This window comes from Streptomyces sp. RB17 (genome assembly GCF_009604455.1).
Classification (GTDB): domain Bacteria; phylum Actinomycetota; class Actinomycetes; order Streptomycetales; family Streptomycetaceae; genus Streptomyces.
In genome coordinates this window covers 1,298,129-1,355,799 of sequence record NZ_WEGL01000002.1, presented here as the reverse complement: position 1 = coordinate 1,355,799, position 57,671 = coordinate 1,298,129, and the positions used below count along the sequence as shown (strand labels likewise).

At 68.6% G+C, this 57,671-nt stretch carries 44 protein-coding genes and 10 pseudogenes (1 of these 54 cut by a window edge); 26 read left to right on the top strand and 28 right to left on the bottom strand.

The window, feature by feature from the left end; genetic code table 11:
* Window positions 1-756 precede the first annotated feature (756 nt).
* The 4 genes and pseudogenes from SRB17_RS13185 to SRB17_RS46195 all read left to right on the top strand — a co-directional run.
* Window positions 757-1,719 (top strand): aminoglycoside phosphotransferase family protein, encoded by a 963-nt coding sequence (locus SRB17_RS13185; protein WP_323375381.1) that lies wholly within the window; start codon window positions 757-759, stop codon window positions 1,717-1,719.
* A gap of 508 nt (window positions 1,720-2,227) precedes the next feature.
* Entirely contained in the window at window positions 2,228-3,061 is an 834-nt protein-coding gene (locus SRB17_RS13180; RefSeq protein WP_153537836.1) for a PIG-L family deacetylase, read from the top strand.
* A 664-nt stretch (window positions 3,062-3,725) separates the two neighbouring features.
* Entirely contained in the window at window positions 3,726-4,553 is an 828-nt protein-coding gene (locus SRB17_RS13175; protein WP_323375379.1) for a maleylpyruvate isomerase family mycothiol-dependent enzyme, read from the top strand.
* Between the two features lie 360 nt (window positions 4,554-4,913).
* A pseudogene (locus SRB17_RS46195) lies at window positions 4,914-5,239 on the top strand (ATP-binding protein); the annotation flags it as partial.
* 88 nt (window positions 5,240-5,327) lie between these two features.
* Here the strand turns inward: SRB17_RS46195 and SRB17_RS13170 are convergent.
* Window positions 5,328-6,131, bottom strand: coding sequence for an alpha/beta hydrolase (locus SRB17_RS13170; protein ID WP_323375378.1), 804 nt, complete (start codon window positions 6,129-6,131; stop codon window positions 5,328-5,330).
* A gap of 272 nt (window positions 6,132-6,403) precedes the next feature.
* Entirely contained in the window at window positions 6,404-8,209 is a 1,806-nt protein-coding gene (locus tag SRB17_RS45380; protein ID WP_194293982.1) for a M48 family metallopeptidase, read from the bottom strand.
* A 136-nt stretch (window positions 8,210-8,345) separates the two neighbouring features.
* On the opposite strand from SRB17_RS45380, the pseudogene SRB17_RS13155 reads away from it, so the two are divergent.
* A pseudogene (locus SRB17_RS13155) lies at window positions 8,346-8,696 on the top strand (transposase); the annotation flags it as partial.
* A 124-nt stretch (window positions 8,697-8,820) separates the two neighbouring features.
* On the opposite strand, the gene SRB17_RS13150 reads toward SRB17_RS13155, so the two are convergent.
* From SRB17_RS13150 to SRB17_RS13140, 3 genes and pseudogenes are all read right to left on the bottom strand, one after another.
* Window positions 8,821-9,255, bottom strand: coding sequence for a VOC family protein (locus SRB17_RS13150; RefSeq protein ID WP_153537832.1), 435 nt, complete (start codon window positions 9,253-9,255; stop codon window positions 8,821-8,823).
* A gap of 391 nt (window positions 9,256-9,646) precedes the next feature.
* A pseudogene (locus SRB17_RS13145) lies at window positions 9,647-10,181 on the bottom strand (hypothetical protein).
* Between the two features lie 216 nt (window positions 10,182-10,397).
* Window positions 10,398-10,766, bottom strand: coding sequence for an SMI1/KNR4 family protein (locus tag SRB17_RS13140; RefSeq protein ID WP_323375377.1), 369 nt, complete (start codon window positions 10,764-10,766; stop codon window positions 10,398-10,400).
* A 216-nt stretch (window positions 10,767-10,982) separates the two neighbouring features.
* Here SRB17_RS13140 and SRB17_RS13135 point away from each other — a divergent pair, with 216 nt between their 5' ends.
* The 3 genes and pseudogenes from SRB17_RS13135 (at window position 10,983) to SRB17_RS13130 (ending at window position 12,726) form a co-directional block, all read left to right on the top strand.
* Window positions 10,983-11,861 (top strand): metallophosphoesterase family protein, encoded by an 879-nt coding sequence (locus tag SRB17_RS13135; protein WP_153537830.1) that lies wholly within the window; start codon window positions 10,983-10,985, stop codon window positions 11,859-11,861.
* A 73-nt stretch (window positions 11,862-11,934) separates the two neighbouring features.
* Window positions 11,935-12,096, top strand: a pseudogene (locus tag SRB17_RS48035) (IS630 family transposase); the annotation flags it as partial.
* Complete coding sequence (locus SRB17_RS13130; RefSeq protein WP_323375432.1) at window positions 12,073-12,726, top strand: GNAT family protein; 654 nt, start codon at window positions 12,073-12,075, stop codon at window positions 12,724-12,726. The pseudogene SRB17_RS48035 and the gene SRB17_RS13130, both read left to right, overlap by 24 nt.
* 142 nt (window positions 12,727-12,868) lie before the next feature.
* Here SRB17_RS13130 and SRB17_RS13125 read toward each other — a convergent pair whose 3' ends face one another.
* On the bottom strand, window positions 12,869-13,213 hold the full coding sequence (locus SRB17_RS13125; RefSeq protein WP_228395966.1) for a hypothetical protein: 345 nt from the start codon (window positions 13,211-13,213) through the stop codon (window positions 12,869-12,871).
* A gap of 304 nt (window positions 13,214-13,517) precedes the next feature.
* Here SRB17_RS13125 and SRB17_RS13120 point away from each other — a divergent pair, with 304 nt between their 5' ends.
* Window positions 13,518-14,288 (top strand): DUF6461 domain-containing protein, encoded by a 771-nt coding sequence (locus SRB17_RS13120; RefSeq protein WP_153537828.1) that lies wholly within the window; start codon window positions 13,518-13,520, stop codon window positions 14,286-14,288.
* A gap of 298 nt (window positions 14,289-14,586) precedes the next feature.
* Here the strand turns inward: SRB17_RS13120 and SRB17_RS13115 are convergent, their stop codons facing one another.
* Window positions 14,587-15,153, bottom strand: coding sequence for a hypothetical protein (locus SRB17_RS13115; RefSeq protein WP_153537826.1), 567 nt, complete (start codon window positions 15,151-15,153; stop codon window positions 14,587-14,589).
* Between the two features lie 288 nt (window positions 15,154-15,441).
* Between SRB17_RS13115 and SRB17_RS13110 the strand changes: the two genes are divergently transcribed.
* Entirely contained in the window at window positions 15,442-17,340 is a 1,899-nt protein-coding gene (locus SRB17_RS13110; protein ID WP_228396049.1) for a lamin tail domain-containing protein, read from the top strand.
* A gap of 404 nt (window positions 17,341-17,744) precedes the next feature.
* Here the strand turns inward: SRB17_RS13110 and SRB17_RS13105 are convergent, their stop codons facing one another.
* Window positions 17,745-18,560 (bottom strand): class I SAM-dependent methyltransferase, encoded by an 816-nt coding sequence (locus SRB17_RS13105; protein WP_416237050.1) that lies wholly within the window; start codon window positions 18,558-18,560, stop codon window positions 17,745-17,747.
* 681 nt (window positions 18,561-19,241) lie between these two features.
* On the opposite strand from SRB17_RS13105, the gene SRB17_RS13100 reads away from it, so the two are divergent.
* From SRB17_RS13100 to SRB17_RS13090, 3 genes are all read left to right on the top strand, one after another.
* The gene (locus tag SRB17_RS13100) at window positions 19,242-20,324 is read left to right on the top strand and encodes a PP2C family protein-serine/threonine phosphatase (protein ID WP_228395965.1); all 1,083 of its coding nucleotides are present in this window, start codon (window positions 19,242-19,244) and stop codon (window positions 20,322-20,324) included.
* Between the two features lie 44 nt (window positions 20,325-20,368).
* Entirely contained in the window at window positions 20,369-20,575 is a 207-nt protein-coding gene (locus tag SRB17_RS13095) for a hypothetical protein (RefSeq protein ID WP_153537820.1), read from the top strand.
* A gap of 642 nt (window positions 20,576-21,217) precedes the next feature.
* Window positions 21,218-21,577, top strand: a complete 360-nt coding sequence (locus SRB17_RS13090; protein ID WP_153537818.1) for a hypothetical protein — start codon at window positions 21,218-21,220, stop codon at window positions 21,575-21,577.
* Between the two features lie 44 nt (window positions 21,578-21,621).
* On the opposite strand, the gene SRB17_RS13085 is transcribed toward SRB17_RS13090, so the two are convergent.
* Window positions 21,622-22,812 (bottom strand): RNA-guided endonuclease InsQ/TnpB family protein, encoded by a 1,191-nt coding sequence (locus SRB17_RS13085; RefSeq protein ID WP_153538381.1) that lies wholly within the window; start codon window positions 22,810-22,812, stop codon window positions 21,622-21,624.
* A 158-nt stretch (window positions 22,813-22,970) separates the two neighbouring features.
* On the opposite strand from SRB17_RS13085, the gene SRB17_RS13080 reads away from it, so the two are divergent.
* The 3 genes from SRB17_RS13080 (at window position 22,971) to SRB17_RS13070 (ending at window position 25,684) form a co-directional block, all read left to right on the top strand.
* Complete coding sequence (locus SRB17_RS13080; RefSeq protein ID WP_153537815.1) at window positions 22,971-23,795, top strand: M55 family metallopeptidase; 825 nt, start codon at window positions 22,971-22,973, stop codon at window positions 23,793-23,795.
* Window positions 23,796-24,243: 448 nt separating this feature from the next.
* Window positions 24,244-24,876 (top strand): hypothetical protein, encoded by a 633-nt coding sequence (locus SRB17_RS13075; protein WP_153537813.1) that lies wholly within the window; start codon window positions 24,244-24,246, stop codon window positions 24,874-24,876.
* A gap of 451 nt (window positions 24,877-25,327) precedes the next feature.
* Window positions 25,328-25,684, top strand: coding sequence for a hypothetical protein (locus SRB17_RS13070; RefSeq protein WP_153537811.1), 357 nt, complete (start codon window positions 25,328-25,330; stop codon window positions 25,682-25,684).
* Window positions 25,685-25,811: 127 nt separating this feature from the next.
* Here the strand turns inward: SRB17_RS13070 and SRB17_RS13065 are convergent, their stop codons facing one another.
* Window positions 25,812-27,041 carry a GNAT family N-acetyltransferase gene (locus SRB17_RS13065; protein ID WP_153537809.1) on the bottom strand — a complete coding sequence of 410 codons (1,230 nt, stop codon included), beginning with the start codon at window positions 27,039-27,041 and terminating at the stop codon, window positions 25,812-25,814.
* A 530-nt stretch (window positions 27,042-27,571) separates the two neighbouring features.
* Here SRB17_RS13065 and SRB17_RS13060 point away from each other — a divergent pair.
* On the top strand, window positions 27,572-28,837 hold the full coding sequence (locus tag SRB17_RS13060) for a SpoIIE family protein phosphatase (RefSeq protein ID WP_153537807.1): 1,266 nt from the start codon (window positions 27,572-27,574) through the stop codon (window positions 28,835-28,837).
* Window positions 28,838-29,272: 435 nt separating this feature from the next.
* On the opposite strand, the pseudogene SRB17_RS46190 reads toward SRB17_RS13060, so the two are convergent.
* Together SRB17_RS46190 and SRB17_RS13055 are read right to left on the bottom strand one after the other, a co-directional pair.
* Window positions 29,273-29,446 (bottom strand): annotated as a pseudogene (locus SRB17_RS46190) (IS701 family transposase); the annotation flags it as partial.
* 141 nt (window positions 29,447-29,587) lie between these two features.
* Window positions 29,588-30,520: an aminoglycoside phosphotransferase family protein gene (locus SRB17_RS13055; RefSeq protein WP_153537805.1), complete on the bottom strand. Its 933-nt coding sequence runs from the start codon at window positions 30,518-30,520 to the stop codon at window positions 29,588-29,590.
* 362 nt (window positions 30,521-30,882) lie between these two features.
* Here SRB17_RS13055 and SRB17_RS13045 point away from each other — a divergent pair, with 362 nt between their 5' ends.
* Window positions 30,883-31,716: an SDR family NAD(P)-dependent oxidoreductase gene (locus tag SRB17_RS13045; RefSeq protein WP_153537803.1), complete on the top strand. Its 834-nt coding sequence runs from the start codon at window positions 30,883-30,885 to the stop codon at window positions 31,714-31,716.
* Window positions 31,717-31,890: 174 nt separating this feature from the next.
* On the opposite strand, the gene SRB17_RS13040 is transcribed toward SRB17_RS13045, so the two are convergent.
* Both SRB17_RS13040 and SRB17_RS13035 read right to left on the bottom strand, forming a co-directional pair.
* Complete coding sequence (locus SRB17_RS13040) at window positions 31,891-32,187, bottom strand: hypothetical protein (RefSeq protein ID WP_153537801.1); 297 nt, start codon at window positions 32,185-32,187, stop codon at window positions 31,891-31,893.
* Between the two features lie 203 nt (window positions 32,188-32,390).
* Window positions 32,391-32,888 carry a hypothetical protein gene (locus SRB17_RS13035; RefSeq protein ID WP_323375372.1) on the bottom strand — a complete coding sequence of 166 codons (498 nt, stop codon included), beginning with the start codon at window positions 32,886-32,888 and terminating at the stop codon, window positions 32,391-32,393.
* 1,156 nt (window positions 32,889-34,044) lie between these two features.
* Between SRB17_RS13035 and SRB17_RS13025 the strand changes: the two genes are divergently transcribed.
* On the top strand, window positions 34,045-37,407 hold the full coding sequence (locus SRB17_RS13025) for a phosphodiester glycosidase family protein (RefSeq protein ID WP_194293981.1): 3,363 nt from the start codon (window positions 34,045-34,047) through the stop codon (window positions 37,405-37,407).
* Window positions 37,408-37,578: 171 nt separating this feature from the next.
* Here the strand turns inward: SRB17_RS13025 and SRB17_RS13020 are convergent, their stop codons facing one another.
* On the bottom strand, window positions 37,579-38,883 hold the full coding sequence (locus tag SRB17_RS13020) for an MFS transporter (RefSeq protein WP_323375371.1): 1,305 nt from the start codon (window positions 38,881-38,883) through the stop codon (window positions 37,579-37,581).
* A gap of 624 nt (window positions 38,884-39,507) precedes the next feature.
* Window positions 39,508-39,945 (bottom strand): VOC family protein, encoded by a 438-nt coding sequence (locus SRB17_RS13015; RefSeq protein ID WP_153537797.1) that lies wholly within the window; start codon window positions 39,943-39,945, stop codon window positions 39,508-39,510.
* Window positions 39,946-40,370: 425 nt separating this feature from the next.
* Between SRB17_RS13015 and SRB17_RS13010 the strand changes: the two genes are divergently transcribed.
* Window positions 40,371-40,760 carry a hypothetical protein gene (locus tag SRB17_RS13010; RefSeq protein ID WP_228395964.1) on the top strand — a complete coding sequence of 130 codons (390 nt, stop codon included), beginning with the start codon at window positions 40,371-40,373 and terminating at the stop codon, window positions 40,758-40,760.
* Window positions 40,761-40,853: 93 nt separating this feature from the next.
* On the opposite strand, the pseudogene SRB17_RS46180 reads toward SRB17_RS13010, so the two are convergent.
* Window positions 40,854-41,044, bottom strand: a pseudogene (locus SRB17_RS46180) (IS5/IS1182 family transposase); the annotation flags it as partial.
* Between the two features lie 359 nt (window positions 41,045-41,403).
* Between SRB17_RS46180 and SRB17_RS13005 the strand changes: the two are divergent.
* Window positions 41,404-41,724, top strand: coding sequence for a hypothetical protein (locus SRB17_RS13005; RefSeq protein WP_153537795.1), 321 nt, complete (start codon window positions 41,404-41,406; stop codon window positions 41,722-41,724).
* 184 nt (window positions 41,725-41,908) lie between these two features.
* The gene (locus SRB17_RS13000; protein WP_153537793.1) at window positions 41,909-42,340 is read left to right on the top strand and encodes a VOC family protein; all 432 of its coding nucleotides are present in this window, start codon (window positions 41,909-41,911) and stop codon (window positions 42,338-42,340) included.
* Between the two features lie 64 nt (window positions 42,341-42,404).
* Here the strand turns inward: SRB17_RS13000 and SRB17_RS48475 are convergent.
* From SRB17_RS48475 to SRB17_RS12985, 3 genes and pseudogenes are all read right to left on the bottom strand, one after another.
* A pseudogene (locus tag SRB17_RS48475) lies at window positions 42,405-42,980 on the bottom strand (transposase); the annotation flags it as partial.
* Between the two features lie 238 nt (window positions 42,981-43,218).
* The gene (locus tag SRB17_RS12990) at window positions 43,219-43,716 is read right to left on the bottom strand and encodes a hypothetical protein (RefSeq protein ID WP_153537788.1); all 498 of its coding nucleotides are present in this window, start codon (window positions 43,714-43,716) and stop codon (window positions 43,219-43,221) included.
* Between the two features lie 297 nt (window positions 43,717-44,013).
* Window positions 44,014-44,450 (bottom strand): annotated as a pseudogene (locus SRB17_RS12985) (integrase core domain-containing protein); the annotation flags it as partial.
* Window positions 44,451-44,508: 58 nt separating this feature from the next.
* On the opposite strand from SRB17_RS12985, the gene SRB17_RS12980 reads away from it, so the two are divergent.
* A complete protein-coding gene (locus SRB17_RS12980; protein WP_153537786.1) occupies window positions 44,509-44,967 on the top strand; it encodes a PPOX class F420-dependent oxidoreductase in 459 nt (152 codons plus the stop codon).
* A gap of 21 nt (window positions 44,968-44,988) precedes the next feature.
* Here the strand turns inward: SRB17_RS12980 and SRB17_RS12975 are convergent, their stop codons facing one another.
* From SRB17_RS12975 to SRB17_RS12955, 5 genes are all read right to left on the bottom strand, one after another.
* Window positions 44,989-45,486 (bottom strand): transposase, encoded by a 498-nt coding sequence (locus SRB17_RS12975; RefSeq protein ID WP_228395963.1) that lies wholly within the window; start codon window positions 45,484-45,486, stop codon window positions 44,989-44,991.
* 490 nt (window positions 45,487-45,976) lie between these two features.
* The gene (locus SRB17_RS12970) at window positions 45,977-46,420 is read right to left on the bottom strand and encodes a DUF6210 family protein (RefSeq protein ID WP_153537784.1); all 444 of its coding nucleotides are present in this window, start codon (window positions 46,418-46,420) and stop codon (window positions 45,977-45,979) included.
* A gap of 536 nt (window positions 46,421-46,956) precedes the next feature.
* Entirely contained in the window at window positions 46,957-47,781 is an 825-nt protein-coding gene (locus SRB17_RS12965; RefSeq protein WP_153537782.1) for an SAM-dependent methyltransferase, read from the bottom strand.
* Window positions 47,782-47,864: 83 nt separating this feature from the next.
* A complete protein-coding gene (locus SRB17_RS12960; protein WP_153537780.1) occupies window positions 47,865-48,116 on the bottom strand; it encodes a DUF397 domain-containing protein in 252 nt (83 codons plus the stop codon).
* Window positions 48,113-48,985 carry a helix-turn-helix transcriptional regulator gene (locus tag SRB17_RS12955; protein ID WP_323375429.1) on the bottom strand — a complete coding sequence of 291 codons (873 nt, stop codon included), beginning with the start codon at window positions 48,983-48,985 and terminating at the stop codon, window positions 48,113-48,115. The genes SRB17_RS12960 and SRB17_RS12955 overlap by 4 nt, the downstream gene beginning before the upstream one ends.
* 381 nt (window positions 48,986-49,366) lie before the next feature.
* Here SRB17_RS12955 and SRB17_RS12950 point away from each other — a divergent pair, with 381 nt between their 5' ends.
* Window positions 49,367-49,600 carry a hypothetical protein gene (locus SRB17_RS12950; protein ID WP_323375370.1) on the top strand — a complete coding sequence of 78 codons (234 nt, stop codon included), beginning with the start codon at window positions 49,367-49,369 and terminating at the stop codon, window positions 49,598-49,600.
* A 2-nt stretch (window positions 49,601-49,602) separates the two neighbouring features.
* Window positions 49,603-50,201 (top strand): annotated as a pseudogene (locus SRB17_RS48470) (IS5/IS1182 family transposase); the annotation flags it as partial.
* A 128-nt stretch (window positions 50,202-50,329) separates the two neighbouring features.
* Here the strand turns inward: SRB17_RS48470 and SRB17_RS46165 are convergent.
* The 3 genes and pseudogenes from SRB17_RS46165 to SRB17_RS12930 form a co-directional block, all read right to left on the bottom strand.
* Window positions 50,330-51,004, bottom strand: coding sequence for a hypothetical protein (locus SRB17_RS46165; RefSeq protein ID WP_228395962.1), 675 nt, complete (start codon window positions 51,002-51,004; stop codon window positions 50,330-50,332).
* 745 nt (window positions 51,005-51,749) lie between these two features.
* Window positions 51,750-52,237: pseudogene (locus tag SRB17_RS12935) on the bottom strand (IclR family transcriptional regulator).
* Window positions 52,238-52,408: 171 nt separating this feature from the next.
* Window positions 52,409-53,104, bottom strand: coding sequence for a type 1 glutamine amidotransferase domain-containing protein (locus SRB17_RS12930; protein ID WP_153537773.1), 696 nt, complete (start codon window positions 53,102-53,104; stop codon window positions 52,409-52,411).
* Window positions 53,105-53,719: 615 nt separating this feature from the next.
* On the opposite strand from SRB17_RS12930, the gene SRB17_RS12925 reads away from it, so the two are divergent.
* Window positions 53,720-57,671, top strand: partial view of a beta-galactosidase gene (locus SRB17_RS12925; RefSeq protein ID WP_228395961.1) — the 5' portion only. It continues 119 nt past the right edge of the window; the window shows 3,952 of its 4,071 coding nt (coding positions 1-3,952); it begins with the start codon at window positions 53,720-53,722; its stop codon lies beyond the right edge, outside the window.

Below are 57,671 nucleotides of genomic sequence, written 5' to 3'. Positions count from 1 at the left end.
ACACTCCTCCCGGGAACGGTGGACCTTCATTATGCCTTTGGGAGCGCTCCCAATGGAGCGCTCCCAAATCTCGGCCATACCGACCCGCACCGGCGCCCGCACCACCCACGCGCAGCCACCGTTCCGGAGGACCCATGGGCACCGCCCGCACGCCGTACCAGCCGCGCCGTACCACCGACTGCACGCGAAGACACCGCCGACTGGAACGCAGCCCGGAACATCTTGCACCTGTACCGGATCGGCCACATCAGCGTGGAGGTCCCGGCCGCCGGAAGGCGCGGTCGCAGGGCGACTAAAACCGTCAAGCCTGTCACCGCAAGGTAGACAGGAATCCCCTTCCTGAGCTTGCGAAGGGAGGGGAGAACTTCAATGTGATGATGGCTGCCACGAGCATCCAGCGGTGCTCTCGCCTCCCCCTGGAGGCCGGCCATCGCACGCCGGTGATCCACAGGGCTACGAGCGGAGGTCGGGCCGGCACGAAAGCCAGGACCGGCACCTGCGCCAGGGATCCGAGTGAGCCGCCCTGCTTCGCCGACAGCGCGTGGGCCATCTGGAGTTCGCGCCAGCCGTGCGGTGCGTCCCAGATGAGGTTCGGGGCGGCCAGCAGCAGGGCAGGTGCGGCGGCCAGCCACGGGCCGCGGTCCGCAGCACCTCCTGCCGGTACAAGGCAAGACCCACGGCGACGCCGCCCATGAGAACGCCACATCCAATGAAGGCTTTTTGCGCGTGCTGCCGTCCGGGTGATGAGGTGGCACGGTGTTCAACCACGATGAGGCGGGGGCCGTCCGACCGTTGACGCTGGTTTGGGTGAGCCGGCATCTGGAGGTCGGCGAACGGATCGTCAGAACCGAGGCGCTGCACGGCGGCATCACTGCCGAAGTACGCAGGCTGACCATCGGCACGCGGGACGAAGGCACCCGCGACCTGGTGCTGCGGACCTTCGTCGACCCGTTCTACGTGGAGCGCGCCGAGGACTCGCTGAACAGGGAGGCCGGCGCCCTGACGCTGCTGGCTGGGACCGACGTGCCGGCTCCTGGACTGGTCGCGGTTGACGCGACCGCCGCGCATTGCGAGTATCCCTCGCTCCTCATGACACGTCTGACGGGCCGGACGGTCCTCGACGACGAGGGTTTGGAGACGCGCGTCCCTCTGCTGGCCCGTCAGCTCGTGGCGATCCACGCGTTGCGACCCGCCGAGCGGCCCCGGAAGTATGTGACGTCGACGACCGCCGACACCGTCGTGGTTCCGAGGGGCGCCGACGCGGCGGCATGGGCCGCGGCGATCGACGTGATCCGTAAGCCCGCGCCGGCCTATGAGGGGCGATTCCTGCACCGGGACTTCCAACCCGGCAACGTGCTGTTCGATGTGCCGCCCTCTGATCCGGCCGGTGCCCGGATCACGGGCGTCGTCGACTGGGCAGCGACCTCCTGGGGCCCGGCGGATCTTGACGTGGCGCACTGCTCCACCAATCTCGCGCTGCTGCACGGCCCGGCGTGGGGCCCGCGGTTCGCCGAGGCGTACGAGGAGGCCGGCGGGGTGCTGGCCGCGGCCGCGAACGAGCGGCTGTACTGGCGGGTGCGGGACGCACTGGCGTGCTCGGAAGAAGTGCAGTTGGTGGCGCAGGCATGGCGGGAGGTAGGGAGGGCGGAGCTGACGACGCGAGCCGTGGCTGTGCGGCTGGATGCCTACGTCGCCGCTCTGATGGATACGCTGGGCTGAGCCAAGGCCCTCTGGGCCGCGGGCCCGGCGCCGAGCGCCGGCGCCGGCTTCCATTCACGAACGCCATCACCCAGGCCGGCTGACTTCGACGTCTTGCCACCAGCAGATCCCACTGGCTCGCCGGCGCCAGGTACGGCATCACGGAAAGCGCCGAAGATCCAATCCGGCGTCTCCGCCGACAGCCCACTGCCGTCATTTCTCGTGACCATCCGCGGCGGCGAAGATCACTGAAACTGGGCAAGTCCGGAAGCACGGTGCACGGGCGCCAGCGCCAAGGCCCAGGAGGATTCCCTTGCAGTGCGGGAACAGCCGATCCGGCCAGCACTGTTGCACCAGCCGAGGGACCGGCGCAGCGAGCGGGGAACAGAGAGGCCAAAGGATCGTCCGCTCGGAGGTGATCCGGGCCCCGGGTCCGCGGTACCCGCCGGGTCACCGGATATCGGGGCGATCCCCGCTACGCCTGCCGCAGACTCGGACCGAGGCTTTTTTCACGCAGGAGGATTGTTCGATGAATGACCGGCCCTTGACATTCATGGCGGTGCACGCCCACCCCGACGACGAGGCCACCGGAACGGGAGGTGTCCTCGCGCGATACGCGGCGGAGGGCATCCGCACGGTCCTCGTGACGTGCACCGACGGCAGGTGCGGTGACGGGCCGGGGGGCGTCAAGCCGGACGACCCCGAGCACGATCCCGCAGCCGTCGCCTTGATGCGGCGTCAAGAGCTTGAGACGAGCTGCAGCATCCTGAAGGTCAGTCATCTGGAGACCCTGGACTACGCCGACTCCGGGATGATGGGCTGGCCGACCAACGACGCCCCCGGATCCTTCTGGCAGACACCCGTGGAGGAGGGCGCTGCCCGACTCGCGGAACTCCTGCGCCGCTACCAACCCGATGTGGTCGTCACCTACGACGAGAACGGCTTTTACGGCCACCCCGACCACATCCAGGCAAACCGCATCACGATGACGGCGCTGGCGATGACCACGCAGAGACCCAAGGTGTACTGGACGACGGCGCCCCGCTCGATGATGCAGCGGTTCGGGGAGGTCATGCGCGAGTTCGGTGCGGACTGGCAGGAGCCGGATCCCGCCGAGGCCGCCGCGATGGCCGAGATCGGACTCCCCGACGAGGACATCACCACCTGGGTGGACACCACTGCGTTCGGCAGTCAGAAGTTCGATGCGCTGGCCGCGCACGCCAGTCAGGGCGACAACATCTTCTTCCTCAAGATGGGCCAGAAAAGGTTCACCGAATTGATGGGTGTGGAGACCTTCGTACGTGTCCAGGACACCACTGGCGCGGCCGTGCCCGAGAACGACCTCTTCGCCGGCCTGCGCTGATCCACCCGCCTTCCCGGGAGCCTGAGAAAGCTCGTGACTCCTCCCCCTCATAATGAGAGGGCTTCCCGCTATGCCGGGTGCGGCTTCGCGACGTACCAGCCCGGCCCGGAGGATGTTCAGGGCGCCCGCCGTGTCCGCGTGCGCGTGGTGACCGCACGCGACGCAGTGGAGCTTCTCCTGGGTGGGCCGGTTCTCCATGGCGGTGCCCCGCATGCGGGGCACCGCCGGGAGGTGTTTGCGGGGGTCCACCGCAATGAACTGACCGCCGAAGGCGTCGGCCGCGGCGAGAGTGTGCTCAGCCTCGAGCAAGCGCAGGATGAGCCCGGCCGGGTCCGTCCATGCTGCGCCGCGCATGCTCTCCGCCGTTTCAGATCCCACCGTAGCTGTCTCGGGCACCACCGAGCCCGGACCACGGACCGGCACACCCGGCCACCGTGAACCAGCCGGTTCGAGGGCAGCTTCGAGGGCACATCGGCCTTGGCCTACACGCCCGCCTGCCGCCGCGTGGTCGACATGTCCCGCGACGGAACAGGCAGCCGCCGAGCACCAGAACCCGAGCCCCAAGGCGCGCAGGGACTTGCCGGGCGCGGCCCAGGTCTGGTTGGGTACCACCGCCCCAGGCACATGGGGCATGCCGGGCAGGGTGGGGAGCGGAGCAAGCAGCGTGCACACGACGGTACGGCAGGACGGGCCGTGGCCCTTGCCCGACGGGCTCGGGCAGGCGATTCGCGGCACTGCCGAGGAGATCGCCGCGCTGGTACGCAGCGCGAGCGACACGGCGCTTGCCGTGCCGGGGTCAAAGTGGACCGTCGGCGAGGCCGCCGCCCACCTTGCCATAGCCAACGAACTGATGGCCGACCTGGCAGCCGGACGGGAGCGCCCTTACGGCGACGGAACGCCCCAAAGCCTCGCAGAGGCCAACGCAACGTCCCTCGGCGCCTTCGCGGAGCGTCGGGCGGAGCCACTCGCGACGATGATCACGGAACAGGCCGAGGCGTTCCTGGACGCTCTGTCGCACCCTGCGGCCGACGGCCCCGCACCAACCACACCCCTGGGCACGATGAACCGATCCGTTCTGGCGTCGTACCTGCTCACGCACATGCTCGGCCATGGATACGACCTGGCTCGCGCCCTGAAGCGTCCGCACATGGTCGACCCGGCACGGGTGGCCTTGTGCATGCCATTCATGCTCTCGGTCATGCCGCGTGTCGCGGACCCCGCGGCCACGGCCGGACTCGCGGCCCGTTACCGGATCCGGCTGCGCGGGGGCGAGACATTCGGCGTGGCCCTGGCCGACGGCGCCGTGCACGTGACCCCGGGCATGCTGCGGCAGCGCGCGGACTGCACCATCCTGCTCGACCCCGTCGCCTTCCTGCTCATCGCGCTCGGCCGGCTGAATCCCTGGCGTGCCATCGCCCAAGGGCAGATCCTGGCCTGGGGCCCCCGGCCGTGGCTGGCCCCCCGCTTCCCGACCCTGTTCACCGCCCCCTGACCCCGCTGACGGGCCGGACGCCGTAGCCAGCCGCAGGACGGGGCCGGGGCCTGCGCGCCCCCCTGTGGTGCGCCGGCGTGACAGGCGCGGGGCCGGCCGTTCGGTATTGCCTGACCACGCGGTCGTCACGAGGCGGGCCGGCTGGGCTCTGTCAGCACAGATCCCGGCAGGGCAGCTCGCAGGAATGTCAGGCACTGCTCGAGTAACGCTTTGAGATCACCTGGAAGATCAGGTTCACCTCGGCGCGTTCGAGGGTTCCGGCGTACGGCCCGCCTGTGACAACGGGCTCACTGGTAAACGGCGCAGGCCCCCGACGTCCGCCCACGCAGCCCGCGCCCGGAGTCCGGCGATGCGGAGCTCCGGGTCCGTTACGAGCTGGCCCCCAAGCCTCGTCAGCGAGCTGGTCCAGGCGGCCGACGAGAAGCAGCTGAAGGCCATCGCCCGCTGCGGACGCGTCGGCCCGCTCTGCATCGGGGGACTCGGCTGCATGGAACTCGACCGTCGAGGTGCTGAACTGCTCCTCCAGGTCCTGGCCGAACGCGAGGAGAAGAACGAGGAGAAGAACAGCGTCGCATCGCCTCGAACAAGTCCAGCGGTGCCTGCAGCAAGATTCCCCCCTCTGCCCGGCCATCGTCGGCCGCCTCACCTTCAGCGGCACGATCATCCAGACCGGCACCGAGTCCTAACGCCTCGCCCACAACAAGGCCCACATCCAGCAGACGGCCGCCGGTTGAAGGCGGCCGCACCAGCGGACGCGGAGGTGCCGGCGCGTCCCTACGCGGACAGACCGGCGAGGAACGGGGAAATCAGGTCGTACACGATGTCGGGTTGCTCCAGGTGCAGATCATGACGGGTTCCGCGAATGCTGACGGACACGGTCGGGACACGGCGGCGCATCAGTTCATCGACCCGTGCAGGCGAGATGAAGCTCGACTGGGCCAGGATGAGCAGAGTGGGGCAGGTGATGCGCTCCCACTCGTGCGCGAAGGAGTGCCGGGCAGCGTCCGCCACGCACTGGACCATCACGTCCCGGTCGAAGCGGGGCCACCATTGCCCACCGCGTTCCTCCAGGCCACCCGCCCAGCCCATGCCGATCGCCCCGCCGCCGAAGAACTGGACCGCAGCATCGAGCGAGGGAAAGGGCGCCGGCCACGAGTCGAGCCACCGGCGGATATGATCCGGCCATTCGGGATCGGGACCGCTCACGTCGGCTTCGACGGCCACCAACGCGCGCACCAGCCCAGGATGCCTCGCAGCGGCCAGGATGGCCGTGTGTCCGCCCAGCGACTGCCCGACGAGTACAACGCCCTCCAGACCCAACTGGTCTGCCACGGCGACGACGTCTTCAACGAAGGCATCCCTGGAGACGTCAGAAGGGAAGCGGTCGCCGGCGCCGTGACCGCGTTGGTCGACAGCGACCACCCGATATGCCGAGCTCAGGGGCCCTGCCAGTGCATCCCACTCACCCACATGCCCAGCCACCCCGTGCAACAGCACCAACGCCGGCCCGTCTCCGCCCCAATCCCGGCAGACAAGCCGCACACCTTCCCGCTCGACCACACGCGCGGTCCACGTCACCTCGGCACCCTAGCGCCCAGAGTCTGCTCACGACACGGTCGGCAGCCCTCGCCGTCAAGCGCCAACGGGCCGGCCGACATCAATTTTCACAAGCGTTGACCAAGCAGAATCAGCCATGGCCAGCGCGCGTACCGGCCTGAGAGGCTGCCCCAGCCCCAGTAGGGAACCGGACGGTCGGGTGTCTCGCCGAACTCGTCGAGAGGGTCGATACGCCTGTCCGCCACCGTGCACAGGCGGGCTCAATCGTCGCCCATGTCGAAGACACAGGCGAATCACTCGGGCCGTGGCGAACTGGGCGAAGGAGCGCGAGCGTGCGGGCGCGAAGAGGCGGCGGCCGGCTCGCGGCCACAGATCTGCACCGTGCCCCGAGACCAACCCACGCGGCCCGGCCGCCAGCTCCACTGGCCAGGTTCGCAGGAGATGACCCGCCGGCCACTTGGGAGATGGGGGAACCGCAATGCCGAACGGCAGTTATGCGGACACGCGGGGTGGTGGGCGAGCAGGGCGCGCAGGGGGGCGGTGTCGGGCGTGTCAGCGACGGCCGCGTCGAGGGCGTCGTCCATGTCCTGCTCCCATGCCTCGGGCAGGACGAGGCCGGGCTGTCCCGACCACGCGATGTCCGGGGTGACGTGTCCGGCCTCGGCGAGGCGCAGGTGGACCATCCCCGCGAGCCCGTCGAAGACCCTGGGCCGGATGAAGTTGCGGGCGGACGGCCCGATCAGGCGCGCCGCCTGATGCGGCTTGGGCATGCGGTCGGCGACCTCCATCCACAGCAGGCCGCGGTCGAACGCGTCGAGTACCTCCTCCAAGCCGGGCAACTGGTCGTTGGCCACCCCCTCGGCCGTGACTTCCCGGCGTAGCGCCGCGCCGTCTGCGCTGTACGCCGATGAGCGCAGCGCCCTGGCCACGGCGACTGGCAGCGGCCGGGACCAGCCCTCCGCGTCCGCGAGCGCGCGGGCCATGACGAGGTCGTCCCAGCTCATGCGCCGCAGTCGCGCCGCCTCCTGCGCCAGCGAGCACGCCTCCAGCTCGGCGAACACCCGGTCCGGGTCGTGCAGCAGGGTGAGCGCGGCCGGCTCGTCGGCCGGCCCCTCGGCTCGGTCACCGGCGGGCAGCTTCTCGATCAGGGTGATCCGTTCGGCTGTCGGCGGGTGCGAGTCGTACTGATGCGGCCGCGGCCGACGCTGCCCGGCGCACAGCTCAGCGAGCCGCTCCCCCGTCCGGGCGGCGAGCAGCCGTCGGAAGCCGCCGTGCACCTCGCCCACAGGTGGCAGCGCTCCCAACGGCCCGCCCATCGCGGCGTACGTCTTGAAGTAGTGGGTGTGTGCGGCGGCGAGCACCGGAAGGACGCGCAGCGCAGCGGCCGTCGCGTCACGGCCCGCGTGCCGGGCGGCCACCTGGTCGGCGGCGAACTCCTGCTGGCGGGCCACGGTCTGCGAGGCCCGCAGGAACATCCGGGCGTAGCCGACGTACAGGGCGCCGATCGCGTAGTGCAGCCGGGTGCTGCCCTCGCGGAAGACCTCCACCGTGTGCAGTACCGCTTCGCGGCCGCGCATCGTGACACCACCGAGCCGGGTGTCGAGGTTGGCGTAGTGCCCGAACTCGTGGGCGAGGACGGCGCGCAACTGCGGGACGGTCAGCCCGGCGAGCAGCGGCAGCCCCAGGAGCATACGGCGTCGTCCGGGCAGTAGCCCCGACAGGCGGTTCTGTTCGGCCACCCCCGCGTTGACCTGGGCGACCAGGTAGAGCTCGTCCGGCGGTCGCTCCCCCGTCGCTTGGGCGGCGGCGCGCACCTGTTCCCACAGCTCGGGCTGATCCTGTGGCGTGACCGCCACCGCCTGTGGCACCGGGCCCAGGCGCCCGGCCCGCAGAAAGGCGAACATGCCGCGCACAATCGCCACCGCCAGGAGAACGGTGACGGTGAGGACCATGCCTTCAAGCCAGGCCGCCCGGGCGGTGAGCATGCGCGTCACCAGCAGCCAGTCGAGCGCCGCCATGGCCGACAGCAGAACCCCGCCCATCAGATAGAAGCCGACCAGCAACACGAGCGCGCGGACAGCGCGCAGTCGGAACATCATCGGAAGATGCCCCACAGGGCTCGGACAGCCCGAATGGGCCAACAACGCTCGCGGATCCTACCTCCAGCCTTCCGAGCAGGTCCGCCGCCCCCTTGACCACGGCAGACGCCGCGCCCGCGGAAGTCGGCCACACGGACTCGCTGGGGTGTCGCACTCGGCCACTGACCGCTGCATCGGCCACCTCGGGCCGTCGCTCGCGCTCCAGCCCCGCACGCGGTTGCGAAAGTACGCCGTGCTGATCGTCGACGGCACTCCGGTCCCTACGCGGGATCACACGGTGGCCGAGCAGCCGAAGAACCACCGGTACTCGACCAACCCCGAGGTCGTCATCGACGCCGACAGCAGGCTCATCGTCGACCTCGGCCGGCCGGTTCCCGGCAACCGCCACGACCGCACGGCGTGGGAGGCGTCCGGTGCGAAAAGCGCCGTCGGCCGGACCACGGTCATCGCGGACGGCGACGGTCGGGGCACCGGCCTGGCCATCCCGGACGCACACCTCCGTAAGGCGGTGGGGGTCCAGGAGAGCCGGGTGTGGCTGACAACGCGCTGTCGGACGTGGCTCGGTGGGACTCGGTGGGAGTGGCCGCCCGGCTCTTCGTCTCGGAGGATGCTCAGTCGAGACAGAACTCGTTGCCCTCGATGTCCTGCATCACGATGCACGACTCATTGTGGTCGTCCGCAAGCAGCAGTCGCACGCGTATCGCGCCGAGTGCGACCAGCCGCGCGCATTCGGCTTCGAGCGTGGCGAGGCGCTCTTCACCCACGAGCCCGGTGCCGACCCGCACATCAAGATGCAGCCGATTCTTGACGACCTTGCCTTCGGGAACGCGTTGGAAGAACAGTCGCGGGCCCACGCCTGAGGGATCACTGCAGGCGAACGCCGCACCCTGCCGCTCAGGCGGCAGAGAGCGATCGAAATCGTCCCACGTAGCAAACCCCTTGGGTGGCGGCGGTACGACGTACCCCAACACCTCGCACCAAAAGCGAGCGACGCGCTCAGGTTCTGCGCAGTCGAAGGTGACTTGGAACTTCTTGATCGATGACATCGGCGCACCATAACAGGGGGACTCCGTTGCTCATTTCCCGGTGCGGATCCGCGTGTTGTCGGGAGGACGGCCCCTGCCGGCCGCTGCTGTGTCGTGCGATCGCAGGGACGAACCGATGCCGATGCCTCCAAGGGGTTGCCCGCCGTTCCGGTCCGGACCGCGGCCGCACACCTCGCCGCGTTTCCCGACGGCAGCCCTGGCGATCCGGGAGCACACCTGCAGAGAAGGCACCTCCCGAGTGGGGACCGGAACCGCACCCCGCCCCGAGCCATGGCCGCCCTCAGGAACTGAGCCGTCGGCCCCGGGCTCACCGACCGCACAGGTATCGCCGACGGGCCGCGGTCGTCTGCGCGCCGGCCCGGCCGTGGAGATCAGAACTCCGGGTGGAGCGCTACCCGCACCAGCCAGTTGCAGCGACCACATCCCGCGCGATGTCCACGACAGACCGCTCGTCGGTCACCACCCGCACAGTGTCAGCGGGCGCCTGCTCGTCCAGGAGACATGCCTTGTGGGCGCTGGCCTGGAGCCCCTGCTCCAGTTCCGAGCCGAGTTCCCGGCCGGCCAGCCGTTCGCCGACGGTGGTGTCGGAAGCGGTGAGCAGGACCCGTACGATCCGCACGTCTGCCCCCATGGCGCGCTCGAACATGCCCGCCGCTCCAGGCAGCACGCTCAGGGTGTTCGTATAGATCAGACGCCGATAGCCACACTGTGCGAAGTTTGCCCAGACCGCCGACAGATTGCGCTCAACGAGCTTCGAACCGTGAGGATCCCCCTCCGGCACCGGATACACCTGCCCCATGAAATCGCCCTCGATGATCGCGTGAGAGACCGCCGCGGCACGCAGCCGAGCCCCGACCTCCCACCCCACCGTCGTCTTGCCGACGCCGGCGCGCCCCCCCGATCAGCAATACCTCCGCATGGTCCATGGAAGGCAGCGTGCCGGCTCGCGATCGCATCACCCGATCCAATATTCTCCGCCGTCCCGGGAACCGAACTCCAGGCGGTGGCCCGCCCGTTCACCCGATGTGACCGCCTCGCCGATCAGATCCATGACGCCATGTCCGCATCCGGTCGTACAACAAGATCACGATCTACAGCTCGAGCATTACCGGGCCAAAACGGAATGGGCGCCGGGACTGCACCTACAGGTATCCCGGGTCGCCGTCGGCGACGAACCGTGTCAGGGACCTCTCCAGCAGCTCCAGAAACTGCCGCAGGTCATCAGCCGCCTTGTGGAGTTCGGGTTCGTCCAGCGACACCGTGCTCGTCCGGTAAACCACCCCGTGAGGACCCGCGACATAGGACAGACCGCCACCGTTCGAGCCGATGACCACGCCACGCGCCTTGTGGCCCGCGCCGACGTCGACAGCGCCATGCTCCTGGAGCCGCAGCACGACGTCACTTGCCGGGTCGAGGAAGTAGCCGTTGCCGACGTCCGCCCAGGTGACTTCGCCGACGCTGTCGTAGAAGGTGACCAGTTCAGCTGGGATTGCGGCGACAGCCCAAGGCACCCGCGGCCGTGCCCTCAGTCCCGGTGGCCGGTTTCCGGCGCTGCGGCAGCGCCGCGGGCGGCCGCCGCCGTCCATGCGTAGCAAGACCGAGCACAGGTCGCAGAGCAGCTGCAGGCGGCGTCCGAGGGTCTCCGTGTCGGGCCACGTCAGGCAACGTCTGCCCCCGAGTGAAGAGTGCTCGTCTCAACGGAACTCCTGGACCGCTAAGTTGACGGAATGAAGATCCTTCATCTGTCCGATACGCACCTCGACCGCGCCGGCCGTCCGGACGCCGATGGGGCCGACGGTACAACGGCGCTCCGGCGCATACTCGCCGACTTGATCCACCTACGAGACCTCAGTGCTGTCGTCGTCACGGGTGACGTCACGGACGACGGATCGCGCGAGGGGTACGCGCGGGCACGTGCGCTCCTGGACGCCTACGCCCGGGAGCGCGGGGCGTCCGTGTTCTATGCCACCGGGAACCACGACGAACGGGCGGCGTTCACCGAGGTGCTCGGCTGCGGCCACGCACACCCCGACGCGGTGTGCGCAGGACCCGACGGCGAGCGGGCCGCCGCGAGCACAGTCGACGGCTGGCGCCTGGTCACCCTTGACTCCCTCGTGCCGGGCAAGGCCTATGGCAGGATCAGTCGGGCCCAGCTCGACTGGCTGCGCCGGGTACTGGCCACACCCGCGCCGCGCGGAACGATCCTGGCCTTCCATCACCCGCCGGTCGCGCTGGAGGTCGAGGTGCAGCAGGCGCTCGGGCTGCAGAACGCAGACAAACTGGCCGAGGTGATCCGGGGAACGGACGTGCAGCTCATCCTCTGCGGCCACTTCCACCTTCAGATCGTGGGGCGTCTGGAGCAGGCGACGGTCTGGGTCACACCAGGCGTCGTCAGCCGTATCGACCTGACCGCCCGGCCCGGCACTGAGCGCGCTGTGCACGGCGCGTCGGCCTCCTTGGTCCAACTCGGCACGGCGAACGGACCGCTCATCCACACGCTCCATGCCCGGGACCCCCGTGTGGGCGAGACGGTCTATGAGGCCGACGAGGACGAGATGCGCGAGATCATCGAGGAACTCGGCCCCTCCCGCATGAGTCCGAGCTGAGGGGTCGGCCCAGCGAATCTGAGGTGCCGTGCGGGTGCGGGTCGGGACGGCGCGCATCGGCCGGGCCGGCCTGGTGGCTGAACGGGTGCGGGTGCGGAACATCGGTGACGGTGAGGGGCTGCGGCTTCTGCGGATCATTCGCCGGGGTGCCGGGCCGGTGATGACCTGGCGGGGGGCGCACATGGTGCTGCTGTCCGCTCAGGGCACGCCCGTGGCAAAGATCGCCAAGGTGACGAACCGCCGGGGCAACACGGTTGATCGGCTGCTCCCTCTCGTATGGCAATGCTCTGTGATACATGGTGAAAAGATCGCGCTGCGCGCCCGGCAGGAGAGCGACGTCCCAGTTCTCCAGTCCGAGTTGTACGACGACGTGGCCACACGGTCACGCGCCGACTCCCGCCCGTGGCGGCCCATCCCGCAAGGCTCGGCGCAGTCGCCGTATGCAGTGGCTGAGCCGTCGGACGACGCAGCCTGCTTCTCCGTAGTGGAGCTGGAGTCGCGGGAGCTGGTCGGCGAGGCCCTGCTTTGGGACATCGACACACACAACAGGACGGCCCACATCGGGATCTCCCTGCGACCCGCATTCCGCGGCCGCGGGCTCGGCGTCGATGTCCTACAGACGCTGTGCGAATACGGATTCGCCGTACGTGGACTGCAGCGCCTGCAGATCGAAACCCTCACGGACAACACTCCGATGATCGCAGCGGCAGCCAGGGCGGGGTTCACGCGAGAGGGAACGCTGCGGCACTCCGCCTGGGTGTACGGCGCATACGCGGACGAGGCCATCCTTGGCCTCCTCGCGCACGACTGGACGCCGCGGGCCCAGAGCGCCAACACAGGTGCCCCTCGAACTCGGTCCGGCTGATCTCTTGGCCCGCGAGGGCCGGGTCAAAGAGGTCCACGATCGGCGGGTTGAACGGCCAGTCGCCGGGGGCCACTGCGCAGAGCTCTTCCGTCTTCGGCCAGCTCCACCTGGCGAATCCGGCGTCCATCGGACCCCACTTCCATCAGAAAACGACTGGTTCATCGGCCTCCTCGTCCCAGCGGCGCCCCAGATGCACGATGTCCCTGTCCGCGAGCGCGCCGAAACCCTCACGCCCGCGCTGCGCGTCACGCTCGGCGCGCAGGCCGTCCAGTCCGGGAGGCATCCGAGGATCGTCGATGTCGACTTCCTCCAGCCCCTCCTCCTCGAACCGGGCCACAGTCTCCGGGTCGGTGACCACCTCAACCCAGGCAAACGTTCCGAGGACCGCCCGCTCGGAACGCGCTCGGACCCACCACCACGAGCCGCCCATGCCGTAGTCGTGCAGAGCGAGGAAGGAGCGCTTGTGCGCGACACCGCCACCAGTCATGGAAGCTGAGCCTAGCGAGGCGCGCCGCAAGCCTGCCGGCCTGGTCAAACTGCTGCCGGTTCGGCCCGCAGTCACGGGCCCGGACCCAGATGTGGGCCACCTCGCCGATCAGCGTGACACTCCTCCCGGCCGGTCCGGCGGGTACTGCGCCCCACTCGCCTGCATCCCATTCCTGGCCGCTCATCAGACGCCGTTGCGCACTGAGCGTTCTCCTATTTCACGAGTGCCGAGGCAGTCTTCTGTGACCCGGCGGCGTGATACGACGGGCAGCGGTTGTCAGTGGCCCTGGATACGCTGCCTGGCATTGGTCTTCGCCGTGCGTGTGGGGGTGCTTGTGTGTGAGGGAATCGGATGGCTGGCCGACGGGGACGAAGGGCTGGACAGCGTGGTGTTCGCCCGGGATATCAGCCCGGAGGACCTCGCGGTGCGGATGGGTGGCACGCCCGGTGCCGCCGTGCAGCTGACTGGCCCCGATGTCACCTCTCTCCTCCATCGCTCGGAGACCGGCGACAGCGACGTGGTGCGGGTCGCGGCATGTGGTGCGTGGTCGTACGCCGTGCTGCACCTGGCTGATCCCGGGCGAGACGACCTGGCCGTCAGAGCATCACGCGGTGGCGTCGAAGTCATCCAGTACGTGGCGATGACGGATCACCCGCCCGCGCAGTTCGACTACCTGCGTGATGGTCGAACGGTGTGCGGCTTCGGAATCGGGGAGGAAGCACATCGCTGGGGTCAGGATCCGGACCATCTGCTGCCGGCGCTCGTTGCTGGCGGCGTCCTGACCCCTGACGGGACGAGTCACCAGGCTGCGGCACGGCCGGGCTCAGCCATGAGCGGAAACCGTCTCACGCTCACCGTGCTTGAGCACCACTTCGGGCTGTGCCTGCCCCAAAGCAGTGTGATGCGTGCGCCACTGCCCGCCTACACCGTCCGCGGCACGCTCAGTCTGGGCCCCGACCCCGATGTCGACATCATCCGCACCTGGGCCGCCGAGCACGGCTACTCCCTGAACTGGGGCGGCAGCGGACACGTACCCACCTCCATCCGCGACGCGTATGCCCATGCCACCCGGTAGGCGCCCAGGCTGAGGTCGAACGGGATCACCGAGCCTTTCCATCCCCAGTCTGCGCTTGCCAGGTGCAGGACGGGACGGCCTGGACGAGCGGCCGGCACCCACGAGTACGCCGCTTGCGCATCCGCTGGGAGATCCGCGACGACATCCACGAAGCTTTCCTCAGCCTGGCGTGCGGCATCATCTGCTGGCGACGAATGAAGAACCCCCACTTCGTCAGGAGTTCTTGTCGCCTTCGGCGACCGCGCTGACACCCAACACGACCCGGTGAACCGTCCCGGGCACAGCACCAGGGCCGCCCTCACGCCGGTGCGGCGCTGTTGCCCGGAGGCCGGCGCAGCAGATGCAGACAGACGACCGACGCGACGACGGTCCGCCGTTCGGAGGCATCCATGCGAGGGTCCATTTCGACAACGTACTGCTGCAACCCGATCCACGCGTCGATGGTGCTCATTGTGACCCGGCCGAGAATCTCCGGCGCCGGGCCCCCTTGCGGATCGGTCTCGGTGAGATGCCATTCGGCGTACAGGAGACCCGGCCGCGTGAGGAGGAGTTGACGCCCCTGCTCCGTCTGGAGGCTCAACTGCCGGGTCTTGATGAGTCCTCGGGCACCGGCCGTGCCGACCACCCGCTGCGCGGCATTGGTGAAGCGGAACTCCACCGGCCCGAACTGCTCGATACGGACGATGAACTCGCCGGATGTTTTCGCGAGGACGGAGTACGTGTCGTCGGTGTACGTGACCCAAGCGAGCGGGGTCCCCTGCACGGTGGACACGGCCAGGTCGGGGCCCACGTATCTGCGCCACCGTGAACGCTTCGGCTGCCCCACCACGACCGCTTCCAGCTCGAAAAGACCGGGTTCCGTCATCGGTCTTCCTTCCCCCCACGGCTTCCCCTCGACCGAGTACGTCCACTGTGACTGAGAACCTGCCCGACTTTCATCCCTCTGGCGGACATCGACGTCCACGCGAGGTCTCCCGGGACGATGCCATTCTGCTGGCGTTCTGGTGGCCAGCAGGCGGCATTCAGCTGGAGTACACGCTGTTTCAAGATCGTGTCGCCAGAGTTCCGCCTCGTGCCTACCTCACACTCGCGTGCCGGCGTCGCCTCAGTATGCGCCGCGGCTTTGACGCTCTCAGGACTGCTCGTGACAGGGATGGTTGCCGCTCAGCCCGCGGCTGCCGCGGACCCGGCCGGCTACCAGAATGTTCGGATCAACGAGGTCACCTCCTCGAACAGCGACACGGTGGAGCTGTACAACACCGGCACGACTGCAGTGAGCATCAGTGGCTGGAAGATGTCCGACGACAGCTTCTCCCCGCAGACGTTCAGCCCGTCCTCCAGCACGATCCCGGCAGGCGGCTTCGCCACCTTCAACTCACCCAAGGGGCTGGGTGATTCGGACAAGCTGGTGATCTACACGGCCAGTGGCACGGTGGTCGACCGCGTTGAGTGGGCCACCAACGGGGCGAAGCCGGCGATGGCGCGTTGCGGCGGCGACGGCACCGGGGGGTGGGTGACCACCACCGCGGCGTCCACGTTCGGCGCCTCGAACGCCTCGGGGTGCCCGTCTTCGACACCGGCGGCGAGCCGGGTGCGGATCAACGAGGTCGCCTCGGACGGCGCGGACACCGTGGAGCTGTACAACGGCGGAACGAGCACGGTCAGCATCGGGTCGTGGAAGTACGTCGACAATGACACCACCCACTCACCGGTCTCGATCTCGTCCTCCTCGCCGAGCGCGACCAGCATCCCGGCGGGAGGCTACGTCACGTTCAACTCCACCCTGGGTCTGGGCGACAACGACTCGGTCTTCCTCCTCGACAGCAACGGCAACACCGTCGACTCGGTGACCTGGGCGACCGATGGCGCCAAGCCGTCGGACGAGCGCTGCGCCAACGGCACCGGCTGGTTCCAGACCTCCACGACCGCGACGCTCGGCAGCGCGAACTCCTGCTCGGGCAGCGGCGATGGCGGTGGTACCGGCGGTGGTGGCGGTCAGCTGCTGGGTGGCGGCGGCTCGCTCACCAGCGGCTGCACCCCCGAGGCGCCCTCCGGTACGGGTTCCACCCCGGCGGGCACCCTGGCATGGCCGGGAGGACCGGACGTCACGATCGCCGACAACGTCTGCGCGTTCACCACGTCCACCGGCCCTGAAGGCCGGGACCTGAGCGGCCTGGCGTTCGACCCGGCGAACCCGTCGGTGCTGTGGGCTGCCAAAAACAAGAACTGGCTGTACAAGCTGGTCAAGAGCAACGGCAAGTGGATCCCGGACGCGTCATGGAGCGCGACCGGCAAGCAGATCCGATTCGCCGGCGGCACCGGCCAGCCGGACTCCGAGGGCCTGACGGTCGGCGCCAACGGCCACATCTACGTGACCTCCGAGCGCGACAACACCAACAACACGGTCCCCAAGGACACGATCATGGAGTTCGACCCGGCCGCGACCGGATCGACGCTGACCCCGATCCATCAGTGGGACATGACCTCACAGTTCCCACAGCTCAACACCGGCAACAAGGACGACGCCAACCTGGGCTTCGAGGGCGTCGGCTACGTGCCGGACAGCTGGCTGACCGCGAACGGCTGGGTCGACCCGCTCACCGGCGCCGCCTACAACCCTGCGAACTACCCGCTGCACGGATCGGGCCTCTTCTTCGCCGGCCTGGAGTGGGACGGCACGCTGCATGTCTACGGCCTGAACTCCGACGGCACGTTCACCACGTTCGGCACGATCGCGACCGGCAAGGTCTCCGTGATGGATGTGACGTTCGACGCCGGAACCCAGCGCATCATCGCGACCTGCGACAACACCTGCGGCGAGACGCACACCTTCATGAAGGTCAACGCCAGCGGCGCGATCGTTCCGGACGTGACCTACACGAACCCGGCCGTCATGCCGACCGACAACCTGGAGGGCTTCGCGATCGCACCGACGTCGACCTGCGTCAACGGCCTCCGCGAGGCGGTCTGGAGCGACGACGGCATCTACGGCTTCGGCTCCGGAAGCTCTTCCCACGGACACGCCATCTACAGCGGCACCTTCCCCTGCTGATCCCGCCGCCCACGGGAGACGGCTCACGCACCGGCCCTCCGCCAAGGTGAGGCGCCCAAGCAGTACGCAGTGATGAAGCTCCCGGCAGACGGGGTGACGACCAAGACCACCCGCTGACTGCCAGGAGCTTCGTCGTGCCTGTCCCGGGACCGCCTTCGGCCTGTGGACGCCGGACGCCGCTCACAGCCCATCGGATCCCGGTTGCTGTCGAAAGTCGTGAACAAGAGCTGTCGGACGTCAGGCCCTGGTCCACTTCGCGTGGTCGCGTGACTCGCGGTTACGCCAACAGGGCTCGTTTGCACAGGAGCTCGAATCCTGCGCGCATGACTGGCTGGCCGCGCAAGAACCTGGCTCCACTCATCAGGCCCCCTTCAAATCGATCATCCAGCGAACCGGGATGCGCTCTACCGGCGGACCGCCGAGATCAGTCCGCCGGGCCGCTCCTCGCGCTGCGGCGGGGTGCTGATCGGGCGGCCGTAGGCGGCAGCGCGCTCGCGCAGGGTGTGGCAGCTGGCCTCCCAGCCGTGCCCGGCCAGCCAGCCCACCGGGTCGTCGGGCATCTCCGAGACCCACATGGACGCCGCCGATCCCGGCACGGCGTCCGCGCCGAAGCGCTCGATCACGCCGCGCGAGCCCAACGTCAGCCCCATCCGACTGCCTGCCGCCGACTGCGCGCTGATCCGGGCCAGCAGCAGCTCCACCGCGTCCTCGGGCAGATAGATCAGCAGTCCTTCGGCGATCCACACGGTCGGCGCCGCCGGGTCGTGCCCTGCGTCAGCCAGCGCGCCTGGCCAGTCCTCACGCAGATCCACCGCCACGGTGATCCGCTCGCAGCGTGCGACGGCCCGCTCCTGGCGCAGCACCGAAGCCTTGAAGTCCAGTGGCGCTGCGGTGTCGACCTCGAACAGCCGGGTGCCCTCGGGCCAGTCCATCCGGAAGGCCCGGCTGTCCATGCCGGCGCCGAGCAGCACGACCTGCCGCACCCCGGACGCAGACGCCTGCTGCAACAGGTCGTCGAGGAACTTCGTCCTGATGACGATGGAGAACGCCAGGGCCAGCCGCCGGCGTCGCGCGGCCTCGTCATCGGGCAGCGGCGGCGAGGAGGGCCCCAGACCGCCGGCGGTGGCGAAGGCCTGTGCCAGTGGGTCGCGGAACAGCGCGTTCTTCCGCTCGGTCTCCAGCGCCCGCACCCTTGCCACTCCCACCGCCGTGGCCCACACTCCCGACGGCTGCACCCGCTCCTGCTCATCAGTCACCGCGCCAGCCTAGATGATCGATGTACGCGACCACACGAAGTGCACCAGAGCCGGAGGTCATGAACAGAGCCAGCTCAGGTACCGCCGAAATGGGGTTCCCGGGGTGACGCAATGCGCGGACGACAGTTCGGCAGGGATTCCCCTCACCTAACGACGGGATCCGCACCTCACCGATGGCTCGTTTTCAGCAGGGTGCAGGATCACGCCCCCAGTCGCCGGGTGCCGTGTCGTTGCCGTAGGCGTACGGCAACATGGCCGGCGCCACTGACACACCACCGCGCAGAGCCGCCACTCGACGCCAAGACCAACCCCGTCACCCGCGCCGTCGGAGCAGAACACTCCAGTCGCCGAAGCTCTCAGGGGCAGATCCAATCGCCGTAACCCGGCCCGTTGAAGATCTCCAGCCGATCGGCAGCGGCATCACACCGCGGATCGCCTGCGAGGGAGAAGGACCCGAGCCGACGACTTTGCCGGCATCACCGGCGGTAGGGCGTTTCCGAGCGCGCAAAAGGCGGCGAGGTGGAACACCCGACGTCAGGGAGGCAGGCTGTAGTCATGCGGTCGCCCATCCGCCCATCTGGCCCATCAGCGGCGACGGGCAGTCATAGCCGGGTCCTCTTCAGATTCGCGCAGTGTGTGCCATTCATGGTCATACTGCTCGCGCTGGGGATCGAGCTCTCCCCTGCACACGCGGTGAGCACCGGTCCTCTCCTCGCCGCCATGCCGGCACTGGCTTCGCTGACGATGGGCCCCAGAGGCACCCTTTCAGCAGCGGCCGGAGGCTTCACCGTCACCGTCATCACGGCCACTCTCCACCAAAGCTGGGGAGGCCAGGTCTACAGCAACCTCATCTCCCTCCTCGTAGTGTCGGCAGCAAGTGTCACCATGAGTAATGCAGTGCGCACGCGCAGGCAACGCGAGCTGAACCAGGTTCGCCGGGTCGCCGAGGCGGCACAACGGGTTCTGCTGCGCCCCGTGCCGGCCCGGCTCGGTCCCGTCCAGATGGCCAGCAAGTACCTCGCGGCAGAGACGGGCGCGCAGATCGGCGGCGATCTGTACGAGGCGGTGCACACTCGGTACGGGGTCCGGATGATCGTGGGAGACGTCCGCGGCAAGGGGCTGCCCGCCGTGCGCCTGGCCGCAGCCGTACTGGGTGCGTTCCGGGAGGCTGCGCACTATGACGAGGATCTGGCAGAGGTGGTGAATCACTGCGCGGCAGCGCTGGATCGCGAGCGGGCGACGCTCAGCGCAGTTGATCAGGCCGAGGAAGACAATCTGACCGAGGATTTCGTCACCGCGCTCGTGGCTCAGGTATCAGACGCCTTCGTGGTCGAGGTGGTCAATCGCGGCCATCCGCCCCCGCTGGTGCTCCGCCAGGGCAAGGCGGAGGCCCTCATCCCCGCCTGCCCAATGCCGCCCCTGGGCCTGGAAGATTTCATGACCGTTCCGCCTGCCAAAGCGGAGAGCTACCCATTCGCACCCGGTGACCGTCTCCTGCTGCACACCGACGGTGTGATCGAAGCCCGCAGTCCCGACGGCGTCTTCTTCCCCCTGCCCAAGACGACAGAATCGGTGCACCCCTGTACCCCGTCAGAGTTCCTGGAACGGCTGCACCAGGAATTGATCCGCCACACCCACGGCTACCTGGCGGACGATGCGGCAATGCTCCTCGCTGAACGGCTCAACGAAGCAGGCGAAAGCGGGCAGCCTGGCCCTCACGCCATATAAAGAACTCAGCCACAACGCAAGCGGCATGAATGTCCGTTCCCGTGATGACGGACAGCGTCCACTTCAACAACTTCGATGCCAGGTCGATGGGCCGGCCAAGCGGCCAGGCTGGACGCTTCCCGGTCCGGAAGCGGATCGGGCGGACGGCCGGATTCGACACCTTCCAGGACGGTGCCGTGGCGGCAGCCCTTGCGAGTGGCGTGCTCATCGACGCCGACCACCCGCGGCGTGGGAACGCCCGGCTCGGATAGTGCGTCGACCCGGGCCGATGCGGGGCACCCGGCACACGGTCCGTACCGCTCCGGCACGTCCCGCCAGACCACCCAGGTCCAGTGTGGCCGGCGGGTTCGGCGCCGTGGTTTCCGCGAGCGCGGACGGCTTCGGCACGTCCGGTGATGAGTCCCGCAGACCGCCGAACGCCAGGACCGCATCACCACCGCCGCCCCCGCCCCCACGTCGAAACCGATGTGCACACCGTCCGCGTCCACCAATCGCCCCGCGACCGCCACGGCCCCGCTGATCCTGCCGTGGCTGCGGAGGTGCCCGAGGTGAACGCCTGGGTGAGGACGGCGCGCGGCACCGACGACCCTGTGAGGACGGAGGCGAGGATCAATAGGACCGGGACAGCGGGTCCGTGCAGGGCGAGGGTGGCGCCAACCGCGAGGGGCGCGTCGAGGAAGGTCACCGGGAAGCTCGCGAGGGCGAGGCAGGCGGCGGCTGCGGCCCGGTGGCGCCGCACGGGCTGCCGGCCGGGCCCGCTCGGCCGGCAGAGCACCGGCCACAAGGCCTGCCCGCTCCGGTAAGGGAAGGCCAGCACTCGACCGTCTGCCGCCCCACGCGGCATACGGTTCGCACGGTCCACCAGAGGCGGTCCGGGCAAGGGAAGTGAGCGAATGAGTGACCAGGTGGGACAGCACCCGCATGTCGCGCCCTTGGTGGCCAACGCCTGCATCACCGTCTCGGTCACCGCACCCACCCAAGCCGTATTCACCAACCGGTTCCCCAACCGGCACTACACCCGCCACCGGCTTGGCCTCCCGCACCTTGGTCGTAAGCTCAGCAGCAGCGTCGGGACGGTTCGTTCGTCCAAGCGCGTCGAGCTGACGAGCGGGGACCACGGCGGGTCGAAGGACAGGAAGTCCAAAGGGCGTTGGCCGAAGCACATCGATCCGGCCTGCCAGGCCGCCCTGTCCGGCCACGGACGACCATCCGGCCCCGAACGCCTGGATCACTGGCCGCCGCCCGGCCCGTGAGGGGAGTGCAGGGTTGACGCTCGCCTCTCTGAAGGGAGGGGTTCTTACATCTCGCACCGTGAGACTTCCTGTTTCATCGCCGACTGCCCGTCCGGAGAACTCCGTTGAGGTCTTACACCAGCTCCGCAGGCCGAAACCGCCCGTCCGGCGGCCAGCAGGTTGCGTGCTGCGTTCACGTCCCTGTCGTGGGTCGTTCCGCAGTCGCATGTCCAGGTACGGACGTGCAGCGGCATCTTGTCCTGCAAGGTGCCGCAGGTGGAGCACAGCCTGGACGAGGGGAAGAAGCGGTCGACCGCGATCACTTCCCGCCCGTACCACTGGGCTTTGTACTCCAGCAGGCTCCGGAATTCCGACCAGGCCGCGTCCGAGATGGCGCGGGCCAGGCTCCGGTTCTTGACCATGTTGCGTACGGTCAGGTCCTCGATCACGATCGTTTGGTTTTCACGAACGAGTCGGGTGGTCAGCTTGTGCAGGTGGTCACGGCGCCGGTCGGCGATCCGTGCGTAGACCTTGGCGACCTTGCGCCGGGCCTTGCACCGGTTGGCTCCGTCGCCCTTGGCCTTCTTCGCCAGCCTCCGCTGGGCCTTGGCCAGCGCCACGCGGTCGCGGCGCTCGTGCCGGGGGTTGGCGATCTTCTCTCCGGTGGAGAGGGTCAGCAGGTGATCCAGGCCGACATCCACGCCGACCGCCGCGTCCGTGTCCGGGAGCGGCTTGATGGTGGGGTCGTCGCACAGCAGGGAGACGAACCAGCGCCCCGCCGCGTCCTGGGAGACGGTCACCGTGGACGGCTTCGCCCCTTCAGGCAGCGGCCTCGACCACACGATATCCAGCGAGTCACTCATCTTCGCCAGCGTCAGGCGCCCGTCACAAAAGCGGAAACCGCTGGTGGTGTATTCGGCGGACTTCCTGGACTTCTTCCGGGACTTGAAGCGCGGGTACTTGGCCCGCTTGCCGAAGAAGTTGGTGAACGCCGTCTGAAGATGGCGCAGGCACTGCTGGAGCGGGACCGAGGAGACGTCGTTGAGGAACGCCAGTTCCTCGGTCTTCTTCCACGCCGTCAGCATTGCCGACGTCTGGTTGTAGTTCACCCGCTCCTGCCGCGTCCACGCCTCCGTACGGGCGGCAAGTGCCAGGTTGTAGACCTTCCGAACGCAGCCGAACGTGCGGGACAGCTCGGCTGCCTGCGCATCGGTCGGACAGAAACGGTACTTGAACGCCCGCTTCACGTTGTTCATGGCCACGCTCACAAGCTATTCGGACCACAGGTAAAGGTCCAACCTGCGGGTCAGAGCACGGTATTTCGCCCTGCGGGCGAAACCCCGCTCCTTGCCCTGCTCCGCAGGCGTCTCGTTCCTGCCCCGCCCAAAGGCGGGGGTATCCCGAGAGGACTCTGATGAAGGTCTTCATCTCGTCGGACATGGAGGGCACCGCGGGGGTCGTCGACTGGGACCAGTGCCGGCCGTCGGGCTCCGACTACGACCACTACCGGGAGCTGCTGCTGCAGGAGGTCAACGCGGCGATCGAGGGCGCGGCGGCGGCCGGCGCACGAGAGTTCCTGGTCAACGACTCGCACTCGACGATGTCCAACCTGCGGCCGGACCGCCTGGCGCGCCGGGCCCGTTACCTGTCCGGCCGACACAAGCCGCTGTACATGATGCAGGGACTTGATACGTCGTTCGACGCGGTCTTCTTCGTCTCGTACCACGGTTCGATGTCCGGCGCCCCGGCCGCGCTGTCGCACACCTACAACCCGCGCGCGATCGCCGAGGTCCGGCTGAACGGTATTCCGGCCGGGGAGTCCGGGATCAACGCCCTGGTCGCGCTCGGACACCGGGTTCCGGTCGTGCTGATCACGGGCGACGACGTCACCGCCGCGCAGGCCGAGTCGTTCTGTCCCGGCATCCGTGCGGCCGTGGTGAAGCACTCGGTCTCCCGCTTCGCCGCGGACAGCCTGCACCCGGAGCAGGCCCGCGAGGTGATCACGCAGAGCGCCGCTGACGCGGTACGGCAGCTGGCAGACGCCCCCTTGCCCGCGATCGCCCTGCCCGCCACCCTGACCGTCCGTTTCCGCAACGCCGACCTGGCCGAGATGGCGACCTTCATCACCGGCGTGGTCCGCGAGGACGAACTCACCATCCGTCTCCGCGACGACGACCCGGTTCGCCTGTACCGCACCTTCGTCACCATCGTCCTGCTCACCCGGGGCATCGCCGAGTAGCCGACACGTGTTTTTGAGCCAGGAGTTCAGGCTGGTGCGTGTAGAGGCCCATGCCCAGCCGCGTCCTGTCGACGGTCGCGCATTTCTCTGTCTTTCGGACGGTAGGACCACCCTGCGCCGCCGCGGACGGCGATGTTCCCGCATCGTGGGGTCTGCTCTGGCCTCCGCGAGGACCCGTTCTGGGAGGCAAGGGCGACCGGGGGTGCCATCTGGAGGTGCCGATCGACTTCACGGTGGCCAAGGACGTATCGAGTAAGTCTGCCGATCTGGCCTTCGGTATGGACAACCACATGATCTTCTGCAAGCGGTGCTGGACAGCGATCACAGGTCCGGCTCGTCTCCCCGAGACGGTTGATCGGTCGGGAGCTGGTGGGTCACGCCCCTCAGGCGGAGGCGTACTGGACGAGCCCCTCCTGAGGGCGGGCTAGAGTCTTCGCCGATCTCCGGTATGGACGAGGGGCAGGCGAGAGTGGCAACGACGGATCGCGGCAAGGCGGGTGACCTGCCGGTGCCGACCCGGAGCCGCATGGTCGTCGGATGGCTCCTGGTCTTGCTCCTGGCCGCCCCGACCACCTCGCTGCTGGGCGCTCTCGACGCCGGCCTGGGCGGGATCCTCGGAGCCATCGCCCTCATCCTGAGCTACCACCTGATCGTCCGGCGCCTCATCCTGCGCCGGAACGCAGTGCCCAAGCCGATCAAGGTCTGCTACACGTTGGCGTCGATCGCGCTCGCCGTAAGCGCCCTCTACGCGTCACCCGCCAGACTGGTCGCCTTCGGCAGGGAGGGCGTCGGCTCCATCGACTACCAGGACCGTCAGCAGGGCAGCCACGGCACCTACATGCAGTGCTACGTCCAGGACCCCGACGGCAATGTCGATCAACTGCCGTCTGGCGGCGCCTGCCCGCACCCTGATGGAACGCCCGTCACCATGGTCTATACCGCCGACGGGATCGGTGGGCCGTTGCTGGGCACCAAGTCTTCCTACACGCATGCCGTTGTCATCTGCGCGGCGGGCGAGCTGACCGGCTATTCCCTGATGGTCGCCGCCGCGGTCATCACGGGCCGCCGGTTCGCAACCTGACTGGGCGCGACAAGCTCCCTGGGTGCGCTGGTGGCGCTGAACACCCCGGCCACCGCCCTCGTCCAGTCCGGGCACGCCGCCGACGGCACTCCAGCCATGGCCGTCACCGCCGGCGCTCCGCTCGGGCGGCGCGACCCGGGTAAGACGAAGAAGCTGTGCGGCGGCTCCCTGGCCTCAGTACGCAAGGTCTTGGGACCACTACGAGGTCGTGATCGTCTGCAAGTGGAAGACGGCGCCCGGGCCCCGCGGAGACCCGCCCGCCCACCGTCCACCCGATCCGAACCCAAACCCCGACGACGCCCCACCGTCGGCCCCGTCCCAACCCGACCCCGGACGGCTCCTCCACGAGCGTCCAGGACACGGACGCGGACGTGAAACCAGTGTGCATGGAGGGAGTCCTGGGTACTCGGCGCGGTGACCGGGGCTCCCGTGCAGGGAGGGGAAGCGATCGATGCATGCGAACAGGAAGGGCACGGTCGCCGGCCTGGTGGCCGCCGCGTTGTGCCTTTCAGTACCGGCCGAGGCCTTTGCCGGCTCCGGAACGCACGATCACAAACCCAGCGCATACTGCGGAACCGACAAGGCCTCCGGACTCGCGGTGTATACCACCCAGGATGTGCCCTGTGCCGCTGCCCTGCAGGTGGCAGCCGCCTACACCAAGAGCTCGTACAACGCGTCGAGCGCCACCGTCGACGTGCGCGCCGCAGGAAGCACCTGGAAATGCCAGGAACGCCAAGGCGACCCCAACCCCTACCAAGCCTGCGTCGACACCCGGGACAACACCCGACTGATCACGCTGTCGTCCTGACCCACTCCCCCGCGCCCGGAAGCCTCGATGGTGCCCACATCTGGATTTGGCTCCGGCCGAAGCGTCACGCCACGTCGAGGGCGGATCGCCAAAACACGTCCTCGCCCCAGGCTCGGCGAGCGCGCGCTCAGAACCAGTGCAGGCAGTGCGGGGGGCGCTCGGCGCGGAAGAGCGCGTCGGCGAGGTTGGCCGCGCCCGGGCGGTGGGCCCGTATGCGTCCGGCACGCACGAGCGTGCTCGGGGCGGTGCCGCCGAGGTAGACCGAGCCCAGGTCGCTCACGTCCAGGGACAGGTCGGGCTCCCGGTCCGTCGCGACGCAGTCTGCCTTGCTGTCCCGGACGGTCAGCAGGTAGCGGCCCTGCTCGCCGAGGAACGGGTCGTCGACGTCGAGGACGAGCTCGCCGTCCATGAACCAGCCGCGCGCGGTGAGCGCACGCGGCACGTCCAGCAGCCGTACCCAGAGCCAGTCGGTATCGCCGCTCACCTGGCCGGCGCGGAAGTCCGCAAACTGCCAGCGAAGCGGGTGCTCGGGCGGGAAGTGCTTGAACACGACCTGAGTGACCAGGTCATGTCCGAGCACGAACCGGGCCAGGGCCGTGAAGACGGCGTCATCGGTGACGACGGTCTCGTCGACCGTCAAGGTGTCGCCGTCGACCGCATAACTGGCGTACCCGTCCGGGACGCCGTCGGCGTCACGGTGCACGGCGACGTAGCGCGGCGCCGGAGCGACCGGGGGCTGCCCCGCGCCCGATGCCCACCAGCGGTGCGGCCGGGACAGTGCGCCGGGCTGTGTACGGCGGTACCGGTCGTAGACCTCTTCCAGGATCTTGCCGCACTCGGCACGTCGCAACAGCTCGATCGTGCCGGTGTCCGAGCCGCTCACTGGGGCGTCGTCCGTTCCTCGCGCCCGCGGGAGAGCGAGGGCGGCCCGGTGGCGCGGCACCGTCAGCCGCTGCGTGTAGGTCGCCGGGCCGTAGCCGAACCTGCGGTAGATCAGGGCCTCGGAGGCCAGCAGTACGGAGAGGAACTCCCCGCGGTCCCGCAGCTCGGTGAGCTGATGCCGCATCATCGAGCTGAGTACGCCCTGGCGTCGGTGCGAGGGCAGGACGCCGACGGCGGTCACGCCGCTGGCCGGGACGAGGATCTCACCGGGCAGGGTCAGTTCGAAGGAGTACGCACCTGCGGTGCCGACGGGCCGCCCGCCCGCCGTCATGGCGAACAGGTTGCGGTCCATTTCGAGCGCCGACCACCAGACCCCGCCGTCCTCCGTCGGGGTTTCCGGGAAGCGCCCGAACGCGGCATGGAGCGTGTCGACGAAGACGCCGAGGTCGTCGTCGGTCGTGGGACGTATCTCCATTGCTACCACTGCCTCCCCGGATATCGGCACCACGACTCGTGGTGTCCCGCCACAGTGCAGCGTTGCCCCGTGGCCAGGTCAAGCGGATTACGGCCGGGCCCATGGCTGGTCACAGCACGGGCAGGTCCCAGTCCGGCACCGGGAGCGAGTTGTGCTGGTCAGGCGCACGACTCGGTGACGATGTCGATCCGCCTCATCGGCGCGCTGCGCAGCTGTCCGGCCCACAACGGACCGCCGCACCGCCTGGCCATACGTAAGCCGCGTCCCACGACGCCGGCACCGCCCCGCCCAACGACACCGCCGCGGGCAGCGGTGTACGCCACAGGACTGGATCTGTCGGCCGACCGACTGGTCCGTCCACGCAGCACCGAAACCAGCGGGCCGGGTCAGGACACCACACAACCAGGCGGGTCCCGATCATGACATACGCCTGGTGAGCGTACGCCGCTGCCACCCGCCGCCCACGAGTGAGCTCGGCGGGCGCGGGAGCTGGATCTTTCGTAGATTGAAGAGCGAGCGACTGGCAGGGAATGCGTGTGACGCGGAAGATCGACTACCCAGGGGTGTTCGCAGCCCTTCCGAGCCCGTGCCTGGTGCTCGGCACGGACCTGGTGATCGCCGATGCCAACCCGGCCTTCTGCGAGGTGACCGGACGGAACCGGGCCGAGCTGCTCGGGCAGTACCTCTTCGACGCCTTCCCGGACAACCCCGCCGACCCGGAGGCCGACGGGGTGGCAACGCTGCAAGCCTCGCTGCACCGTGTCCTGGCCTCCGGCCAGACCGATCACATGGCGTTGCAGAAGTACGACATCCCGGTCCCCGGCAACCCCGAGGCGTTCAAGGAGCGGTGGTGGACCGCGATCAACGTGCCCGTCCTGGGCCCGGACGGAATGGTCGCCTGGATCATCCACCGGTCCGAGGACATGACCGACGTCGTCCACGCTCGCCGCACCGCGCACCTGCCCTCGGTCAGCCCCGGCCGGGAAGCGGCCATGGAAGCCGAGCTGTACGCCCGGGCCCGCCAACTGCAACAGCTGAACGAGGAACTGCGGCAAGCCCACACCCGTGAACGGCGCATCGCCGTCGCCCTGCAAGAAGCCATGCTCCACTCCCCGGACCTGGCCCGCCACCCGGATATCGCCGTGCGCTACCTGCCCGCGACCGGTTCACTGAACGTGTGCGGCGACTGGTACGACGCGGTCGACCTGCCCGCGGACCGCTTCACCGTCACCGTCGGCGACGTGGTCGGCCACGGGCTGATGGCCGCCACCGTCATGGGCAGGCTCCGCAGCGCGCTGAGCGCCGCCACCCGCACCGTCCACGGCCCCGCCCAGGCACTGGAGGTCCTGGGGATGTACGCCCGCTCGGTCGAGGGAGCACTGGCCGCCACCGCCGTCCAGGTCCTCGTCGACTGCCACAGCCAACTGCTCATCTACAGCAGCGCCGGCCATCCCCCGCCCGTCCTACTGCACCCGGACGGCACCTGCGAGCTGCTCGACCAGGCCACCGACCCACCGCTGGGCGCGCGCCCCGAACACATCCCCCGCCCCCAGGCGAACGCGACCTACACTCCCGGCGACACCCTCATCCTCTACACCGACGGCCTGATCGAACGCCGCGGTGAGGACATCGACACCGGCCTGACCCGCCTGACCTCCACGCTCGCCACCTGCACCGAATTCGGCGCGGAACACCTCGCCGACGCCCTCCTCGCCCGCCTGGGCCTCGCCAGCGGCGCCTCCGACGACATCGCCATCGTCGTCGTCCGCCTGGCCCGAGCGACCCGACCGCACTGATCAGGCCGATGTCGTCGTCGGTGAACGTGCGGTCGTGGGGGTAGGCGGCCGGCCTGGTTCGGTCATAGCGCAGCACGTCAGCAGGACGGTGCGCAGAGTATTCTCGGCCGGCTCCGCGCTGTAGCCGCCGGTGTGGGCGAGCACGGCGCTTACCAGCTCTCGGTAGGTGATCCAGTCGTCGACGGGCTGTGCGGGAAGCAGGATTGCGCGTGGAGGCATCGAGCCGCCCCAGCCGTGCCGGACGGGCCTTGCCGGACAGGCTCGACAGCATTCCCTTCAGCTACCGGACGAGTCGGTTGGGTAAGCGTTGTGGATGATGTTCCCTCGGCCGAGACGACCAGCTCGGGCGCCTGCCCGGTGACGAAGATGCACGGGACGATGTGGGTGGCTCCGCTGTCTCCGCCGATTCCCGAGCGCCCTAACCGTTGCGGGCCCTGCATCCCAGACGGCCCGGCACAACGGATGCTTCATACCGTGCTGGCCGATCTCCCCGGCCCACTCGGCGATCGTCCAGCAGTTCTTGCGGAGCAGGTCCGGCAGGCCCAGCACCAACCGTGCGGCTCGCAGGCGCGGTCCGTATCGGGCGAACGGGCCCGCGATGCGGCCCAGGGCCGCCGCGAACGCCTGCCGCCACCGAGTGGGATCTCTGTGACCTGGGGCCACCATCTCATCGCCAGTACCCACAACTCACGGTGATCAACACCTGGCCGCACTCGTCCCCCCACCGCACCAGGCCGGCACCGTCACGCTCTACGAGCGTTCGGTGAGCAACTCCGCCAGGCGGTCGGCGAATTCAGTGAGCCAGTCCAGCCGTGGTCCGCTGCGGGCGATGCGAAAACCGTGACGGCGGCCCCAGAACGCGGCCTGGACGGCATGGAACTGCGCCCACCGCTGGACGCGTTCACGGTCGAGTTCTGCGGCCTCGGCGAAGACGTCCAACACGCGATGGACAGCCCTGCGCAGGTCATCGGCTGCGAGGAGCGTCAGCGCGCGGGACTTCAGCAGCGTGCCGCCGTCGTAGGCGGGATCTCCTGCATACCCTTTGGGGTCCACAGCCAGCCACGGCTCTCGGCCGGCACGCAGGATGTTCCGGGCATGGAGGTCACCATGGATGAGGGTGTCCGGCTGGGCCCGACCCAGCTCCCGGACGGTCGCCACAGCTGCATCCAGCACCTGACGCGGCAGCGCATGCGTCAGCGCCTCGCCGTCGGTGCACAGCTGCTCCTCCCAGGCATCGGCCTGCTCACGCAGCCGGGGAAGGCCGGGCGGTGCGGGGATGGCCAGGCGACGACTGAGCCGCCCGGCGACCGTCATCACCTCGTCGCCGTCCTCGACCTCCGCCAGGGTCGATGGTTGAACCCGCTCCAGCAGCATCGCGAACCGCTCGTCGTCCCGCTCATGCAGCAGTACGGCGCCGCACCCGCCCCACGCAACGAAGGCATCCGGCTCATGGACGTTGCCGGGATGCGGAAACGACACCTTCAGCACAGCGCTCTCCCCAGCCCGCCGCCGTACCGGAACGATGACGCCGACGCCCCCGTGCATGACCGCGCCATCCGGCACGCACCCCCAGCGCCCCAGCAACTCCTCCACGATCCCGGGCAGCTCGGCGAGCCACGCCGATCCGCTCTCCCCCTCGCGGTCGACGGTGCTCCGTGCGAACTCCCCCGGCATCGCGATCATGCCGGCACCCTACGCGCGAACCCGCCGCAACCGCCAAGCGCCACCCGGCCGTTGCCCGGCAGACCGTGCGCTACGAGGAACGCGAGCTACAACTGGAGCGCCGTCATGCTCACCCAGCGCCTCGCGGAACAATCCGCGTAGGCGCGGTATCCGGACGGTGATCCCCGTTCCGGCGGATCAGCGCGATCATCGGCTGCGGCGCGGCGGGGCGACAGGCCGCTTTCTTTCGGCCGGGCGGTCTACCAGCAGCGCAACGCCGTCGAGCGGTGCATCAACCGCCTGAAACAGTGGCGCGGCATCGCCACCCGCTCCGAGAATTCCGCGACGATCTACCTGGGCGGAATGACCTATGAAGGGCGATCATGAGTGTGAGGGATCCGAACGGCAGGCACGCGGCAGCTGCGGATCAAAGCGATACGGCAGCAGGCGCCGGCGTCGCCGATGGCGATGGGCCATTGGCGGGGTGTGCGGCGCTGGTGACGGGCGCGTCCAGCGGCATCGGTGCGGCCACCGCCGTGTCGCTGGCTCGGCAGGGCGCCGCTGTGGCAGTGGTCGCCCGTCGTACGGAGCGGCTGGAGGAACTGGCCGCAGCGATCCGCGATCGCGGTGGCTCGTGCAGCGTTCTCACCGCCGACCTTGGAGACGCAGCGCAGGCGCGTCGGGCCATCGAGGACGCCGTGGATTGCTTCGCGCGGTTGGACGTGCTCGTGAACAACGCCGGTTTCGTAGCCATGGGCACCATCGAGGGCGGCGACCCCGCCGACTGGAAACGGATGGTCGACCTCAACTTCAACGCCGTCCTGCACCTGTCACAAGCGGCGTTGCCACACCTGCTCCGCGCAGCAGCAAACGGCCCACGCGGGGTCGCTGATCTCGTGAACGTCAGCTCGGTCGGGGGCCGGGTGGTGCGTAGGAACAATGGTATCTATTCAGCGACGAAGCACGCGGTGGGCGCGTTCAGTGAGGCCCTGCGTCAGGAGGTGACAGGAAGGGGCATCCGGGTGGGCCTGATCGAACCGGGCCTGACGGTGACGGAGATGGCGACCGGACCCGGATCCGCTGCCTCCCGTGGCTTGCCGCAGAACGCTTGGCTGCACGCCGAAGACATCGCCCGTGCCATCACCTTCATGGTCACTCAGCCCCCGCATGCCGCGATCAACGAGATCATGGTTCGCCCTACGGCCCAGGAACACTAAGCGTCAGCGCGGGAGATGTACGCGAGCGGCCAGGAGCACAGCCCTGTGACCCTGTGGCCCGGTTACGCGGCAGGACCATCCGGCAGGTCTGGCGACATCGCAGCTGCTTCCGACCGTCTTCACCGTCACCAAGAAGGACGCGGGGGGCGCCGTCGCGTTCGGGCAGCGTTTCGGTCAGGTGGGCAAGCCCGTCTGGGCGGTGGAACGAAGTCTGGTGGCGGGGATGCGTTCGAGTCCGTCGTCGGCCCGCTGGGCCGCATCCTCGGGTGCGTCGGCGGCCTCGGCCGGTGCCAGGACCGGGGAGGCCGCAACCCGGCCCGGGGTCCCGTCGGCGCGTTCGGCGAGGGAGTACGCTGCGCCGGGCCGGGCATCGGCGGCTCGCTCGAGGGCGAGGTAGGCCAGGTCATGTGGAACGGAGGCGGCCCCACTCCCTACCGCGCCGACCTCGCCCACCGCGCCGTCGAACCCCACGCCTGCTGCTGCCGCAGGCCCGCCCTCCCGAGCGCCTCCTCAGTCACCTCAGGTGCACGGACCCCGCCTCCCGGCAGGGCGTCCAGTATGACGCCGGGCATGCCCCGGCAGTCCGAGCCGCTGTCAGGGGGCCAACGACCGTCCGGACGGCGGCAGTTCGAGCAGCCGCCGTCCGGATTGTTCGCGCAACGCAGGGCCGCGGCTCAGCAGCCGCCGCAGTTGTAGTACAGAACGTCCCAGTGGCTTCCCTCGTCGGTGTAGACGTTGCCGGCACCCGACGTCCACATCGGGTAACCGTCCCCGCGCAGCCCGGAGTAGGTGAAGTTGCTCTTGATGTAGTTCCCGATGCAGGTGTACTTGCTGTAGTCCAGCTTGTAGCCGTTCCAGTGCGAATACGTGCCCGAAGCGTGCCCGACCTCGGTGCCGCCGGTGATGTTGAGGGCACAGCCGCTGGCGCGCTTGAGGGTCTGGGCGCCCTGGGCGGTGGCGAGGTTGAGCTGCTCGAAGGAGGTACAGGTCGCGTTGTAGCGGTCGGAGCAGTTACCGGAGGACGACCAGGTGATGCCCGCGTCGCGGAACATCTGGGTCGCGGCGGCCTGACTGATCTTGGTGACGGCGAAGGCGTCGGTGGCGGTGCCGAGGACCGCGACACCGGGGGCGACGACAAGGGCGAGAGCGGTCAGTGCAGAGCGAACCTTCACGGGGGAGCCTCCTGCGATTGGCCGTGCTTCCTACGGGGCGGCTGTGCAGGTGGTGCCAGGAGATGATGCCAGAGCTCTACGCGCGTCCGCCAGAGCGGCGGCCATATCGCGGGCGCATCCGACGGCGCACGTGCCAAGCCCAGGGCCGGCGGGAAGACCGGCCCCGGCCCGACGGATGGCAAGCGTCCGGTTCCACGGACGTGTGATGTGTGCTCCGATCCCGTTCCACGAAGGATCCATGCGGGCAGTACCCGCGCTGAGCGCAAACGGCGCGGACACGAAGAGTCCGCACCTCTTTCTGTGACGGGCCACTGCTCGTCCTTCCAGACGGCGATCTTCGTCTCGTCCCGCACAGTGGCCTTGCGAGAGAGGAACTGCACGCTCCAGTCGATCCGGTGCAGCAGCAGATCCGACCCAGTCAGGTGTAATCGACGCCAAACCGGCGGAGCACGATCTCAGCGATCCGGGCCCGTGTCCAGCATTGGTCACTCCAGCCGAAGCGGCCGGGCCCGCATCGCCATCACCATGCCAACCCCACTGGTCTTCGGTGCCGCCGATGCTGTCCGGCCCGCGCACATAGTGGAGGTTTCGCCCTGCTCGGCTGCGGGTTGAGGGATGCGGGCTTCAACGGTTCGGCCGTTCCAGTGCTCAGTTGGCCGTCCTGCCCAACGCCGGCCACTACGACATCCTGGCCACCCCACCAGTTGATCGCACACTCCAGCGAGTTGCGCGCCCGGTAGCGGGCCTCGTAGAGGCCGGCGGGTGCCCGCCGCGTGAACCACGCTTGCGGCGGGCCGCGTTGTGACCCCCCGTCTCGGGGAGCACGTGCCGGATCCCGCGGCATCGCCGGTACCTGCGGTCACGCCGTTGCCGTACCCGCCTGAAGCAACTGCCCCCGAGGGCCGGTCGAAGGAGCCGAAGGTGAACGCGATTCGACCGGCTGCTGAGGTGAAGCGCTCTGATGGTCATCTGCCTCACCCGGAACGGAAACCTGTGATCCGCCGAGGCGGTGTGCGGTTGGTGAGCGATCCGGTGCCCACCGGAGGCATGCCCGTTAAGGAACCCCTCAATGACATTGAGCGCGAAGAGACCTGCGGGAGCCGGATTTCGGCGTACCGCAGTGGCAGCCGCGGCGGCGCTGACGTTCGCCGGCGCCGTGACAGCAGCGGGACCCGCTTTCGGTTCCGGCGCCGACACGGCCACGCACGGCCATGCCGTCACCCCGGACTGGCTCCCGGACACACCGGAGAACTGGCCGCTGGTGGTGGACTACACCCGGACGCCGGCCCAGACCGTCACCCGTGGTCTGCAGCACTACAGCGAGACCTACGACACCATGGGCGGCCGTCAGCACATCCAGGTACTCAAGGCCGACCTGACAGACTCGAACCTGCGGGTCGGAATGGTCGAGGCCGGCGACACCCTCACCAACCCGGCGGACGAAACCCCGTCGTCGATGGCCGGTCGCACCCACGCGGTGGCGGGTGTCAACGGGGACTACTTCGAGATCCACGCCAGCGGGCGGCCGCTCGGCGGCATCATCTCCAACGGACACATACTGAAGAGCCCCAAGCCGGGATTCGCCTCCCAGTTGGGCGTCAAGCCCGACGGCACCATGGTGATGGGGCCGGAAACCTTTTCCGGCACGATCACCGACGGCACCGCGACCCGCTCGCTGACCTCGGTGAACACCGTGAACGACGTGGCGTCCGGTGGCATCACCGAAGTCACCGCCGACCTTGGCGAGACACCGGGCCTTTCCAAGCCCTCCACTCTGGTCATCGGCCATTCCACCGACGGCGGCTTCGTCGTGGACGACGTGCAGGCCGGTGTCACCACCGTGCCGCGGCTGACCACCGGCCGGCTCGGTCTCCTCGGTGCCGGCGACGGCGGTCAGTGGCTGGGCGACACCCTGCACACGGGTGACACGGTGGGCATCACCACGCAGTTGTCCCCCGATAACGATGTCACCCAGCTGATCAGCGGTGTCGACATGCTGGTGAAGGACGGCAAGGTCTACCAGGACCCGACCGGCACCCCGCCGAGCGGCGCCAACCCGGAGACCGCCGTCGGCATCACCAAGGACGGCAAGCACGCCATCGTCGTCGCCATCGACGGCCACGGCGGCGCCTCCACGGCCTTCGGTGTGACGCCGGAGCAGGCCGCCGGCTACCTGGTCGCCCACGGCGCCTACACCGCGCTGCTCTTCGACGGCGGCGGCTCCACAGGGATGGTCAGCCGCGCCCCCGGCGCCGACCGGGCCGACGTCGTCAACACGCCGTCCGACCTGCCCGGCAACACGGAGCGTCCGGTGGCCGACGGCATCTTCTTCTACTCCACCGCCAAGGAGGCCGGACCTGCCGTCCAGGTCAGGGTGAACGGCGGCAAGGCGGTCACCACCGTCGCCGGCGGTTCCATCCCGCTCTCGGTGTACTCCGTCGACCGGTTCGCCAACCCGGCCGCCGGCACGGCCCACGTCCGGGTCGAGCCCGCCGGCCTCGCCACGTACGAGGACGGCAAGCTCACCGCGCACCTTACCGGCACCGGCCGGATCATCGCCTCCAACGGCAAGGCCTTCACCTCCGAGAAGCTCGAGGTCGTCGGCAAGCTCGACACGCTCACGGTCACGCCCGACAAGGCCGACCTGGACAACGGCGCCACCCAGCAACTCGCCCTGTCGGGAACCGTCAAGGGCGGCGGCGAGGTGCAGATCCCCGCTGAGGCGGCCACCTGGAAGGTCGGCCCGGACAATCTGGGCAGCGTCGACTCGCACGGCCTGTTCACCGCGGACGCCGACAAGGGCGGTCTCGCCGACGTGAGCGCCACGGTCGCCGGCGCCACCGCCACCGCGTCCGTCGCCGTCGGCAGCGTCAGCAAGACCATCGATCCGATGAGCAGCCTCGACGTCTGGCGGCTCAGCAACAACACCACCGGCAAGCCCGCCACCCTGAGCGCGGACCCCGGTGTCGTCCCGCCGGGTTCCACCGAATCCGGATCGCTCAAGCTCGACTACTCGATGCCGGCAGGTGCCGGCGTCAAGCAGCTGGTGCTCTCGCCGAAGGCCACTCTGAAGACCGACACCGACAACGGCCAGGTGCCCACCGGCATCGGTGTGTGGATCAAGGGTGACGGCAACGGCATCGAGCTCGCGGAGAAGTACATCGGCGTCAACGGGTCATCGACCACCCTCTACCCGACGTACGTGACCTGGAAGGACTGGCACCTGGCGGTCGCTCAGCTGCCGGCGGGCATGCAGTTCCCGCTGACCATCAGCTTCATCGACTTCCTGGCGATCAGCCCGAGCACCTCCTACGGCGGCTCGCTCAACGTCGGGGGCCTTCAGGCGCTGTACTCGCCGCGGCCGGTCACCGCGCCCGCATACCACGCGATCCCGAAGAACCCGGACTGGTTGTCCTTCGAGGAGGACTCCGCGCACTTCGCCAAGAAGGGCACCACCCTCCTCGCCGGCGACGACGCGCACATGCTCGCAAGCGACCCGGGTTCGGTCAGCAGCAACGTGATGGACTCCATCACCAAGCGGCTGCCCACCCTCACCCCGCAGGCGCGGCCGGACGCCGCCCAGTTCCTCGGCGACATGTCCGACGACGGCAAGCCGGCGGACCTGCAGTACGCCAAGTCCAAGATGGACGCCCTCGGCATCCCCGAGCGCGACATCGTCGGCAACCACGAGATCACCCAGGGTGCCGACGCCGAGAACGGCAACTACAGCGACGCCTTCGGCGACACCCACTACGCCTACACCCAGGGCGCGGCGCGGATGATCGTCACCGACAACTCGCACGGCAGCCTGCAGTCCTCGGACCCGTTCCAGGACCCTTCGGGCGCCCAGTACCCGTGGCTCGTCCGGCAGTTGACGGACACCACCGCCAAGGACGTGCTGGTCATCACGCACATGCCCGCGTACGACCCCCACCCGGCCGCGAACAGCCAGTTCACGGACCGCTGGGAGGCGCAGATGTACCTGCGGCTCGTGCAGCGCTACCAGCAGACGCACCCGAAGCAGCACGTGATCATGTTGTACGGCCACGCCCGCGGCTTCGCCGAGCAGATTCTCAACCCCGAGGGTGAGAGCGTGACCACCGCCGAGGGCGGCATCCCCCAGTTCACCTTCGCGGACCTCGGCATGCCGGCCTACGCCCCTGCCGACCAGGGCGGCATCTACCACTTCGGCCTGCTCCGGATCGGCGACGACGGTGACCTGCAGTACTCCGTCGAGCCCGCCCTCGCGTCGATCACCGTCAACGGTCCCAAGGACCCGATCGCGAACGGCGACCACGTCACCCTGACCGCGACGGGAGACCAGATCACCGGCGACAACATCGCCCCGCTCACCATCCCGATCGCGGATCCGGCGTCCCACGCCTGGACGTCGAGCAACCCCAAGGTCGCTTCTGTGGACCCGTCCACAGGAGCCCTGACCGCCCATCGCTCCGGCACCGTCACCGTCTCGGTGACCTCCGGCGGCATCACAGGCAGCTCCCTGGTCGTCGTGCGCTGACATGACGGATGCCGGGGTGCCCGGGCGTTCCCGGGCACCCCGTCGGCGTAGCCGCATGTCGTGGTCGTCGCTCTGGCATGCGCGCCGCCGTGGATCGCTCGGCCTCCGCACGGGCCGAGGCTGGTGTGGTGATGCCCCGACGGACCGGTCCGGACTGGGAAATGGGCACGCTCACGCAGACGGGACCTCAGTCTCCGGCAGGGCGGGAAGCGTCCGTCCCAGGCGGGTGAGTGGGGACAGGGCCATCAGTGCCGGCGACAGCAGCATGCCTGCGGCCGTCACCAGGAGGCTGGTACGCGTACCCCACACCTCCGCGAGAAAGCCGCCGAGCAGCGAGCCGAGCGAGGTCAGGCCCATCCCGACAAAGTTGATCGTCGCGGCCGCGCGGCCTTGCATCCCGTCCGGAGTGGCGGTCTGCCGGACGGCCATGACCGTCACATTCACCAGCTGGCTGAAGGTCCCGAAGACGAAGTTGACCGCAAGGAGTGCGGGCACCGTCACCACAGAAGAGCCGTGCAGCGCAGGCACAAACAGGAACACGCCGTCGCCGAGTGCTGCCGCGGACACGAGCACAGCGCCGTACCCGAAGCGGCTCGGCAGGCGGGCGGCCAGCAGCGAGCCCAGGAGCGCGCCCGGCCCCGTCGCCGCAAGTGCCAGCCCAACGACGGTGCCCGACAGGCGCAGGTCCCGTGGCAAGAACAGCAGATAGACGGTCATCACAGCCGCGAAGAAGAATTGGAAGGCGGCTGACGCGAGGCACACAGTACGCAGCGAGGTGTCGCCGGCGACGAAACGGAGGCCCTCATGGATCCGCCGCCAGAGCCGAGGAGGCCGTTCCGAGCGTTCCGGGATGGTTTCGCCGCGACCGATGCTTCGGATCGACACGAACGACAGCGCGAAAAACAGCGCGGCGGAGGCGGCGGCGATCGGAGCCGACAGCACAGACACCAACGCACCGCCGAGGGCGGGACCGCCGATCTGTGCAGCGGAGCGGCTGCCCTCGAGCGCGCTGTTGCCCCACACCAACTGATCGCGTTTCACCAGCCGTACCAAAGACGCCTGGTATGCCACGTCGAAGAACACGGACAGACCGCCGACGGCGAAGGCAACCCCGAGCAGCGCCGGCAGGCCGAGCCCACCGAGGAGGCCGGCCGCGGCGGCGACGCCCAGTGCCAGGGCCCGACCGGCGTCCGCCAGCACCATCACCGTACGGGGCCGCCACCTGTCCACCCACACGCCGACGAAGAGCGACAGCAGCAGGATCGGCGCCTGCTCCACCGCGCGCAGGGCGCCCAACTGACCGGCACCGGCGTTGAGCGTCAGGACAGCGAAGAGCGGCAGAACCACCAGACTTGCATGTTCGCCCAGTTGGGAGGCCGTCTGGCCCACCCAGAGCCTGCGGAAGTCGCGGTCCCGGCACAGGCTTGACGGAACGGGTCGACCGGAATCGGATACAGCGGAGAAAGAGGACGGCACAGGGACCCCTCGAATGACCGAAGACGAGACCCGCCAACCGGCGCACGAGAGGTGCACCGACCACTTCAGGCAGCGGGAAAGGAAGACTCGCCGTGCCGCGCATCAAGGGCAGCACGCGATGACAGGCCGCTCACGGCCTCCGACGTCAACGCGTGCTCGGACGACCGACCATGTCTAGGCTCCTCGTGAGTCACTCGCTGCGCCAACACTAGTGGCTCGGCTCGCTTGATCGGCTCGGAAATGGATCGGCTGCTGCTAGTCCGTCAGGGTGTCTCCGGGCCGTGATCTCGGATGTGATCGTGGGACATCGTCCGGGAGTGTTCGTCCGGCCGGTGGACGTCGGGACGTGACCTCGCTGCTGCAGGTCGGCGAGGACGCCGCATCCTGCGTACGGGCAAGGTCTCCTGGCAGACCACGACCACCTGGAAGGCCAGTACCGCCCACCGCGGCCACGAAAGCAAGCGCAGTCCCTCCACATAGGACGTCGATCAACTGATCGTCAAAACGCTTGGTCAGCGGACCGGCCCGAACGCCATGGCTCTCCCGGAGCAGACGTCACGGTGGCTGTCCCTGGCGAGGAGTACGCCAGCGATCTGCGTCGCCTTCACCCGTCTCGGGCCGGACTCACCCGGGGTGCCGGCCGTCCTGCAAGTCGTGCAAGGAGGGGGCGTAGGAGATCCCGACGATCAAGCCGTCCGCCGTGAGAAGTCTGGCCACCGTCTGACCCCAGGGCTCGGTGCGGGCCTGGTGCACCAGTTCGAAGCCCGCGCGCTGAAGCTCGGTACCAGCGGCTGTGACGGCTTCCGCGTTCGCCACCTCGAACTCGATCGATGCCTGCGGGACCACCCGGTCGGCGGGCCACTGGGCCGTGCCGAAACATGCCTCGGCTGCCTGCGAGAGCGGCCACAGGCCGAAGTGCTTGCTGCCCGGGATGCTCCCGCTGGAGTAGTAGCCGTTGCCTTCCCCCTCCAGGGGCAGGCCAAGAGCCTCGATGAACAGCTTGCGACTCACCGGCGGGTCGGCGACGACCACCGCCACGCTCGTGATGAAGAGAACGTCCATGCCGGTGGTGGCACTCCCTGCTACGACTGGACTGCGAGAGTCGGAGATTCGGCCTCGTCGGCGCCGTTTGCAGCGGCCGGTTCACGCTCAACGTATCCGCCGGCTCCGCAAGGGCCGAGACACCCGCGCCCACACCAGCCTTGAGTCACCCGATCGGGCTGGCTCACGTGCGCACTGCCGGGCACGACCGTGCCGTCATGCCACCCATCCCTGGACGGCCTACCGGCGCGTTCTGGCGGCACCGTGAATCGGCGCAGGCGAGAAGTTGCCGGAAGGCGGCAGCGTTCAGCTGATTTTTGCTGCCGGAAGTTGCCGATCACGCCAGGCAACCAGGTACCTATGGTTGTTCGAGCAGTCTTCGCCGAATGAATTCTGGACGTCGCTCGTGATGACGATCGTGTTTCGCCTTAGGAGGAGCCTCGATCATGCCTGCCCATCTGACCACAGATGACTGGTGGCTCATCGCGGCCGGCGTCACCGTCGTCTACATAGCCGCAATGTACTGGTGCATGCCGACGCCGACGGCGAAGCGGCGCATGCTTATCGCCCCGCTGGCCGGCTGGATATTCCTGTTGCCAAACGCTTCGATAAAAGGCTACTCCGTCTCGCACACCCTGTATTTCTACAGTTGCACCCTGGTGATGTTCATCATCATGCTGGCACCGGTCGCAAAAAGGCTTTCTTCCGACATTACAGAACAAGAGCAGAAGCCTTGGGACAAGGTGCCCCTCAATACTTTTTCCTTGTACTGGATGCTTGGGTCGGCCACGGCTTGCATCGCGGGAGTGACCTGCCTCTGGCCGTTCCTTGCATAACGGACGATAGGCGGCGACCTGCGACTCAGGGGGGTACCGCTCATGGCGTCTACTCGGCCGCGAGAGGTCGCCCCTCCCCCCATGGGAAGTGAGTTATCGAGTGCGGGTCAGGTTGCGAACGCGGACGATGCCGAGCACGGCCTGGTGAACCCCGCTTTCCCTGAGCCGGCAGCCCCGCAGGTCTTCCCATTCCTCAGTCGGGACAGGGCGTTTTGCATCCGGGCTCGCGAGCGGCGGTGGACGGCATTCTCCGCCTCTTGCCGTGGGCTGGGGTGAGTCTGCGGACAGCGGTGATGCTCTGGTCCTGGGCGGGTACCAAGGTGCCGGCGACGTAGACCGCGTCCTTGCGCGGCCGGCGGGCAGGCGAGATGGCCGGCCCTCGACAGCAACTGCTGCAGGCCGTACGGGTTCGCGTCCCCGGCCTGCCCGGCGAGTGTCCAGCAGCTCTCGCACGGCAGGTCCGACAACAGTCCGATCACGAACGCCCATGCCCGGCAATGAAGTTCCACCCGGACGAAACGTCCCGCGATACGGCCCGTCACGGCCCCGGACCAGCCCCGGCCAGCCCCGGCCAGCCCCTGCCAGCCCCGAGCAGCGAGATCAGGATCTGGGCCTATGGCCAGTTCTGGAGTTGAATCGGTTGATGGACATGTCCTCCCGAGAGATCCGCATGCCCCTCGACAAGGTCGTCGCAGTACTGCAGGACCTGAACGAGTTCGTCGTTTCCCTCGACCGACTCGGATCCCGCCGGGCATCCGGCACCGCCGACGAGTACACCGTCGGCAGATTCATCACCGACTGGGATGTCGCTCGCCGATTGGCCCGCGCCCGACGCATCATCAGCGTCGCGCTGGATGCACAACTGACCGAGGAAGACATCGCCGAGATCGACGCCTTGTGCGACCAGGGCCGCTTCTACGGCACGAACAGCGCCAACGGCCCCTCGACTGACCAGTCCAGCTGAGACAGCAAGCGCATCGGACCGGACCAGGGCCTGTTGCGAAAGTGCTGGTCACACCCTCTCGGCGCTGTGTGTCTCTTCGACCGGCCACTGATCGAAACCTTTGACGATCGGCCGTGGCGTCCACTGGTGACCGTATGCTTCAGTGGCGCACGTTGCGGCACGCTCCAAACGTCTGGAGTCAGACATGAAGCCGAATCGCTCCATCCCGGCGTCGACGGTTATCCCTGTCCTGATCTATCCCGACGTCCGCGAGGCGGTCGCCTGGCTCGGTGCAGCCTTCGGGTTTGTCGAGCGGGTGCGGATCGGCGAGGACCACCGCGCACAGCTCAGCTTCGGCGACGGGGCCATGATCGTCGGAGATGTGCGAAAAGATCGGCGTCCCCCGCGCCCGGGCGAGGTCACGCACTCGGTCATCGTGCGCGTGAAGGACGTTCGCGCCCATTGCGAGCAGGCCCGGCGGCACGGCGCACGCATCGTCATGGAACCGGCCGACTTCGAGTATGGCGAACGGCAGTACACCGCCGAAGACCTTGCAGGCCACCAGTGGACGTTCTCGGAGACAATTGCGGATGTTGCCCCAGAGGAATGGGGCGGGACGTCTGTCACGCCCCATTGACGCTCTCCCATCGGTACTGCACGGCGGTGAACGGCGGGCAGGCGGTCACAGCCACTCATTGCGGTCACAGCCACTCCTTGATGGCCGCGACCAGCACTGTTGCTTCGTAGCGGACCGCGGGTCTTGGTGGTCCAACCGCCGGGTGAGCGGCCCAGTTCGGCCGCGTGGAGAACGAGCTCTGCGACGTCGACGCGCGCGGCGGCGGTCTGCACGCGCCGACTGATCGTCCCCTTCGCCGAGCGGGGTTATCGGGACACTTTGCCCCTTTCGAGGAGCCCCTTTCCCTCAGTGACGGCCTTCTCCAAGTCCTCCAGGAATTCGGGGTCCACCACCATTCCGGCTGCGTGGTGGTGGGCGCGGCGGGCGAGACCGTGGAATCCACACCAACCAGGTCGAGACCGGCCTGCCCACGGGCCGCGGCCCCGGCGATCAGCCCGTCCATCAACGTCCGGAGGGTCCCGGCCACCGCCCAGCGCTGGAACGCACCGTAGACGGTCGACCAGGAGCCGTACTCCTGCGGCACGTCACGCCAAGGGCTCCCGGCCCTGAACCGCCACATCGCACCGTTGAACTGCCGCCGCAGATCAGGGAACGGACCACGTTCACCCACCGGCACGAACGGCTCGACCAACTCCCAGTCGGCATCAGAGAGATCACCACGCGCGACCCTCGACGACTGACCAGGCCCAGGCCGCCGGGAGCGACCTCCACGGTGGCTCGATCGCCTCGGATCCGGCCTATCTGGTCTCGCGTTACTTCTCCGGGGCCGGGACGCTCATCCCGTCTACGTCCGCAACGGCTACCGGTCCTGAGGGCGGCGCCCCCGCGCACGTCCGGAGCGCCGGGCGCTCACCTCCGGCCACCGCACCCGCCCCGCGTCAGCGGCACGACGCCTTGTGCCGGAGGTGTCCGCCCAACAGTTCTACGTGTTCCGTGGCCGTGACACGACCGCGGACGACGGTGACGGTGACCCGTCCGGCCGTCGGTTCCGAGAGGTCGAAGGCGTAGAGCGCACGCCGACCGTCCAGGACCGGTGGCAGTCGGCGGACTGCGACAGGTCTGCTGTTGCACGTCACCGACCGGACGGTCTCACGGTCCGCGCCGAACACATGGACCTCGGCGAACGTGTACGTACTGAGCAGGGGAACCAGCGCGGGACGGACGGAGAAGGGAAGGTCGCGGCGGTCGGAGACGCACAACGCCGAGGTGAATCCGCCGGCTGTGGCGGCCGAACCCGAGCAGAAGCGCCCGTCGGCGGACTCCCAGACGAACGTGGCAGCGCTCCGGCCGACGGCGGCGGTGAACATCCCGTGCGGGCCCGGAAGGTCCTTGATCGACAGTTGTGCCGTGAGGTTGGCTCTGGACGCGTCGACCACCTGGCCCCGGCCGGCTGCAGTGGCCCGTGGCGACGCCGTGCGCGTCGAGGAGGCCGCAGGTGACGGCTTCACCCTGGACGGGCCGCCCCCTGCGGTACAGGCCACCGCCGAAAGCAGCACCGCACCGGCCACAACACATGCGAGAAGCCTGTTCATGTTTCCCCCGTCGGCCCATGTCAGTGCCCGGAGGGTAGCGCCGGGGCCAGTGCCTGTCAGCAGTCCGCGGCCACGAGGGCACCATGAGGCGGACGGAGGGACTTCGGGGGCCTCCAGGACGAATGGGGCGGCTCCCACCAGCTATCTCGCCTGACCTGGAGCGTTGTTCACACGGCTGATGGGTGGATGGCCGCCGAGTGCGGTGTGGCAGCGGTGGTGGTTGTAGGTGTGGAGGAAGTCCGGCAGGGCTTCGGTGCGTCCGTGGTTGGTGGTGTAGGGCCGTAGGTAGGCCCATTCGTCGAGCAGGGTGCGGTTGAAGCGTTCGACCTTGCCGTTGGCCTGCGGCCGGTAGGGCCGACTCAGCTTGCCGGTCGCGCCGAGGTCGGTCAGGGCCTGCCGCCAGGCGAAGCTCTTGCGGAAGGGCCAGGCGTTGACGGTCAGGACCCGCTCGATGCGGTCGATGCCGCAGGCGCGGAAGAAGAGCGCGCCCGGCGGAGGAAGGCGGCGCAGGTGGTGGCCTTCTCGTCCGGATGGATCTCGCTGTAGGCGAGGCGGGTGTGGTCGTCGACGGCGGAGTGGAAGTGGGGTTCAGAGTGTCCACGAAATTGTTGGACGGCTACGGATGTTGACCACGTCATGACTCAAGGACCAGCGCCTCGCCCACTGTCCGACGAAGCCCTCTCCAACCTGCTTGGCAAGCAGCAGTTCGGCACGCTCGCCACCGTCAAGCGCAGTGGCCATCCCCACCTGACCACCATGCTGTACAGCTGGGACTCCGAGGCCCGCATCGTGCGGTTCTCAACGACGGTCGACCGCATCAAGGTCGGGCACCTGCGGCGCGATCCGCGTGCCTCGCTGCATGTGCAGGGCGGCGACGTGTGGTCGTTCGCCGTGGCCGAAGGCGAGGCCGAGGTCTCGGAGATCACGACGGTTCCTGGCGATGCGGTTGGTCGGGAACTGCTCGGAATGATCCCGCAGGCTGCGAAGCCGGAGGACGAAGACGCGTTTCTGGAGCAGTTGGTTGCCGAGCGCCGAGTGGTCATTCGCTTGAAGGTGGACCGGCTGTACGGAACAGCACTCGACATCAACGGCTAGAACGGATCAGGTCCGTGCTGGTCATGGCCGCTCGTTGATGGCTGCGACCAGCAGGGTCGCGGGACAGCGGACGGCGAGTTTGTCGTACCTGGTGGCGACCGCGCGATGGCGTTTCAGCCGGTCGATCCCGCATTCGACGGCGTGCCGCTGCTTGTAGTCGCCCTTGTCGAACTTCGGCGGGCGGCCGCCGCGGGAACCGCGCCTCTGGCGGTTGCGGATCTGGTCGGCCTTCTCCGGGATGGCGCACCGCACGCCGCGTCTGCGCAGGTAGGCGCGGTTCGCGCGCGAGCCGTAGGCCCGGTCGGCGGGGACTTCGCCCGGCCGGGAGCGTGGTCGGGCCCGGCCCGATTCGGGGCACGCGGACGGCGTCCAGGACCGGCTGGAACTGGGGGCTGTCGTGCCGCTGGCCGACGGTGACGAGTAGGGACAACGGTTTCTGTCCCTGCTCGACCGCCAGGTGCAGCTTGATGGTCGGCCCGCCGCGTGAGCGTCCGAGGCCGTGGTCGTCGGGCTCTCCATCGACGCCGCCGGGAGGCTCCTTCTGCAGGTCCCCTTTTTACGCGCCCCGGCGGCGTGCTGGTGGGCTCGGGCGATGGTGGAGTCCCCGACCGGCGACAGGCGCAGCCCGCGCCGCTCACTTCGGCGCCGGAAAGCAGGTACTCCCATATCTGGTGAGGACCGTTACCGACGCGAGCTGGTTGCGGCGTTCCGTCTGAAGACGTTCGGCGCGGGTGCCGTTGCTTGTGGTGGTGAGGACGGCGATTCGGAACGGGTGAGTTCACCTGCTCATGCATCGATCAGCGTCGATGCGATTTTGGCTGTCACCCCCCTGACGCGGCGATGTCGAGCAGCTGGTCGTGGAGTCCGGGACGGGCGAACAGTGCGGCGGACGATCGGAACCCCCGGCCTGCTCGGCCAACTGCCAGCAGTTCCTCCGCTCGCCGCGCGACAGCCGCCCAAGCAGGTAGGCGCGGGCCGCGGCCCGGGGCTCGACCTGCCTGAAACTTGTCTAATCGGAGTTCTCCCAGACGAGAACGCCGGGGCCGTCGGGTGTCACCACCGGAACCCATGCCTCGTCCACCTCGGAGAGGCGCGATTCGTCGAGCACCAGCGGCAAGGGGAACAGGTCGTCCCGGTTCGCCGAGCCGTACACGTGGAAGGCGACCGCAGCCCTCAGCCGATCGAGCCTGTCCGCCGGCCAATCCAACCGCCTTGCTCCCTGCCCCTTCAGCTCTCCGACAAAGATCTCCCGCAGGTCGTCATCCAGGCCTTGGCCAAGAACAGGGATCAGATAGCCCTCTTGCTCGTACTGAATGCAGCCTGTCCCTCCCCCTTGGTTCTGGTAGACCACGCCGGTTGCCGCCGCCACGATGACGAACACCCATCCCTGATCAGAACCTGCCCCGTCGGGGTCAAGAACGATGTACCGCTTGGCATCACCTGCTTCAGTCATGAGCAGGAGCGTCGCACAGAGCAGCCGTGTACCACACCAGCATTCGTGAGCAGGTGCCGTGACTTGGCCGTTTTGTCTGGATCACCGAGCAGACCACGCCGTGCGACGTTCAGCTGGCGGCTGCCTGGGTCTGGGGCGTGGGGCTCGCACGGTCGAGGGGCCGCGACTCGCGGCGGATCGCGGCCACAGGCGTGACCGCGGGCAGCCGCTTCTGGACCTCCTCGTGCCGCCGGTCGTGCGGGCGACCAGACACTCGGGCCTGGCTGGAGGTCCGCCCCAGAATCCGGCATGTATTCGTACCGGCCGGCGCCTGCCGGCCCAGCTTTCAGGAGGGCTGGTGGCGGTGGCGCATCGTCCGCAAGACCGCCCTGGCCGGGCGGTCCTTCGCCGGACCACTTGAAGGCCGGCAGGCCACCCGCCTGGCAACATGCCGACTCAATGCCCGTGCCTGGCCATGGACATGGGGACGATGACCTGCACCACCAACCCTGCGTGCTGCGGGGCCGATATGTGTACTTCGTCTGAGGAAGCCAGCACTACGGCTTGATGCCCACACCCGTCCACAGACTGACCTGGGCGTCCGTGGGCGGCTCGGCTGCGGCGTCTTCGCTCGGAGAGTCGGGGCGCCAGCGGTGACCCATCGTGATGCCGGGGTCGAGAAGTTCCAGGCCGTCGAAGAAGCGGGCGACATCGGCGCGGGAGCGGAACTGCACAGGGGTTCCCGCGTTGTTGTAGATGTCGGTGACCTTCTGCCAGGTGGACGGATCAAGGTCAGGCGTGCAGTGGCTGAGGGCCAGGGCGCTGCCGGAGGGCAGGGCGTCGAGCAGACGGTTGACAATCCCGTACGGGTCCTGCTGGTCGGTGATGAAGTGCATCAGGGCGTTGAGGGACAGCGCCACCGGCTCGTCGAGGTTCAACACTTCTGAGAAGATGGGGGCGTTGAGCAGGGAGGCAGGGTCTTTGACGTCAGCCTCGATGTACGCCGTGCGGCCCTGCGCTGTGCTACGCATCAGGCGCTCGGCGTACTTCAGCACGAGAGGGTCGTTGTCAGCGTAGACGACCCGGGCGTCGGGGACGACGGACTGGGCCACCTGGTGCAGGTTCGGCTCGGTGGGGATGCCGGTGCCGATGTCCAGCCACTGGCGGATGCCGTACTCCCGGGCGAGAACTCGAGTCGCCCGGTGCATGAAGGACCGGTTCTCGCGGGCGCACACAAAGATACCGGGATAGGCGCCCGCGACAGCCTCGGCGGCCTGCTTGTCGACCTCGAAGTGGTCCTTGCCGCCAAGGTAGTAGTCGTACATGCGTGCGGAGTGCGGCCTGCTCGTGTCGATGTCCCGCGAGGCCGGCGTGCTGCTCATGCTGTTCCCTTCCGTAGTTGCGTGGCGTACAGAGCCGGGGCGGGCGACCTCGTGGTGGTGCCTTCTCCCGATCGCGCTGAGGTTCAGCCGGCCGTCAGATGATCGGCGAGGCCCTTTTTGACTCCCTCGAGGAATGCGCTGATCTCCTCGGTGGTGTAGATCAGCGCGGGTCCCGAGGGATCGGTCGACTGGCGCAGCGCAATGCGGCCGTCGGCGAGTTGCTTCGTCTCCACGCACTGGCCCCCGTTGGGCCCGCTCCACGGGCACTCCCAGCCGTGCTCACCAAGGTCGGACGCCGGCATCCCGTTGTAGACACTGCCATGGCTTGCGGTCATGAGTACTCCTTGCGCATGCGTTGCAACAGCGCCCTGCTGTCCGCGGAGGAGGTCAGCAGCGACATCCGGTTGTGTGCTTCCAGATGGGCGGCGACATCCGAGCGCTGGTCCAGGTACATGGAGGCGGTAAGGACCTCGCTGTAGACGACGTCGGGCAGCTCCGGCTCCGCGAACCGGAAGTAGGTGAAGGGAGCACACGCTCCGACATGGGCGCCTGCGGAGAACGGAACCACGTCGATGCTGATGTGCTCCAGCTCTGAGACCTCGAGGAGCCGGTCGATCTGCTCTCGCATCACCTCTGCCCCGCCGACGACGCGGTGCAGGACGGCCTCCTCCATCACCACCCACAGCGTGGGAGCGTCCTTGCTCTCCAGCAGTTCCTGCCGGCGCAGCCGCAACTGGGTGCGCCGCTCCAGATCTTCCTCGGAGTCGTTGGGGAAGCCGCCGCGCAGGACGGCACGCGCGTAGCCGTACGTCTGCAGCAGCCCGGTGACGTAGTGCGGCTCATAGGTACGCAGAGTCCTGGCGCTGGTCTCCAGGCTGACGTATGCGGAGAACCAGCCGGGCAGCACATCGCGGTAGTCATGCCACCAGCCCGGTTCGTTGGCCCGCTCGGCCAGGGCGACGAACTCGTCGATCTCCTGCCGGTCGGCTCCGTAGGCCTCCAGCAATCTCTCCACGTACAGGGGCTTGAGCGCGACCTCTGCCTTTTCCAGGCGCCGGACGGTCAGCGGCTTCACCCGCAGGGCTCTGGCAGCGTCCTCCAGCGACACGTCCGCGCTCTGCCGTCTCTCCCGCAGTCGCCGACCGAGGATCATCCGGAGAACTGTTGGCGCGCTGTTCCCCGCCCCCGAACGACCCTCCATCACTCCGCTCCATTCCATGACGGCTCGTCACTGTGGCTCAGTTGCATGGCGACTTGATGATGACGCCAGTTGGATACCGCCTGGCTGAAATTATCAGGGAAGCAGTTGCAGCGTGAAGTCGGCTGCGAGCATAGTTACATGTGTGAGAGGTCCAGCCGGACGTTCAGGCCCCCATCGTCAACGCCCAGCCAGCTTCACAGAGTTGCCGCCACCGAACGTCGAGGGCGCACGTCAATTCGAACACACCTGTCGGGAAGGCATTGCCGCCGCTCCACACGCTCGCGGCCCGGCCTCGAAGGGAAGGCAACCACCATGTCCCCCCACACATCGCTCCTCGCCTCTTCGTCAAACGGCGCAGGCACCGGCTCCTCGCGCGGAGCAGTCGTGACCGCGACGGGCCTGATGCACCGCTCCCATCCATGGCTCGGCCACATGGTGACGGACTCGGCAACGGGACGGCGAGGCATTCTCCGCGCCATCGCACCGGAGGGCACGGCGCCGACGCCGGTCGCCTGGCTGGCCCCGCGGCGAGGCGGCATCGAATGGACGACAGCGCCCGAAAACCTCACCGACCCCACACCGATCACGCCGGCCGGCCGCCCAGAAGAGACGACGTGAGGCAGCGGACCGCCCACGACGACAGCGAGCGGACCGTGTCGGTGCGCTCCACCGTCGTCCGGGCCCACCAGCAGGGCGCCGAAGCGCGCACAGGGGGGCGACCCGCGACCCTGCCGACCATGCACTCGGGCTCTCCCGCGGCGGACTGAGCACCAAAGTCCACCTCGCCGCGGACGGCTGTGCACGGACTTGGCCTTCACCGGCACTGCGGGCCAGGCTGGTGGCGGAACCCGCCTCAACGACGGTGACGTATCGCATCCGTGTGCCCCACGACGGCCCGCCCGGGCAGGCCACGGCCCCGGCCACTTGCTGTCCCGGCGCGCGTACTCCTCCCGCGTCCTCGGCAGCCACCCGCGGCAACGGGGTATCCGCACGGTCATCCCGCAGCCGTGCGGCCAAGATGGGCCACGGCCAGCGGCGGAGCCGCCACGGCGGCCCGTCACCCCCGGCTGCGACGCCCAGGCGTACATGCAGCGCAACACCGTCGAACGGTGCATCAACCGCCTCAAGCACTGGCGCGGACTGGCCACACGAACCGAGAAAAATCGCCTCCGCCTGCCAAGCCGCACTCCACCTCGCCGGCATCCTCATCCGGACCCGGCGTTGGCCAAAGGACACAACCTGGCCGCCTGCTTGCGGCGGCCCTCTGGTTGCCCTGATATCGCGTCCGAAAGCTGCCTGCCGCCGCCCGCCAACCCGTCAGGGAGGCAACGGGTGACGGGTTGCCGCCTAATTTGCGAGAGCGTCGAGTTGGCGACGAAGGAGATTCTGCGCCCCGCTGCGGTCGGGGGTCGCGGCGGTGAAGCAGTGGATGTAGACGAACAGGTTGTTGCGGACGCTGATCAGTTTGACACCGGCGTTGCCGAGCTTGTCCAGGCTGCTGACGACGGAGCCGGTGGCGTGATCAGCGGGGTCTGCGAAGGTCTGCTGGTGCGGCGTGCTGCGGGTCTGCCAGGTGTGTGCCATGGACTTGTACATGCTCTCGGCGCCGGAGGGTGCGGCGAACCGGACGAGGAAGATGTCGGCCTGGCTTCCATCGGTACTGATCCAGCCCTGCCGGGCGGCCGCGACGAAGCGCCGGCCTAGGAGCACGGCCTTCTCCCGCGAGACGGCGTCCGCCTTGAAGAGCCCGCGGGCGAAGCCGTCCAGGTCCAGCACGCCGTTGCGGTCGGTCCAGGCGTGCGCGCCTGCCGGTACGGGCAGGATGGTGGCCGTGAGCTGCGCTCCCGCCCCGGACCCAGGTGCGCCCCGGGTCGAGGAGAGGGTTGCGGGGACCGACGGGGACGAAGCCGCCGAGCCCGTGGCCGCGGGCGAAGGCTGGGAGCGCGGCGTCGAGCAGCCGGCCAGCGCCGCCGTCAGAAAGGTTGCGGCGAGGACCTCGGCGTATCGTCTCGGTATGTACACGCCGGGATCATGGCCGATCCCGCGATCTTGCGTCCAGTGCCTTTGCGGGCCGCCGCGGCACGGGCGCGCCTCGGCGTTCGCACCGGTCGCATGCCGGCGTAGGACCCGTCCTGCACCTGCCGCGCACTGTCCTCGTTCGTCACCACGGCTGTGAAGCCGCTGAACACACTGCGGTGCGTGTCATCGTGCGGGCCGCTGTTGCAGTCATGCGCGGTGAACCATGCGGTGGGCCGGTCGTTGACAGGTGGTGGCGGGGTAGCCGCGTTCGGCGCCGGCGCCCGCTACGCGGTGCGTCTCGGCCGGGCGGCGCCGTGCACGGGTGCGCGGCCGATGTGGTTGCGTCCCGAGCGCACCGGCTCTCGCACCGCCGGATCGGCTTGGGCCTCGGACAGCGCGCTCCAGGAAGTCTGACGCGCCGGAAGCGCCAATCCTGCAGGCTGTCATGACAAAGGCAGAAGCCTCCTCGGCGGTGACGCCGTGGCGGAACCGGAGGCAGGTCGAGCGCTGCCTCCGGGCGGACGACCGCATGGTCAGATCACCGATGCTTGCCCGAAGTCAGCGCCGCTCGACCTGCATTTGCCCCGGTGCGGGCCGCCTCAGAAATCTGCCGCCCGCGCCAGGGCAATTGCCCTGAGGGCCAGGCGGAACCGGCAAGAGTGCCGCAGTCGGCCGCCCTCCCCCGCCAGCACGACGCCCTGCTCGGCGCCATCGCCTCGCTGCGGGCAGCCCGAGACCACGCCTCCGGTCAGGCGGACATACGCGCCGCGATCTCCGCCGCGCAGTCCCGCAATCCGGATGCGAGCGCGCGGAGTTGGTCGGCCTCGGTGAGGATGACGGTGGCGGCCGGCGAGACGGCCAGGGCGCGAGTGCCCTCGGGAGTGTGGGGCAGCGCGGCCGCGATCGAGCGGACGTCGATCTCGTTCTCCTCTTCGACCTCCGCCCAGCCTCGCTCCCGGACGTGCGCCATTTCGGCGCGGAGCCGGTCGGGGCCGTGATCGTGCGGGGTGTCACCGCCGGGAGCGGGCCGGACAGCAGACGCGCACGCCCCTCCTCCGGCAGGGCTGCCACCAGCGCCTTGCCGAGGGAGGCGGCGTGCCACGGGTTGCGGGTTCCCTCCGCGCTGCGCAACCGCAGATGCTGAGTGCCCTGGACGGAGAGGACGAGCAGTACCTCCGCGCCGTCGAGAACCCCTGCGATGACGAGCAGGCCCGTGCGCGTGGCGAGCCGGCGCATCGGCTCCCCCGCTGCCGAGTAGCCCGCCGGTGAGCGCTGGAAGCCGCGGCGCCAGGCACGTAGCCTCGGCCCGCAGCCGAACCGGTGCGTGGGCATCCTCGACCTCGCACACCCCGCTGCCCGCCTAGCGGCCCCGACCCGTGCGAGTGCCGTTCACCGATCCCCCCGCGGTCACTTGAGGATCTCAAGGAGCCTGTCTGCGAGAATCGCGGCCGAGTGAGGGTTCTGCCCGGTGATGAGGTTGCGGTCCTCCACCATGTACGGCTCCCAGATCGGGCCACGGCTGAACTCGACGCCGATCTTCTCCTTCAGCTCGGTCTCCAACAGCCACGGTGCCCTGGGGGCCAGTCCGACGGCCTCCTCCTCCTCGTCGGTGAAGCACGTGACCCGGTAGCCCTTGAACGGGGACTCGCCGTGGATCCTGGTGGCCAGCATCGAGGCCGGGGCGTGGCACACGATGGCAAGCGGCTTCCCCGAGGCCAGCTGGGCCCTCAGGAGCCGACCGACATCGGCGTCGAAGGCCAGGTCGGACATAGGACCGTGGCCGCCCGGAAGGTACACCGCGTCGTAGTCCTCGAGGCGGACGTCCGACAGCTTGAGGGGCCGCCGCATCACCTCGGCGGAACGGATGATCTCCTCCAGTTCGAGGGCGCCTTCCTCACCACCCGCCATCGAAGGGCGAAGGCTCATCATGTCGACGTTCGGTATCGCACCACCGGGTGTCGCGACCACGACGTCATGACCCGCGTCCGTGATCTTCTTGTACGGCATCGCGAACTCTTCCGCCCAATAGCCCGTCGCATGCCTGGTGCCGTCCTTGAGCACCCAGAACGTCGCCCCGCTCACAATGAAGAGGACTCTGGCCATGAAACCTGACCTCCTAGCCCCCTGGACTGCCCTTACCCCGTGGATGTGGATGGAATCGGGCTCGGACGCATACTCGGCCAGGCATGCGCGAGCGTCTCCCCCATTGCACGTCCGGCACCACGGTCCGGCAAGTCGGCAACGATCCGGGTGCGATCCGCATGCCGCCCCGGCTCGTGCGCCGGCTCCCCCGCCCGTGCTCGCCCGAAAGCTCGTGATCACATGGCCCGCTCAGGGATGCGGACGGGACGACTGGCCCTGTCATCTCGACGCGTCCCAACTGCCCCTTCCTGGCAGGGCGGACAGAACCGGCAGCTCAGCCGCTCCACGTGGTCGCCGGCCGGGTGACGCTCGAAGCCGTCTTCTCGTCGGTGGCACCGCCACCGGTTCCGCGGTGAACCTCGACCGTCTTCTCCCGCCCCATTGTGTTGAGCCTTGTGCCCCTTTACTGTTCGACTTTGCCTGAGTCTGTTTGATGCTGATTGCTCAGTCGGTATGGAGGCCGCAGTGCGGAGTGATCGGATCGGTTCAGAGGTTGAGAGACCTGAGAGACCCCGTGGTCGTCGCTGGTGGAGGGCGGTCCTCGCAACCGCCGCGACCATCGCCCTGACCACGGGCATGATCGCGCCCGCCGCGGCACAGGACGTCGGCGAGCAGACACCCGCCGCCGCGCCCGCCGCCAGTCCGCAGGCGCACACGGTGAGTCTCGACGGCTACTCGTTCCTCGTCGACGGCAAGCGCACCTACCTGTGGTCCGGCGAGTTCCACTACTTCCGGCTCCCCAGTCCGGACCTGTGGCGCGACATCTTCCAGAAGATGAAAGCCGCCGGATTCAACGCCACCTCGTTGTACTTCGACTGGGGATACCACTCACCGAAGCCGGGAGTGTACGACTTCAGCGGGGTGCGTGACGTCGACAAGCTGCTCGACATGGCCCAGGAGGCCGGGCTCTACGTGATCGCGCGCCCGGCGCCGTACATCAACGCGGAGGTCGACAGCGGCGGCCTGCCCGGCTGGATGACCACCAAGGCCGGGCACAACCGCAGTGACGACCCGCAGTTCCTCAAGTACGCGGACGAGTGGCTGACCCAGATCGACCGGATCATCGCCCGCCATCAACTGACCAACGGCACCGGGTCGGTCATCGCCTACCAGGTCGAGAACGAGTACTACAACGGCTCGGCGGCCGGCCGCTCCTACATGAAGCACCTGGAGGACAAGGCCCGCGCCGACGGCATCACGGTACCGCTGACCGGCAACAACAACGGCACCTTCAACTCCGGTACCGGCGCCCTGGACGTCGACGGACCGGACTCCTACCCACAGGGCTTCAACTGCTCGAACCCCGCCAAGTGGAACGGCGTACCCGACATCAGCTACGACCACCCGGACGGCAAGCCGCTGTACTCGCCGGAGTTCCAGGGCGGTGCCTTCGATCCCTGGGGCGGGCCGGGCTACGACAAGTGCGCCCAGCTGATCAACGACCAGTTCGCCAACGTGTTCTACAAGCAGAACATAGCCGTCGGCGCCACCGCGCAGAGCTTCTACATGACCTACGGCGGCACCAACTGGGGCTGGCTGGGCATGCCGGAGAACTACACGTCGTACGACTACGGGGCCGCGATCCGCGAGAACCGCCAGCTCGATCCGAAGTACTACGAGGACAAGCTGATCGGGTACTTCACGCAGTCGGTCGCCCCGCTGACCAAGACCGAGGCGATCAGGGCCACACCGCCGGACGACTCCGCGGTCGTCGACACCGCCCGGATGAACCCCGACACCAAGACGCAGTTCCACGTCCTGCGGCACGGGAACTCCACGTCCACGGCGGTCGACAAGACCCACATCTCGTTGGACTTCAACGCCCAGCCGTCCGCGGACACCACCTACACCTGGGACGACCCCGACTCCGCGCTGCAGTACGCCGGTTCGTGGTCGCACGTGGCCGACCAGAGCTACACCGGCGGCGACTACAAGCACACCGAGTCGTTCTCCAACAAGGCCGGCGACTCGGTCACCGTCCCGTTCGACGGTACCGCGATCCGCTGGATCGGCCCGAAGACCGACAACCACGGCTACGCCGACGTCTACCTCGACGGCACCAAGGTGGCGACGGTCGACGACTCCGGCGGCGAGAACCAGGCGGTGATCTTCCAGAAGACCGGCCTGACGCCCGGGGCACACACGCTGAAGATCGTCGTCGACGGGAGCCACAGCTCGGGGTCCACGGACAACTACGTGTCCATCGACGCCATCGACGTGCCGACGGCCGCCACCGCGGCACCGACCTACCCGGTCGTGCCGCAGCAGCCGGGAACCGCCATCACGCTCGACGGACGCGACTCGCACGTGATCGTGGCGAACTACCGGCTCGGGGACACGCAGTTGCAGTACTCGACGTCGGAGATCATGACCCACGCGACGATCGGGAACCGCGACGTCGCCGTGCTCTACGGCGACCCGGGCAGCGATGGCGAGACCGTGCTGCGCTACTCCTCCAAGCCCACCGTGACCACCAGCGGCGGCACGGTCACGACCACCTGGGACGAGGCCAGCGGTGACCTGCGCCTGAACTACACGCACAAGGGCCTGACCCGCATCAGCATCAGCGGCGGCGGAGCGCGCCCGATGCTGCTGCTCGTCGGCGACAAGGCCACGGCGGAGACGTTCTGGCGTCAGGACACGGCGGCCGGCCCGGTGCTCGTGCGCGGTAGCCACCTGCTGCGGACGGCAACCAGCCTGGACGGCGGGCGCACCGTGTCGCTCACCGGCGACAACGCCGACGACAAGAACATCGAGGTGTTCACCTCCGCCGACCACGTCACCTGGAACGGCAAGGCATTGGACACCCGGTCCACCGACACGGGAAGCCTCGCCGGGACGATCCCGGCGGCCGCCCCGATCCACCTGCCGGCCCTGACGAACTGGAAGCACGCCGAGGAGTCCCCCGAAGCGACCCCCGGTTTCGACGACTCCGGCTGGCAGGTGGCCGACAAGACGACCACCAACAGCGTCTCCGGCGTCAACTCTCTGCCCGTGCTCTACGCGGACGACTACGGGTTCCACACCGGCAACACCTGGTACCGCGGCCGTTTCCGCGCCACTGGTAAGGAGACCGGCATCCACTTGGTGTCGGACTCCGGCGGAAAGGCGCAGGCGTTCTCCGCCTGGCTCAACGGCACCTTCCTGGGCAGCTCGACCACAGGCAGCGCCGACTTCACCTTCCCTGCCGGTTCGGTGAAGTCGCAGGGTGACAACGTCATCTCCGTGCTCACCGTGAACATGGGGCACGAGGAGGACTACAACTCGACCAACGGGAACAAGACCGCACGCGGTCTGACCAGTGCCTCCCTCGTCGGGGCACCCCTGGCCTCCGTCACCTGGCGGCTGCAGGGCGTACGGGGCGGCGAGGACCTGCAGGACCCGGTGCGCGGCCCGCTCGCGACGGGCGGCCTGTACGGCGAGCGCGCCGGCTGGTCGCTGCCGGGCTACCCGGACGGCAACTGGAAGCAGGCGTCCCTGCCGACGACCGATACCCGTCCCGGGGTCTCCTGGTACCGAACCGACGTCGACCTGGACCTGCCCCACGGCCAGGACACCTCGCTCGGTCTGACATTCACCGACGACCCGTCTCGCAAGTACCGTGCCACGATCTTCGTGAACGGCTGGCAGGTCGGCAACTACGTCAACTACCTCGGCCCTCAGAGCACGTTCCCGGTGCCCAACGGCATCCTGAATCCCAACGGGCGCAACAGCATCGCCATCGCCGTGTGGAACCTGGACGGCAGCTCAGGCGGGCTCGGCAAGGTGTCACTCACCAACTACGGGAGCTATGCCTCGTCCCTGCGGGTCGCGCAGAACGACAGCTCCCGCTACGACCACCGGAAGTACGCGATGCCGAAGCGTCCGGGAGTGAATGTCACCCTGGACGTGCCCAGCACCGCTCAGCCAGGACAGGCCTTCACGGCCAAGGCGACGGTGCGGGTGCCGAAGGACGCGCCGTCCGCCTCCCGACTGACGGCATCGCTCTCCGCACCCGACGGCTGGAGCATGGGTGCCACAAGCCCCACGTCGGTCGAGCGCCTGCAACCCGGCGAATCGGCCACCTTCACCTGGAATGTCCAGCCACCGACCGGGACGCTGCCATCCGCCTCTGCACTCGCCGCCACGGTGCACTACCTGCAGAGCGGACGGCAGTCCGCGGGCAGTGACGAACGCATCGTCGGCGGAATCCCACCCGCTCCGCCGGCCGGGAAGAGCGCCGTGAGCGACCTGCCCTTCCTGTCGTCCACCAACGGGTGGGGCCCGGTCGAGCGTGACACCAGCGTCGGCGAACAGGCGGCCGGGGACGGCCGTCCCATCAGCATCGCCGGTGTCAGCTATGCCAAGGGCCTGGGCACCAACTCGATCAGCGACGTCGAGCTCTATCTCGCCGGAAAGTGCTCCCGGTTGACGGCGGACGTCGGTGTCGACGACGAGACAGGTGGTGCTGGAACGGTGACGTTCTCTGTGATCGCCGACGGCAAGACCTTGGTGACCACGCCGGCGATCCGGGGAAAACAGGCTGCGG

Bases quoted from the DNA above. Each gene is read 5' to 3' on its own strand.
- SRB17_RS13180 (WP_153537836.1), top strand. From the start codon at position 2,228: ATGAATGACCGGCCCTTGACATTCATGGCGGTGCACGCCCACCCCGAC.
- SRB17_RS45380 (WP_194293982.1), bottom strand. From the start codon at position 8,209: ATGATGTTCCGACTGCGCGCTGTCCGCGCGCTCGTGTTGCTGGTCGGC.
- SRB17_RS13150 (WP_153537832.1), bottom strand. From the start codon at position 9,255: ATGTCATCGATCAAGAAGTTCCAAGTCACCTTCGACTGCGCAGAACCT.
- SRB17_RS13135 (WP_153537830.1), top strand. From the start codon at position 10,983: ATGAAGATCCTTCATCTGTCCGATACGCACCTCGACCGCGCCGGCCGT.
- SRB17_RS13125 (WP_228395966.1), bottom strand. From the start codon at position 13,213: ATGACTGGTGGCGGTGTCGCGCACAAGCGCTCCTTCCTCGCTCTGCAC.
- SRB17_RS13115 (WP_153537826.1), bottom strand. From the start codon at position 15,153: ATGACGGAACCCGGTCTTTTCGAGCTGGAAGCGGTCGTGGTGGGGCAG.
- SRB17_RS13110 (WP_228396049.1), top strand. From the start codon at position 15,442: ATGGTTGCCGCTCAGCCCGCGGCTGCCGCGGACCCGGCCGGCTACCAG.
- SRB17_RS13100 (WP_228395965.1), top strand. From the start codon at position 19,242: ATGGTCATACTGCTCGCGCTGGGGATCGAGCTCTCCCCTGCACACGCG.
- SRB17_RS13095 (WP_153537820.1), top strand. From the start codon at position 20,369: ATGACGGACAGCGTCCACTTCAACAACTTCGATGCCAGGTCGATGGGC.
- SRB17_RS13090 (WP_153537818.1), top strand. From the start codon at position 21,218: ATGAGTGACCAGGTGGGACAGCACCCGCATGTCGCGCCCTTGGTGGCC.
- SRB17_RS13085 (WP_153538381.1), bottom strand. From the start codon at position 22,812: ATGAACAACGTGAAGCGGGCGTTCAAGTACCGTTTCTGTCCGACCGAT.
- SRB17_RS13080 (WP_153537815.1), top strand. From the start codon at position 22,971: ATGAAGGTCTTCATCTCGTCGGACATGGAGGGCACCGCGGGGGTCGTC.
- SRB17_RS13075 (WP_153537813.1), top strand. From the start codon at position 24,244: ATGGACGAGGGGCAGGCGAGAGTGGCAACGACGGATCGCGGCAAGGCG.
- SRB17_RS13070 (WP_153537811.1), top strand. From the start codon at position 25,328: ATGCATGCGAACAGGAAGGGCACGGTCGCCGGCCTGGTGGCCGCCGCG.
- SRB17_RS13065 (WP_153537809.1), bottom strand. From the start codon at position 27,041: ATGGAGATACGTCCCACGACCGACGACGACCTCGGCGTCTTCGTCGAC.
- SRB17_RS13060 (WP_153537807.1), top strand. From the start codon at position 27,572: ATGCGTGTGACGCGGAAGATCGACTACCCAGGGGTGTTCGCAGCCCTT.
- SRB17_RS13055 (WP_153537805.1), bottom strand. From the start codon at position 30,520: ATGATCGCGATGCCGGGGGAGTTCGCACGGAGCACCGTCGACCGCGAG.
- SRB17_RS13045 (WP_153537803.1), top strand. From the start codon at position 30,883: ATGAGTGTGAGGGATCCGAACGGCAGGCACGCGGCAGCTGCGGATCAA.
- SRB17_RS13015 (WP_153537797.1), bottom strand. From the start codon at position 39,945: ATGGACGTTCTCTTCATCACGAGCGTGGCGGTGGTCGTCGCCGACCCG.
- SRB17_RS13010 (WP_228395964.1), top strand. From the start codon at position 40,371: ATGCCTGCCCATCTGACCACAGATGACTGGTGGCTCATCGCGGCCGGC.
- SRB17_RS13005 (WP_153537795.1), top strand. From the start codon at position 41,404: ATGGACATGTCCTCCCGAGAGATCCGCATGCCCCTCGACAAGGTCGTC.
- SRB17_RS13000 (WP_153537793.1), top strand. From the start codon at position 41,909: ATGAAGCCGAATCGCTCCATCCCGGCGTCGACGGTTATCCCTGTCCTG.
- SRB17_RS12980 (WP_153537786.1), top strand. From the start codon at position 44,509: ATGACTCAAGGACCAGCGCCTCGCCCACTGTCCGACGAAGCCCTCTCC.
- SRB17_RS12975 (WP_228395963.1), bottom strand. From the start codon at position 45,486: ATGGAGAGCCCGACGACCACGGCCTCGGACGCTCACGCGGCGGGCCGA.
- SRB17_RS12970 (WP_153537784.1), bottom strand. From the start codon at position 46,420: ATGACTGAAGCAGGTGATGCCAAGCGGTACATCGTTCTTGACCCCGAC.
- SRB17_RS12965 (WP_153537782.1), bottom strand. From the start codon at position 47,781: ATGAGCAGCACGCCGGCCTCGCGGGACATCGACACGAGCAGGCCGCAC.
- SRB17_RS12960 (WP_153537780.1), bottom strand. From the start codon at position 48,116: ATGACCGCAAGCCATGGCAGTGTCTACAACGGGATGCCGGCGTCCGAC.
- SRB17_RS12930 (WP_153537773.1), bottom strand. From the start codon at position 53,104: ATGGCCAGAGTCCTCTTCATTGTGAGCGGGGCGACGTTCTGGGTGCTC.